This is a genomic window from uncultured Pseudoalteromonas sp., from assembly GCF_963922945.1.
Lineage (GTDB): Bacteria > Pseudomonadota > Gammaproteobacteria > Enterobacterales > Alteromonadaceae > Pseudoalteromonas.
Map to the genome: position 1 here is coordinate 57,672 of NZ_CAWUKC010000001.1, position 54,513 is coordinate 112,184.

At 40.1% G+C, this 54,513-nt stretch carries 49 protein-coding genes and 1 tRNA gene (1 of these 50 cut by a window edge); 34 read left to right on the plus strand and 16 right to left on the minus strand.

Translation table 11 applies throughout. From position 1 onward, the window contains the following. Both AABI99_RS00295 and AABI99_RS00300 read left to right on the plus strand, forming a co-directional pair. Nucleotides 1–432, plus strand: partial view of a sporulation protein gene (locus tag AABI99_RS00295; protein ID WP_338362576.1) — the 3' portion only. The gene continues 312 nt to the left of window position 1, outside the view; the window shows 432 of its 744 coding nt (coding positions 313–744); the start codon falls outside the window, past its left edge; its stop codon occupies nucleotides 430–432. A 59-nt stretch (nucleotides 433–491) separates the two neighbouring features. Beyond that, entirely contained in the window at nucleotides 492–941 is a 450-nt protein-coding gene (locus tag AABI99_RS00300) for a GNAT family N-acetyltransferase (RefSeq protein ID WP_338362577.1), read from the plus strand. Between the two features lie 88 nt (nucleotides 942–1,029). On the opposite strand, the gene AABI99_RS00305 is transcribed toward AABI99_RS00300, so the two are convergent. The 6 genes from AABI99_RS00305 to AABI99_RS00330 all read right to left on the minus strand — a co-directional run bounded on the left by AABI99_RS00305 (nucleotide 1,030) and on the right by AABI99_RS00330 (nucleotide 6,742). Continuing rightward, the gene (locus AABI99_RS00305; protein WP_338362578.1) at nucleotides 1,030–2,382 is read right to left on the minus strand and encodes a sodium-dependent transporter; all 1,353 of its coding nucleotides are present in this window, start codon (nucleotides 2,380–2,382) and stop codon (nucleotides 1,030–1,032) included. Nucleotides 2,383–2,587: 205 nt separating this feature from the next. Further along, complete coding sequence (locus AABI99_RS00310; RefSeq protein WP_338362579.1) at nucleotides 2,588–3,880, minus strand: ATP-binding protein; 1,293 nt, start codon at nucleotides 3,878–3,880, stop codon at nucleotides 2,588–2,590. 17 nt (nucleotides 3,881–3,897) lie between these two features. Continuing rightward, on the minus strand, nucleotides 3,898–4,605 hold the full coding sequence (locus AABI99_RS00315) for a response regulator transcription factor (RefSeq protein ID WP_338362580.1): 708 nt from the start codon (nucleotides 4,603–4,605) through the stop codon (nucleotides 3,898–3,900). Between the two features lie 15 nt (nucleotides 4,606–4,620). Continuing rightward, the gene (locus AABI99_RS00320; protein WP_338362581.1) at nucleotides 4,621–5,004 is read right to left on the minus strand and encodes a DUF3019 domain-containing protein; all 384 of its coding nucleotides are present in this window, start codon (nucleotides 5,002–5,004) and stop codon (nucleotides 4,621–4,623) included. Further along, complete coding sequence (locus AABI99_RS00325; RefSeq protein WP_338362582.1) at nucleotides 4,994–5,851, minus strand: MipA/OmpV family protein; 858 nt, start codon at nucleotides 5,849–5,851, stop codon at nucleotides 4,994–4,996. Before AABI99_RS00325 ends, AABI99_RS00320 begins: the two co-directional genes overlap by 11 nt. An 87-nt stretch (nucleotides 5,852–5,938) precedes the next feature. Continuing rightward, a complete protein-coding gene (locus AABI99_RS00330) occupies nucleotides 5,939–6,742 on the minus strand; it encodes a hypothetical protein (RefSeq protein ID WP_338362583.1) in 804 nt (267 codons plus the stop codon). Nucleotides 6,743–6,857: 115 nt separating this feature from the next. Here AABI99_RS00330 and AABI99_RS00335 point away from each other — a divergent pair, with 115 nt between their 5' ends. Beyond that, nucleotides 6,858–8,003: a serine hydrolase domain-containing protein gene (locus AABI99_RS00335; RefSeq protein ID WP_338362584.1), complete on the plus strand. Its 1,146-nt coding sequence runs from the start codon at nucleotides 6,858–6,860 to the stop codon at nucleotides 8,001–8,003. A 132-nt stretch (nucleotides 8,004–8,135) separates the two neighbouring features. On the opposite strand, the gene yhbY is transcribed toward AABI99_RS00335, so the two are convergent. Then, a complete protein-coding gene (gene yhbY / locus AABI99_RS00340) occupies nucleotides 8,136–8,432 on the minus strand; it encodes a ribosome assembly RNA-binding protein YhbY (protein WP_004587346.1) in 297 nt (98 codons plus the stop codon). An 88-nt stretch (nucleotides 8,433–8,520) separates the two neighbouring features. Between yhbY and rlmE the strand changes: the two genes are divergently transcribed. The 8 genes from rlmE (at nucleotide 8,521) to AABI99_RS00380 (ending at nucleotide 16,597) form a co-directional block, all read left to right on the plus strand. After that, complete coding sequence (gene rlmE / locus AABI99_RS00345) at nucleotides 8,521–9,150, plus strand: 23S rRNA (uridine(2552)-2'-O)-methyltransferase RlmE (RefSeq protein ID WP_338362585.1); 630 nt, start codon at nucleotides 8,521–8,523, stop codon at nucleotides 9,148–9,150. 66 nt (nucleotides 9,151–9,216) lie between these two features. Continuing rightward, nucleotides 9,217–11,160 carry an ATP-dependent zinc metalloprotease FtsH gene (gene ftsH, locus AABI99_RS00350; protein ID WP_338362586.1) on the plus strand — a complete coding sequence of 648 codons (1,944 nt, stop codon included), beginning with the start codon at nucleotides 9,217–9,219 and terminating at the stop codon, nucleotides 11,158–11,160. A 70-nt stretch (nucleotides 11,161–11,230) separates the two neighbouring features. Next, complete coding sequence (folP, locus tag AABI99_RS00355) at nucleotides 11,231–12,076, plus strand: dihydropteroate synthase (RefSeq protein WP_338362587.1); 846 nt, start codon at nucleotides 11,231–11,233, stop codon at nucleotides 12,074–12,076. Then, nucleotides 12,076–13,416 carry a phosphoglucosamine mutase gene (gene glmM / locus AABI99_RS00360; RefSeq protein ID WP_338362588.1) on the plus strand — a complete coding sequence of 447 codons (1,341 nt, stop codon included), beginning with the start codon at nucleotides 12,076–12,078 and terminating at the stop codon, nucleotides 13,414–13,416. Before folP ends, glmM begins: the two co-directional genes overlap by 1 nt. A gap of 80 nt (nucleotides 13,417–13,496) precedes the next feature. After that, nucleotides 13,497–14,246, plus strand: coding sequence for a triose-phosphate isomerase (tpiA, locus tag AABI99_RS00365; RefSeq protein ID WP_338362589.1), 750 nt, complete (start codon nucleotides 13,497–13,499; stop codon nucleotides 14,244–14,246). Between the two features lies 1 nt (nucleotide 14,247). After that, nucleotides 14,248–14,595, plus strand: a complete 348-nt coding sequence (secG, locus tag AABI99_RS00370) for a preprotein translocase subunit SecG (protein ID WP_338362590.1) — start codon at nucleotides 14,248–14,250, stop codon at nucleotides 14,593–14,595. Nucleotides 14,596–14,677: 82 nt separating this feature from the next. Continuing rightward, a tRNA-Leu gene (locus tag AABI99_RS00375) sits at nucleotides 14,678–14,762 on the plus strand. A 209-nt stretch (nucleotides 14,763–14,971) separates the two neighbouring features. Next, complete coding sequence (locus AABI99_RS00380) at nucleotides 14,972–16,597, plus strand: methyl-accepting chemotaxis protein (protein ID WP_338362591.1); 1,626 nt, start codon at nucleotides 14,972–14,974, stop codon at nucleotides 16,595–16,597. A 161-nt stretch (nucleotides 16,598–16,758) separates the two neighbouring features. Here AABI99_RS00380 and AABI99_RS00385 read toward each other — a convergent pair whose 3' ends face one another. Both AABI99_RS00385 and AABI99_RS00390 read right to left on the minus strand, forming a co-directional pair. Further along, on the minus strand, nucleotides 16,759–17,166 hold the full coding sequence (locus AABI99_RS00385) for a phosphate ABC transporter substrate-binding protein (RefSeq protein ID WP_338362592.1): 408 nt from the start codon (nucleotides 17,164–17,166) through the stop codon (nucleotides 16,759–16,761). Nucleotides 17,167–17,178: 12 nt separating this feature from the next. After that, entirely contained in the window at nucleotides 17,179–18,324 is a 1,146-nt protein-coding gene (locus tag AABI99_RS00390; RefSeq protein ID WP_338362593.1) for a porin, read from the minus strand. Between the two features lie 502 nt (nucleotides 18,325–18,826). Here AABI99_RS00390 and AABI99_RS00395 point away from each other — a divergent pair. The 6 genes from AABI99_RS00395 (at nucleotide 18,827) to AABI99_RS00420 (ending at nucleotide 24,553) form a co-directional block, all read left to right on the plus strand. Continuing rightward, nucleotides 18,827–19,297: a hypothetical protein gene (locus AABI99_RS00395; protein WP_338362619.1), complete on the plus strand. Its 471-nt coding sequence runs from the start codon at nucleotides 18,827–18,829 to the stop codon at nucleotides 19,295–19,297. A 55-nt stretch (nucleotides 19,298–19,352) separates the two neighbouring features. After that, the gene (locus tag AABI99_RS00400; RefSeq protein ID WP_338362594.1) at nucleotides 19,353–19,829 is read left to right on the plus strand and encodes a hypothetical protein; all 477 of its coding nucleotides are present in this window, start codon (nucleotides 19,353–19,355) and stop codon (nucleotides 19,827–19,829) included. Nucleotides 19,830–19,952: 123 nt separating this feature from the next. Next, complete coding sequence (locus AABI99_RS00405; RefSeq protein WP_338362595.1) at nucleotides 19,953–20,582, plus strand: molecular chaperone; 630 nt, start codon at nucleotides 19,953–19,955, stop codon at nucleotides 20,580–20,582. Between the two features lie 86 nt (nucleotides 20,583–20,668). Continuing rightward, nucleotides 20,669–21,310 carry a hypothetical protein gene (locus tag AABI99_RS00410; RefSeq protein WP_338362596.1) on the plus strand — a complete coding sequence of 214 codons (642 nt, stop codon included), beginning with the start codon at nucleotides 20,669–20,671 and terminating at the stop codon, nucleotides 21,308–21,310. A gap of 92 nt (nucleotides 21,311–21,402) precedes the next feature. Next, a complete protein-coding gene (locus AABI99_RS00415) occupies nucleotides 21,403–23,718 on the plus strand; it encodes a fimbria/pilus outer membrane usher protein (RefSeq protein ID WP_338362597.1) in 2,316 nt (771 codons plus the stop codon). Further along, nucleotides 23,708–24,553 (plus strand): hypothetical protein, encoded by an 846-nt coding sequence (locus tag AABI99_RS00420; protein WP_338362598.1) that lies wholly within the window; start codon nucleotides 23,708–23,710, stop codon nucleotides 24,551–24,553. The genes AABI99_RS00415 and AABI99_RS00420 overlap by 11 nt, the downstream gene beginning before the upstream one ends. On the opposite strand, the gene AABI99_RS00425 is transcribed toward AABI99_RS00420, so the two are convergent. Continuing rightward, entirely contained in the window at nucleotides 24,543–25,133 is a 591-nt protein-coding gene (locus AABI99_RS00425; protein ID WP_338362599.1) for a LuxR C-terminal-related transcriptional regulator, read from the minus strand. The genes AABI99_RS00420 and AABI99_RS00425 overlap by 11 nt on opposite strands. 415 nt (nucleotides 25,134–25,548) lie before the next feature. Here AABI99_RS00425 and AABI99_RS00430 point away from each other — a divergent pair, with 415 nt between their 5' ends. Then, nucleotides 25,549–27,771 (plus strand): TonB-dependent receptor, encoded by a 2,223-nt coding sequence (locus AABI99_RS00430; RefSeq protein WP_338362600.1) that lies wholly within the window; start codon nucleotides 25,549–25,551, stop codon nucleotides 27,769–27,771. Between the two features lie 313 nt (nucleotides 27,772–28,084). Here the strand turns inward: AABI99_RS00430 and AABI99_RS00435 are convergent, their stop codons facing one another. Further along, nucleotides 28,085–28,849 (minus strand): outer membrane protein assembly factor BamD, encoded by a 765-nt coding sequence (locus AABI99_RS00435; protein WP_338362601.1) that lies wholly within the window; start codon nucleotides 28,847–28,849, stop codon nucleotides 28,085–28,087. A gap of 141 nt (nucleotides 28,850–28,990) precedes the next feature. Here AABI99_RS00435 and rluD point away from each other — a divergent pair, with 141 nt between their 5' ends. From rluD to clpB, 3 genes are all read left to right on the plus strand, one after another. Continuing rightward, complete coding sequence (rluD, locus tag AABI99_RS00440) at nucleotides 28,991–29,968, plus strand: 23S rRNA pseudouridine(1911/1915/1917) synthase RluD (protein WP_004587336.1); 978 nt, start codon at nucleotides 28,991–28,993, stop codon at nucleotides 29,966–29,968. After that, nucleotides 29,968–30,699 carry a peptidoglycan editing factor PgeF gene (pgeF, locus tag AABI99_RS00445; RefSeq protein WP_338362602.1) on the plus strand — a complete coding sequence of 244 codons (732 nt, stop codon included), beginning with the start codon at nucleotides 29,968–29,970 and terminating at the stop codon, nucleotides 30,697–30,699. Before rluD ends, pgeF begins: the two co-directional genes overlap by 1 nt. A gap of 97 nt (nucleotides 30,700–30,796) precedes the next feature. Continuing rightward, nucleotides 30,797–33,373, plus strand: a complete 2,577-nt coding sequence (gene clpB / locus AABI99_RS00450) for an ATP-dependent chaperone ClpB (RefSeq protein WP_338362603.1) — start codon at nucleotides 30,797–30,799, stop codon at nucleotides 33,371–33,373. 46 nt (nucleotides 33,374–33,419) lie between these two features. Here clpB and AABI99_RS00455 read toward each other — a convergent pair whose 3' ends face one another. Continuing rightward, entirely contained in the window at nucleotides 33,420–34,967 is a 1,548-nt protein-coding gene (locus AABI99_RS00455) for a methyl-accepting chemotaxis protein (protein ID WP_338362604.1), read from the minus strand. 387 nt (nucleotides 34,968–35,354) lie between these two features. Between AABI99_RS00455 and gshA the strand changes: the two genes are divergently transcribed. Beyond that, nucleotides 35,355–36,941: a glutamate--cysteine ligase gene (gene gshA / locus AABI99_RS00460; RefSeq protein WP_338362605.1), complete on the plus strand. Its 1,587-nt coding sequence runs from the start codon at nucleotides 35,355–35,357 to the stop codon at nucleotides 36,939–36,941. 134 nt (nucleotides 36,942–37,075) lie between these two features. Further along, the gene (locus AABI99_RS00465) at nucleotides 37,076–37,687 is read left to right on the plus strand and encodes a transglycosylase SLT domain-containing protein (RefSeq protein ID WP_338362606.1); all 612 of its coding nucleotides are present in this window, start codon (nucleotides 37,076–37,078) and stop codon (nucleotides 37,685–37,687) included. Nucleotides 37,688–37,746: 59 nt separating this feature from the next. On the opposite strand, the gene AABI99_RS00470 is transcribed toward AABI99_RS00465, so the two are convergent. Both AABI99_RS00470 and ccsA read right to left on the minus strand, forming a co-directional pair. After that, nucleotides 37,747–39,015 carry a CNNM domain-containing protein gene (locus AABI99_RS00470; RefSeq protein WP_338362607.1) on the minus strand — a complete coding sequence of 423 codons (1,269 nt, stop codon included), beginning with the start codon at nucleotides 39,013–39,015 and terminating at the stop codon, nucleotides 37,747–37,749. A 61-nt stretch (nucleotides 39,016–39,076) separates the two neighbouring features. Next, complete coding sequence (ccsA, locus tag AABI99_RS00475) at nucleotides 39,077–39,883, minus strand: cytochrome c biogenesis protein CcsA (protein ID WP_338362608.1); 807 nt, start codon at nucleotides 39,881–39,883, stop codon at nucleotides 39,077–39,079. 237 nt (nucleotides 39,884–40,120) lie between these two features. Here ccsA and ffh point away from each other — a divergent pair, with 237 nt between their 5' ends. The 6 genes from ffh (at nucleotide 40,121) to tyrA (ending at nucleotide 45,359) form a co-directional block, all read left to right on the plus strand. Continuing rightward, a complete protein-coding gene (gene ffh, locus AABI99_RS00480) occupies nucleotides 40,121–41,500 on the plus strand; it encodes a signal recognition particle protein (protein ID WP_338362609.1) in 1,380 nt (459 codons plus the stop codon). Between the two features lie 250 nt (nucleotides 41,501–41,750). After that, the gene (rpsP, locus tag AABI99_RS00485) at nucleotides 41,751–41,999 is read left to right on the plus strand and encodes a 30S ribosomal protein S16 (RefSeq protein WP_055014036.1); all 249 of its coding nucleotides are present in this window, start codon (nucleotides 41,751–41,753) and stop codon (nucleotides 41,997–41,999) included. Nucleotides 42,000–42,016: 17 nt separating this feature from the next. Beyond that, a complete protein-coding gene (gene rimM, locus AABI99_RS00490; RefSeq protein ID WP_338362610.1) occupies nucleotides 42,017–42,553 on the plus strand; it encodes a ribosome maturation factor RimM in 537 nt (178 codons plus the stop codon). After that, nucleotides 42,553–43,320 (plus strand): tRNA (guanosine(37)-N1)-methyltransferase TrmD, encoded by a 768-nt coding sequence (gene trmD / locus AABI99_RS00495; RefSeq protein ID WP_004587325.1) that lies wholly within the window; start codon nucleotides 42,553–42,555, stop codon nucleotides 43,318–43,320. Before rimM ends, trmD begins: the two co-directional genes overlap by 1 nt. Before the next feature lie 33 nt (nucleotides 43,321–43,353). Next, on the plus strand, nucleotides 43,354–43,713 hold the full coding sequence (gene rplS, locus AABI99_RS00500) for a 50S ribosomal protein L19 (protein ID WP_004587324.1): 360 nt from the start codon (nucleotides 43,354–43,356) through the stop codon (nucleotides 43,711–43,713). A gap of 512 nt (nucleotides 43,714–44,225) precedes the next feature. Then, entirely contained in the window at nucleotides 44,226–45,359 is a 1,134-nt protein-coding gene (gene tyrA / locus AABI99_RS00505) for a bifunctional chorismate mutase/prephenate dehydrogenase (protein ID WP_338362611.1), read from the plus strand. A 72-nt stretch (nucleotides 45,360–45,431) separates the two neighbouring features. On the opposite strand, the gene AABI99_RS00510 is transcribed toward tyrA, so the two are convergent. Continuing rightward, entirely contained in the window at nucleotides 45,432–46,589 is a 1,158-nt protein-coding gene (locus AABI99_RS00510) for a chorismate mutase (protein WP_338362612.1), read from the minus strand. Between the two features lie 359 nt (nucleotides 46,590–46,948). Here AABI99_RS00510 and AABI99_RS00515 point away from each other — a divergent pair, with 359 nt between their 5' ends. Beyond that, on the plus strand, nucleotides 46,949–49,963 hold the full coding sequence (locus AABI99_RS00515) for an EAL domain-containing protein (protein WP_338362613.1): 3,015 nt from the start codon (nucleotides 46,949–46,951) through the stop codon (nucleotides 49,961–49,963). Between the two features lie 12 nt (nucleotides 49,964–49,975). Here the strand turns inward: AABI99_RS00515 and AABI99_RS00520 are convergent, their stop codons facing one another. After that, entirely contained in the window at nucleotides 49,976–50,305 is a 330-nt protein-coding gene (locus AABI99_RS00520) for a stress response translation initiation inhibitor YciH (protein WP_338362614.1), read from the minus strand. A 129-nt stretch (nucleotides 50,306–50,434) separates the two neighbouring features. On the opposite strand from AABI99_RS00520, the gene AABI99_RS00525 reads away from it, so the two are divergent. The 4 genes from AABI99_RS00525 (at nucleotide 50,435) to AABI99_RS00540 (ending at nucleotide 54,375) form a co-directional block, all read left to right on the plus strand. Continuing rightward, a complete protein-coding gene (locus AABI99_RS00525) occupies nucleotides 50,435–50,740 on the plus strand; it encodes an STAS domain-containing protein (protein WP_338362615.1) in 306 nt (101 codons plus the stop codon). Continuing rightward, nucleotides 50,740–52,389: a SpoIIE family protein phosphatase gene (locus AABI99_RS00530; protein ID WP_338362616.1), complete on the plus strand. Its 1,650-nt coding sequence runs from the start codon at nucleotides 50,740–50,742 to the stop codon at nucleotides 52,387–52,389. Before AABI99_RS00525 ends, AABI99_RS00530 begins: the two co-directional genes overlap by 1 nt. A 55-nt stretch (nucleotides 52,390–52,444) precedes the next feature. After that, complete coding sequence (locus AABI99_RS00535; protein WP_338362617.1) at nucleotides 52,445–53,104, plus strand: GAF domain-containing protein; 660 nt, start codon at nucleotides 52,445–52,447, stop codon at nucleotides 53,102–53,104. Between the two features lie 80 nt (nucleotides 53,105–53,184). Next, a complete protein-coding gene (locus AABI99_RS00540) occupies nucleotides 53,185–54,375 on the plus strand; it encodes an amino acid aminotransferase (RefSeq protein ID WP_338362618.1) in 1,191 nt (396 codons plus the stop codon). Nucleotides 54,376–54,513 lie beyond the last annotated feature (138 nt).

Here is a 54,513-nt window from a genome sequence, read left to right on the forward strand (position 1 = left end):
GAGATTAATGCCGGTTATAACCAATCACATGTATGGATAGAAACGGGTCTTGATATTGATTTAGCCCTTGATCCAACAGATAAAGACCATTTGCATATATATCCGAATGAGGCTGTTAAAACCTGTATGCAAGCAATGGACAAATTAGGCTTTAGCTTATTAAAAGCTGATGTTGAGAAAGGCCATTTACGAGCACCTACTTTTCAGTCTGTTTCGGGCTGTTATCAAGAATTAGAGTACAAGCCAAATAGCCGAAGTTTGTTTGGCATTCAAGAGATTGAGTTATCTTTTGTACCTGAAGCACATAAAACACATGTGTTAATTGAGCTTGATAGAGCATTCAGAGGTGATGGTTATGTTGACTTAACCATAGAGCATGATCATGTAAATTTATCACAATTATGTGATCAATTAGAACGTTTATTTGCCTAAGTCAAAGGGTGTTTACTTATGCCCAGCTTCGTCTGGGTTTTTTATTTTTAGGATTTTATATGCCGTTTAAATGCGTACATTTTAATGCACTTGATACGCGTACTTTATTTACTATTATGCGCGGTCGCGTTGATGTATTTGTTGTAGAGCAAACTTGCCCGTATCCTGAACTCGATGATGTAGATACTCACGCCCATACTCAGCATTTATTCGCTATTGATGATAATAGGTTATTAGCATACGCCCGTTGTTATGAAAAAAGCGAAACTTACAGTGCAATAGGTCGTGTACTGGTAAGTAAAAGTGAGCGAGGTAAAGGATTAGCTACTGAGCTTGTAAAGGCTGCTATAGCATGTTGCCAAAAGCAATGGCCAGAGCGCCAAATTTATATTGGTGCGCAAACCTATTTATTAGCATTTTATCGTACTTTTGGCTTTGAAGAGGTAGGAGAGCAATACCTAGAAGATGGCATCCCTCATCAAGATATGGTGCTCAATACAGTGCGTTAATAGCTCGACAGTAAGCTTTTAAATAAGCCTCTAATCACTCTACGCTATTAAAAAGCCCACTTGTTTGTGGGCTTTTTAATGAATGTTATTAGCTCAGCACTGAGTGTAAAAACACAGCACCAATGGCGACAGGGCACACAAACTTAGTGTATATAGGCCATACTTTCCAAAATAGCGTGTTATGTACTTCAGGGTTACCTTGCTGAATTGCTTTTAGTAGTGAACCGCGGTACCAAATCCAACCAACAAAAATACAACACATTAAGCCAAGCAAAGGCTGTGCAATCTTAGTTGTTATGGTGATCACTAAACCAAATAAGCTCCCTAAGTTACATACAATAGTAATACTAACTGCGCTTATTAGTGCGCCAATTAATAAGGTTGCCTGTAGGCGAGTCATTGCAAAACGCTCTACCGTGTACGAGACTGGCGCTTCTAACATTGAAATTGATGAGGTAAGTGCCGCTATACTCATTAAAGCAAAAAATGCAAAACCAATAAATAAACCTACCGAGCCCATCCCGTCAAACAGTGCAGGTAGTACTTGAAAAACCAATGTATCTTCAGAGAGAAGTGCGCCTGTTGATGAGAAAATTTCGACACCTTGTGCCTGTGCCACATACATAGCTGGTATGATTAAAAGCCCTGCAACAAAGGCTATAAACACATCAATAAGCGTAACGTAAGCGCCGAGCGTAACGAGGTTTTCTTTTTGGCTAATATATGAGCCGTATATAATCATTACACTGGTGCCCAAAGACAAAGAGAAAAAAGCTTGGCCGAGTGCGCTGACGAGTAAATTGGCATCAAAAATAGATGAGAAATCTGGCACTAGGTAGGCTTTGAGTCCATGCATAGCACCATCTTGAGTCATAACGTAGGCAATTAGGGCAAACAAAATACCTAAAAGAGCAGGCATCAAGCGCTTAGACCATTTCTCGATACCGTTTTCTACGCCGCGACTAATGATAGCCACAGTGAGGATGATAAATATTACTGTAAAAGTTATGTTTCGTGAAAGTGATTGCTCACTTAACCAGGTTGAGGCCTGATTTGCACCAGCTAATGAAGTGATGGGTTCAATTGTGGCGCTGAGCATCCAGCCTGCCACAATAGCGTAAAAACTTAAAATAAAACCAGCACATAAAATGCCGCCAAAGCCAACAGTAAAAGCAAAGCGCTTTTGCCATGGATGTGAAGTAATTTTTGTTAAGGACGACACCGCATTAGCTTGCCCATGACGACCAATTATAAGCTCAGCCATTAGTGCAGGGTATGCTAAAAAAAATGCGAGGGCTAAGTAAGCAACTAAAAAGGCTGCACCACCATTGCTTGCTGTTTGGGTAGGGAAACCCCAAATATTACCCAGGCCAACTGCAGAGCCTGCTGCGGCCATTATAAATCCAAAGCGAGAGCTAAACTCACCTCTAACTGCGCTCATATTATTGTACTTCTCTATTTTTTGACGGCGCTGACAATCTACTGGAATTGCAAATAAATAAAAAGTACTTATTTGTCCAATCAAGACAATTATTGTTGTTAGCTATGATTTTATTGCCGCGCATTTAATTAATGTTATCAACAGGTTTAAATTAAGGAGTTGATTTTGTTTGGTAAATGTTAATTAACCCTATGTAAATTAATATTTACGAGTCATGGTGCTGAGCAATTTTAAGCATAAAGCAGGCTCCTTTGAGTTGCGTGCTTTTACTAACGTTTACACTTCCGTGATGCCAATCAGCAACCTTAGCGACAATAGCTAAACCTAAGCCATAACTTTTATCGGCACGGTTACGGTGGCTTTCTTCTCTAAAAAAAGGACTAAAAACGTTGTTAAAGTTTTCAGGTGCAATACCGGGTCCATCATCTTCAACCGTAATATATAAGTAATGCTCATCACGCTTTGCATTGATGTAAATGTTTTCTTTTGCAAAATCGCAGGCATTGCCAACTAAATTACTAATCGCCCGAGCGAGCCAATGTAGATCAGCCCAGATGATGTCATCACCACTTTCGAGTTGTACGTTTAATTGGCTGCTTTCAATTTTAGGCGACAGCTGAGTGAGTAAATCTTCAAGATAATACGATATGGTTGTTTGCGAGTAGGTAAGCTGGTTGGCATTTTGCTCAAGCGTGGCAAAAGCTAAGTAGCTTTTTAGCATCGATTCCATGTGATCGAGATCGTTTTCCATACGCACAAGATACTGCTGAATTTTGGGCGCACTCTGGCTATCTAGGGCGGCATCTAAGCCAAAGCGCAAGCACGCAATAGGAGTTCTGATATCATGGGATAAGCTTGATGCCATTAATTTGTTTTCTGCTACTAGCTTTTCAATCTGGCTTGCCATGCGATTAAATGTAAGTTCAACATCTCTAATGTAGGTAAAGTGAGAGGGTTTGATCCGCGCTTGTACATCACCGGAAGCAAATTTTTTTGCTGCATCGTTTAAAACAGTTAAGCGTTTGGCGAGCGGGGCAATAATGAAGCCCATAAAAATACATAAGCCAGCATAAAATAGCAGGGTCAAAATAATATCGTTGCGCTGATCTGCCTCAGCACCTTTATCTAAACGCATTGAAAGGTGAAAAGGCGACAGCGTTTCGCTACTGTAGAGCATGTAAAACCCTTGCTTATCTTCTAAAATGAGGCCGCTTTGAGTATGCATTTGCAGTATTAAAGAAGGCGGAAGTGCAAGCGATTCATTATTTTTGTAATCGAGTTTTACGTCAAAGTCGTTCGCTAATTGCTTTACATATGTTGGACGTTCCGAAATGGCAACATTGCTTAAATGTTTGCTAAAGCCGTTAATCATTTTGCTTTGTAGGCTAAATTCATCGTGCGGTGTTTGGGTTTGTTGGCTAAATGCATCAATTAGCCAACCCAATAAAACGATAGACAGTAGTGCGCTGCCGAGTAGGGAAATGTAAAACTTTTTCATTTAAGCAGCCATGGGCGTTATTCCCACGCCGTGGCTACAAGTAAATAACCACGTCCCCAAATTGTTTTTATTTTCTCTGGGTTTTGTGGGTCATCATGAAACTTTTTACGCAGTGCAGATATTAGCACATCAACGCTTCGATCTAGCCCATCATATTCACGACCTTTTGTTGCCTTAAACACGGCGTCACGCGAAACTACTTGGCCTGCATTACTGGCTAAATAATGAAGTAGTAGGTACTCGGCGCTCGAAATAGTGATATCTTGATTATGTAAAGTTACATTTCGTGACTGGGTATCAATACTCAATGCACCTACCTTAATTGTATTTTCGTTGTTGGCCACTTTACTCGGTTCATTACTAAGACGCAGCGCTGCTTTAATGCGTGCAAGTAGTGCACGAGGGCGTACAGGTTTCATAATGTAATCACTTGCGCCAACCTCTAAGCCTATAACTTCATCCATTTCCTCATCGCGTGCAGTCAGCATGATAATGGGTGCCGTGTAAAAGCTACGTAGCTCTCGGCAAACACTTATGCCGTCTTGGCCTGGCAACATAATATCGAGCAGTACAATATTAGGGTTTAAATTTTTTACTTGGCTTATCACTTCATCACCGCGGCGACATACATGGGTGGTATAACCTTGCTCGGTTAAATACTCGCCCACCCATTGAGCTAATGAGGCGTCATCTTCAACTAATAAAATTGTGCCGTAATTATCCATAAAGCTTCCTTAAAATTAGAACACGCGCCAGCGGCGTTTTTTTTGTCTATTTTGATAAACCCAGTGTAGTTTAACCTCTGCCGTGGCAACAACTTGGGCTGTGTTGCTATCAAACAATTCAAAAGCAATACTTTGCTTAGAGTCGAAGGTGTATTCAAATACGCCCTGTTGCTGTTTTAACCAACATTGCATTATATACTTCGATGTTGCGTCTCTTAAGCAGTAGTTACCAATGTTAGGCTGCTCCCAAGTAAGTGTAACGTCTGCATAGCAATTACGACCTTCACGAAGTGCAACACAGGTGTCAGGAAGCGCAATTAAAGGGGCTGTTTTATCTGTTGCTTTAGCAGATGAAAGAGCAGGGAAGAGCAATAATAAACAAAGCCATCTAAAATACATAACGTAGGCCTACCTTGGCTTTATGTTGATACCCTTGAGAAATAATAGGGCTGTCGTCTATTTCTTTTGAAAACCACGTTGTTAACCACCCCGATAAAAACACCCAATCTTGAGAAATAGGGTACTCAGCGTAAAACTCAAACATAATGCTGGTACTACCGCCGGGCGTATAAATAGGGCGATTATTAGTGGCTTCATCTGCATCTATACCAAAATAGTAATTGGTAAAATGAGGGGAATAAGCGCTCACTCCTACGCCAGATCTAAATTCCCAATTACGCCATGGTAAAATATGACTAAAGAAGGTGTTAAACACCCAGCCATTATGGGTACCGGTAATATCGTGCAATAATTCAAATGAAACTTGTGAGTTTTCAAAGCGGCGGGTCAACCTTAGTCCGGCATCAAAGTCGTAATTGCGCGACTTTATACCTGCAAGTTCTTCTATTACACCATGGTTATAAAACTCTAAGCCCTTTTCATCAAAGCCAGCTTGAACATTAGTGCCTAATATATCCAAGCCCCAATCAAATTTATCTATAAGACTGTAGCCCAGCACGAGGCCACCACTGAGCTGGTTTTGATCAATATCCAGGTAAAAGTTTTCATAAGAAATGGCCAGGCCTAAATCAAATTCAATGCCGTCGTCGTATGAATCTAGGCCAATTAGGTAAGAGTCTTCCACATGATAACTAGCCCCAGCGCTCCAATCCCACGCAAAGCCTTGGGTAGGCTCGAGCGTATTATCAGCATAGTATCGATTGCTTGCCTGGCTTTGAAAGCTCAAAAAACTGGCGCAAAACAATACGCTATTAATAAAAGTATGCTGTAAAAAAGCGTTTTTCATCCCTGGGGACCTAATTATTATTTGTTATTAAGCGTAGTATATTGGTAAGTGATTCCTTGAATCTGTAAAAAAATGTAGTTTTTTACGTTATTGCACTTTTATTTTGTCTATTAAAATACTGCTTAAATAATATTGCATCATAGGTGTTAACGCACTGGCCTCTGTGCGAGTACACGGGCCTTGCAATTTAGTTAAGCTGCTAAGTTTAGTAACGGTTTTAAAAGGAGGTACACTGACCTCTTTGCCTGCACGCGCTATGCGGGCTTGCTCAGTATTTTGCTGGTGGACAAATGCAGCTACTTCTAGCTCGTTTGTAATTTTTTGCTCTTGGGCAAAGCTAAATAATAATGGCTCACGGTGGAAGCTTGCGCTGTCGATAGATGATTTTGCAAACCACACCACATCCCCTGAGGCGCGGTGCGTAATGCGCATACTCACTTGTGCGAGTATAGTTGCGCATTGCTGAGTAGGGTATTGTTGCGCTACTTTAGTAAACAAAGGATAGGGATTTTCAGGTTGAGTTAACGCATATTTTGTATCGTCAGTAAATGCCAAATCTAACTGATGAATAGCTAACGTGTAATCACTATTTTTGCTATCAGTCACTTCTAAACCTTTATCGTTCAAGGCTTGTGTTATTTGTTTTAATAAAGTGTCTGTTACACTCACTTTATCGGTTGTGATACGCACTGTTTGGCCGCGGATTACTTTGTGTGCCGGTAATTGTACCGACTTAACCTTAGGTGATGCATGGTCCGTTTTGTACTCAAGCTGGTAAGTTTCGCTCTTTAATGTTGGCTTTAACGGTAAAGCCAAGGGCTCGGCCGATTGTTTGGTAATTGCACAACCTGCTGATAATAATATAAAAAGTGATACAACTATAAAACGCATAAATACTTAACATCCACTTAAAAAGCCAATAATAGCAACATTGTACGTTAGTCCTACTAAAACTTCATGATATTATGCACATAGATGTAGTTAAAAAAGTATAAAATTGTAACGAATGAAGTATCTCACTAAGTTTATGTATGTTTGGGTCGCTATTAGTTTTGCTCTGTCACTCAAAGTAGTGGCTAAAGTAGACCCTAGCTGGGATGGATTCGTAAAAAAGTATGGACGCTACGCAGAAAAAAAAATCATCAGTAAAGGTATTCCTGGCGCTGCGCTTTCGATAGTGAGTATTGGTAATGCTGATTATATCCATACTATGGGGCGTACAAAGGCAAGAAGTGGCACTAAGATAAACAGCCATACGCGTTTTAGGTTAGCCTCTGTATCAAAAACATTCGCAGGCTCACTGACGGCAAAACTTGCAAGTGAAGGGCAAATTGACTTATTTAAACCCGTGAGTGCGTATATTCCAGCCTTTAATGACACCGTTTATAAAGACAACTTAAAAGTGTTTCATTTATTAAGTCACTCTAGCGGCTTGGTACCTAATGCTTATGACAACTTAATAGAGTCAAGAATGGATTACCCTGACATTGTTGAAAAGCTATTAACAGTTAAGCCCATTTGCGAACCTGGTCAGTGTTACGGCTATCAAAATGTGATGTTTAGCTTAATTGATGATGTTATTTACAGTGGTACAAATAAAAAGTATGAGCAGTGGTTACAAGAAGGCATTTTTACACCATTAAAAATGAGTGATATTAGCTTAGGCTACGATGCAATGGTGCAAGACAAAAATTATGCACTGCCACATGTTAGAGGTAAAAAACGTTGGTACACAGCAAAACTGAAAAAAAACTACTATAAAGTTGCTCCCGCAGCAGGTGTAAACGCAAGTGCTACTGATATGGCAAAATGGCTAAAAGCGCAATTAGGGCAAAACCTAGGTGTACTTTCGTTAGACGCTTTAGCAACACAAACCCGCCCTTATACGCATACTAAAAAAGAGCGTTATAGACGCGTGTGGAAAAAGGAACTAAACGAAGCTTACTATGGGTTAGGTTGGCGTGTTTATAATTATAACGACGAAACCCTTTATTATCATAGTGGTTGGGTGCAAGGCTATCGCAGCGACTTGGTTGTTCTACCGCATTTAAACGTGGGCTTTAGCTTGATAATTAATGCAGAAACTGGCGCAATAAATGAATTAACCACTGAATTTATAGATCGTTTATTAAAATACAAACGCACTAAATAAAAACAGGCCAAGGTTAGCTCAAAAAAGCTGCGTTTTTAAATTTATTTTTAAAGCTAATGGCATAAATAAGCACATATAATAAAAAACCAGCTTAATGCTGGTTTTTTATAAAAAGCTCACTGCATAATTAACTTATGCGCGTGGCAATTGAATCTTTTTTTCTGCGCTTTGTCGATAAAGCACAACAGTGTGACCTATTGTTTGTAGCTTAGTTGCGCCGGTTTCACGAACGATTGCATCAAAAATGAGTGCTTTTGTTTCACGATCGTCAGTAGGTACTTTTACTTTAATTAATTCGTGAATTTCTAATGCACTTTGAATTTCCACTACTACGCCTTCGGTTAAACCGTTAGAACCTAGTAAAACTACAGGCTTTAGGCTATGTGCCTGGCCTTTTAAAAACTGCTTTTGTTTGTTTGATAATGTCATGTTTATACAAATTTTGCTGAATATGGCTTGAATTAAGGGTATTCTAACGCCATCTAAAGAATATTACTAATTAGTTGCGTGTTAATTTATGACAAATAAAAAACATTCAGCCAGTTCAAAGCGATGGCTGAAAGAACATTTTGATGATCAATATGTTCAGCAAGCGCAAAAAAAAGGCTGGCGCTCTCGAGCTGTTTTCAAATTAGACGAGATCCAAAATAAAGATAAACTACTTCGTCCTGGTATGACTGTGGTTGATTTAGGTGCTGCGCCTGGAAGTTGGTCACAATACTTAGCTGAAAAAGTATCTGACAAGGGTCAGGTTATTGCATGTGACATATTACCAATGGATTCACTTGCGGGGGTTGACTTTTTACAAGGCGATTTTCGCGAAGAGGCTGTACTCGATGCCTTGTTAAAACGCATTGATGGTAAAAATGTTGATGTGGTACTCTCTGACATGGCTCCAAATATGAGCGGTAATAACTCGGTAGATCAAGCCGGTAGTATGTATTTGGTAGAATTAGCACTTGATATGTGTCATCAAGTATTAAAGAAAAATGGTGCATTTGTTGTTAAAGTGTTTCAAGGTGAAGGCTTTGATCAATACTTGCAAGATGTTCGTAATAGTTTTAAAGCAGTGAAAATACGCAAACCTGATGCCTCACGTGCCCGTTCTCGGGAAGTATATATAGTAGCGACTGGCTACAAACTGTAGTACAGTTGCTTGGCGTTTAGTTGAATTTAAATTAATTGGATACAAGAGGTTAACCCCTTGAGCGATATGGCGAAAAATCTAATACTCTGGCTGGTTATTGCAGTTGTGCTAATGTCAGTATTTCAGAGCTTTAATGGTGGCGATCAAGTAGACCGCCAAACAAGTTACACTCAATTTGTAAAAGACGTGCGTAGCGGCTCTTTACAAGAGGTTATTATTGACCGTGGAACGGGAAATATTACAGGTACTAAAAGCAGTGGTGAGCGTTTTCAAACCACAATGCCAATGTACGATGAAGACCTAATCAATGATTTGCTTAAAAACGATGTCAATGTGAAAGGTGTACAACCTGAGGAACAATCGTTCTTAGCGAGCATTTTTATTTCTTGGTTCCCAATGTTGCTGCTTATAGGTGTATGGATATTCTTCATGCGTCAAATGCAAGGCGGTGGCGGTAAAGGCGCAATGTCGTTTGGCAAAAGTAAAGCGCGCCTAATGAGTGAAGATCAAGTCAAAACAACTTTTGCTGATGTAGCAGGTTGTGATGAAGCAAAAGATGACGTAACAGAGTTAGTAGACTTTTTACGTGACCCTTCTAAGTTTCAAAAACTTGGCGGTAGTATCCCTAAGGGCGTACTCATGGTAGGTCCTCCTGGTACGGGTAAAACATTACTTGCCAAAGCTGTAGCCGGTGAAGCAAAAGTACCGTTTTTCACCATTTCAGGTTCTGACTTTGTTGAAATGTTTGTTGGTGTGGGTGCATCTCGTGTACGTGACATGTTTGAGCAAGCTAAAAAAGCAGCACCGTGTATCATTTTTATAGATGAAATTGACGCTGTAGGTCGTAAACGTGGCGCTGGTATGGGCGGTGGACACGATGAGCGCGAACAAACACTAAACCAGATGCTAGTCGAAATGGATGGCTTTGAAGGCAACGAAGGGATTATCGTTATAGCAGCAACTAACCGTCCTGACGTACTAGACCCTGCATTACTTCGTCCTGGTCGTTTTGACCGTCAAGTAGTGGTTGGCTTGCCTGATATTCGTGGCCGTGAGCAAATTCTTAAAGTACATATGCGCAAAGTGCCATTAGGCGATAATGTAGAAGCGGCAGTAATTGCGCGTGGTACGCCTGGCTTCTCGGGTGCTGATTTAGCAAACCTCGTAAATGAAGCTGCATTGTATGCTGCTCGCGGTAATAAGCGTGTAGTAAGTATGGCTGAATTTGATGCTGCTAAAGATAAAATCATGATGGGTGCTGAGCGCAAGACCATGGTAATGAGTGAGCAAGAAAAAGAAATGACGGCTTACCACGAAGCAGGCCATGCCATTGTTGGACGCATGGTGCCAGAGCACGACCCAGTTTATAAAGTGTCGATTATTCCACGTGGCCGTGCCCTTGGTGTCACTATGTACCTACCTGAGCAAGACCGTGTTAGCCATTCAAAAGAGCTTCTAGAGTCAATGATTTCAAGCCTTTACGGTGGCCGAATTGCTGAAGCACTTATTTATGGTGAAGACAAAGTAACAACGGGTGCGAGTAACGACATTGAGCGTGCAACAGATATTGCACGTAAAATGGTAACGCAGTGGGGCTTGAGTGAAAAACTAGGTCCGTTACTGTACGCTGAAGATCAAAACGAGATGTACATGGGCGGTGGCGGTTCACGTTCAATGAGCATGTCTGATGAAACAGCTAAAGTAATTGATGCCGAAGTACGTTTATTCTCGGACCGAAATTATCAAAGAGCAGAAGATATATTAAAAGAAAATATTGATATTCTTCATGCGATGAAAGACGCATTAATGAAATACGAAACAATTGATGCGAAACAAATTGATGATTTAATGGCGCGTCAGCCTGTGCGTGAACCACGTGATGCTCATGACCGTTTAGACGATAAGCCAACAAAAACGGTAGCACCTCAAGAAAAGCCGGTTGATGAAAGCCAAAAACCGGATGATTCATCTAAAAAAGATGAAACAAACCTTGATGACAAAGCTGAATAATCGTTAAAATAATATGTCAAAAGCCCCGAACTTCGGGGCTTTTTTGTATCAAATGACTAAAAGGTTGGCAATGACTAACATAATAAAGCTTCCCCGAGGGCGCATCCTAAATTTAGAAAAGCCAATTGTAATGGGGATTTTAAATGTGACCCCAGATTCGTTTTCTGATGGGGGAAAGTTTTTAAATACAGACTTTGCTGTTCAGCAAGCGATGCTTATGCTAAATGAAGGGGCAACCATTTTAGATATTGGTGGGGAGTCTACGCGCCCTGGTGCGCCTGATGTGAGCTTAGAAGATGAACTAGTTCGTGTGATACCTGCCATAAAAGCCATTAGAGCTAAAAGTGACTGTATTATATCGATAGATACCAGTAAAGCGCAGGTCATGGAGCAGGCGATATTAGCTGGTGCTGATATAGTTAACGATGTAAGAGCTTTACAAGAGCCAAATGCACTCAGTACAGTGGCCAAATACCCAGATGTAGCAGTGTGCTTGATGCACATGCAAGGCCAGCCTCGCACAATGCAAAGTGCACCCACTTATACTGATTTATTAGCGCAAATTAACCACTTTTTTGAACAGCGCATAGACGCATGTAAAACAGCCGGTATTAAGAAACAGCAACTTATTCTTGACCCTGGGTTTGGTTTTGGTAAAACCCTAGAGCATAATTTTGAAATTCTTGCTAAGTTCAAGGCATTTAATAAATTTGAACTCCCGCTTTTAGCAGGTCTTTCACGCAAGTCGATGATAGGTAACTTGCTAAACAGAAAAACAGATGAGCGATTAGCGGGCAGCTTGGCCGGTGCGCTAATTGCTGCGCAAAATGGCGCAAAAATTATTCGTGTACACGATGTAAAAGAAACAGCAGATGTGCTTGGTGTACTCCAAGCTTGCGAAAAAGGAGCTTTATAATGAGCGAAAGAAAATATTTTGGTACCGATGGGGTACGTGGTTTAGTAGGTACAGCACCTATAAACCCTGAGTTTGCAATGAAATTAGGCTGGGCAGCGGGTCGAGTGTTGTCTCTCAGTGGTACAAAAAAAGTAATTATAGGTAAAGATACCCGTATATCTGGTTACATGTTAGAGACCGCACTTGAAGCAGGCTTAATTGCCGCAGGAATAGATGTCGTGCTGCTTGGCCCTATGCCGACGCCTGCTGTTGCCTATTTGGCGCAAACCTTTAGAGCCGAAGCGGGCATTGTCATTAGTGCATCGCATAACCCTTATTATGACAACGGGATTAAGTTTTTTAATGGCCAGGGTTTAAAACTGGATGACGACGTTGAGCTACAAATTGAGGCGATGCTTGATGAACCTATGACCTGTGTAGCCTCAGATAAACTTGGCAAAGCCTCGCGTCTAGTGAGTGCTGATGGCCGCTATATTGAGTTTTGCAAAAGCCAATTCCCGCAAGGCTTATCACTTGAAGGAATAAAAGTTGTGGTAGATTGTGCTAATGGCGCAACTTACCATATTGCACCTTCAGTCATGCGTGAGCTAGGCGCTGAAGTGATCACACATGCATGCGAGCCTAATGGCGTAAATATTAACCATGAATGTGGTGCTACGCACGTAGATACGCTTAAGCGTAAAGTACTCGAGCATAAAGCGGATGTAGGTATAGCATACGATGGTGATGGCGATCGTGTGATGATGGTGGATCACAACGGCCGAGTATTTGACGGTGATGATTTAGTTTACATTATTGCTTGCCAAGCCGCTGAAGATCATATGTTAGGTGGAGGCGTTGTTGGCACTGTTATGTCTAACATGGGGCTTGAGAATGCATTAAAGGCCAAAGGTATTGAATTTGCGCGCAGTAAAGTTGGCGATCGCTATGTAATGGAAATGCTGCAGCAAAAAGGATGGAAAATTGGTGGTGAAAGTTCAGGCCATGTATTAAATCTGGATTTGATCAGTACAGGTGATGGTATCATCTCAAGTCTACAGGTATTGGCGGCTATGGTGGCTCAAAATCGCACATTACAAGATTTAGGAGCTGGTTTTACGAAATACCCAATGAAAATGATTAATGTACGTTACACACCAGGCACTGACCCTACGCAAGCACCAGAAGTACAAGATGCGGTTGCACAAGTAGAGCAAGCTTTAGGAGACAAAGGGCGAGTTTTACTGCGAAAATCAGGCACTGAACCAGTAGTTCGTGTTATGGTTGAGGCAGAGCAGGAGAAATTAGTGATTGATAGTGCACAGAAAATTGCAGCAGTTGTCGAATCTATGAGCAAATAAACTGATTAAGAACAATAACCTCTTGTAACTTTGGGCGAGAAAAGTTAATATCTCGCCCGCTTTCTAATCTGGAGTGGAAAATGGCAACACGTAAAGTAATGGTCGCAGGTAACTGGAAAATGAATGGCTCTTTAGAGCTTGTTACTCAGCTGTCTGATGCTATTAACAGCGTTAAAACAAATGAAATAGATGTTGTATTGTTTCCTCCATTTCCATTAGTGTCCGCTCTTGTTGAGAAAGGTGTAACAGCAGGGTGTCAAACATTAAGCGAAAATTCACCAGGTGCGTTTACCGGTGAAGTGGATGCTCAGCTTATTAAAGACCTAGGTGCGAAATACGTACTTGTAGGTCATTCAGAGCGACGTAGTATTTACAACGAAAGTAATGCAACTGTAGCCGCAAAATTTGCACGCGCACAACAAGTTGGTCTTATTCCAGTTTTGTGTGTAGGTGAGAGTCAAAGCGAGCAAGAAAACGGTCAAACCGAACACGTAGTTGCTGCACAAATTGATGCAGTAATTGAAAAATTAGGTGTAGCAGCACTGAAAGATTCTGTGGTAGCATACGAGCCCGTTTGGGCCATAGGCACAGGTAAGACTGCATCGCCAGAACAGGCACAAGCTGTTCATAAATTTATCCGTGACAAAATTGCTTCATTAGACAGTGATTTAGCACAAGGGCTTACCATCTTGTATGGTGGTAGCGTTAACGAAAAAAATAGCGAATTATTATTTGCACAACCAGATATAGACGGCGGCCTAATTGGTGGAGCTAGTCTTAAAGCAGATTCGTTCACTGCGATCTGCAACAGTGCAAAAGGGACCGTATAAGATGTACGAAATTTTATTAGTAGTTTATTTAGTTGTAGCTTTAGCTTTAGTTGGCATGGTTTTAATCCAACAAGGTAAAGGCGCAGATATGGGTTCTTCATTTGGCGCCGGTGCCTCTGGTACAGTTTTTGGTTCGTCAGGTGCGGGAAACTTCATGACTAAAACAACAACTAGCTTAGCGACAGTGTTTTTTGTTCTAAGTATTGTTTTAGGTAACTTAACTGCCGGTCAAATTAAAAAGACCGATGAGTGGGAAAACCTTGGCGAAGCGCCTGCAGTTGAAACTGTAGCGCCAGCTGAAGAAGATGTACCTGTTACTCAACAGCAGAGCTCTGACGTACCTAACTAATTTAGTGTAAAGCTAACGTTAAACGATTTATCCTCCTCAGATAAATCATCAAGTTTAACATCAAAGCGAAAGCTTAAAAAATGCGGATGTGGTGGAATTGGTAGACACGCTACCTTGAGGGGGTAGTGCTTTCGGGCGTGGGGGTTCAAGTCCCCCCATCCGCACCAAATTAGAAAACCAGTAGCAGTAATGTTACTGGTTTTTTTATGTCTTTTGTAAGTTTTGTTTGTTTTTTAAACTAAGTCTACTCTTGTAATTTATACCTTGTATAAAAGTCGCTTTATTTGTAAAAAAAACTAGAAAAATTACAAATTTAGTTAACACTTATGGGTAATAAGCCGATAATAGGTTTAGATAATAATATAAGGTACAAACAATGGCTTCAGGCTTCTCTTTTCAAAATCTCAGCATAAGTAAAAAAATTCATGCTATAACCAGTATCGCTGTAGTCGCATTTTTAGTAATTGTTTTAATTAACTACTTTGCAATGAATGATAATAGGGCTGCACTTGATGAAATGGAAAAGTCTTCCTATCAAGTTGTTAAGCTTACTTCTGCAAATGTTAGCCTGTTGGAAAAACTCGATGAGCTTTACACGCAAGCCGTTACATTTGGTGAGCAAGAATTAGTAGAGAAAGCTGTTAATACATACAACACATTAAGCAACAACATAAGTGCGGTTGAGCGAATTAACGCTTCGTATATTCATAGCGACACAAAAGTTCAGTTAGCAAATTACGAAAAAATATCATCAAGTATTGCAAACGGCATGGTAAATGGCACGGCTGACTTTAGTAAAATTCAGCAACAAGCACAAAGAAAAACAGCGTTGTATAATGATGTGCTTGAAAAATTTAAAATCGCTCAGGTAAAAGCAGATGATCGCTTTTTTGAGTTAGTTGCAAGTACTAAAGAGCGCTCGGATCACGCACTTACATTGATGTTGGTAGTATCTATTGTGTCGTTAATTTTACTGCTATTTATGGCTATTTGGATTGCTAAGCGTATCGCAGACTCAGCAAGTGATGCTGCAAATAACCTCAGTTTACTGGCAAATGGTAAAGGATCACTGAGTACTAATCTGAGCGTAAATTCAGAAGATGAAATTGGCCAAGTATCAATTAACTTCAACTCCTTTATTGCTCTATTGAAAAAAACAGTTCTTGAGGTAATCGCGGTGTGTGAGCCTCTAATGGAAAACTCAACTCGCTTAGTGCAAGGTATGGAGCAGGCTGAGCGCGCAACCACAAAGCAAACAACTGAGGCTGAGGTGGTTAAACAGTCTATGGAAGAGATGAAGCAAAGTGTGGGTGATATTTCTCAATCGGCAGCAAGCGCATCAAACGCAGCGCAAACCGCAGAAAAAGAAGTAGAGCAGAGCAGAACACAAGTTCAAATGTCAGTTACTGCTTCGCGTACGCTCAGTGATGAAATAAACCAAGCCGCGTCTACTATCAATAAGTTAGCCGATGATACAAAAAATGTATCTCAAATTCTTAATGTCATCACCTCTATTGCTGAGCAAACTAACCTATTGGCTTTAAATGCTGCTATAGAGGCGGCTCGGGCTGGTGAACATGGTCGGGGTTTTGCTGTGGTCGCCGACGAAGTTAGGGAGCTTGCTTCACGCACTGCTCATTCAACGAATGAGATCAGAGAATTGCTAAGTACACTAACTGATGCTGCGAATGAGTCGGTAACAGCCATGACATCTGCGCGAGATATGGCTACAGATAATGCAACAGCCGCTGAAAAAACCGGTGTGTCGATAGAAAAAATTGCAGAGCAAATGCTCGAAATAAATGGTATGAACTCACAAATAGCTGCCGCAACAGAAGAGCAAACCTCCGTTGCAGCCATGGTTGTAGAAAATGTAACGAATATGCATGAATCGTTTGAAGACACTATGGATTCACTCGCTGCGGTAAGGGATGTAGCAAAAAATCTACACTACCTGTCAGATAACCTATTAGATGCGACTGCGAAGTTTAAAATTGAATAACACCAATGCGCGATAATGTTTAATTATCTTTAAGGCCCAGCTAGTGGCAAATTTGCCTTCTACTCGGTTGCTCATTTATTTAAGCGTATTTGGATAAAGCCTTAATATTTAGATATAAAAAAACCACCTAGTCGGTGGTTTTTTATATTTAGCTAACGCGCTTAAAATGTAGCAACTACCTTAACTTTATCTGTTACCTTGCTGCTGTCTATATAACCAATTGAGTCGCCATTACTAGCAACAAAATCAATAACAGCCTGATCAGAATCTAATTTCTCTGGTGGTGTACCTTTACCAGTGAAAACAAGCTTAGACCAATAGGCATTTAATTGGCTACTTGATTTACCAACTACTTTAGAATTGAATTCATCAGCCACAGCGGTACCATTTTGAGTAGCAGGGCTCACTTTATTACCGTTAGTAAATGACTTTGCTTTACCTAAGTAGATCTTTTTAATCGTATCGGCATCAAGTGTACTTGCATTACCCGGATTTACAATGACAGCTATTTCAGCAAAAGCACCGAAAGAGCAAATTGAAAGCGCACTAGCGAGGATTAATTTTTTCATTTTTTGCTCCAATTAAAATACTAAGTCTACACCAACAGCAACCACATCGGTTTCAGTATCCGTTATATCGTCTTCAAAGCGACTAAAGTCAATTTTAAAAGCTGCTGAAGGGTGGAAGTCGTAACGTGCTCCAATGGTGTAAACACTGCTCTTTGCTTTTGAGGCTTCTAATGCTGTGTTTATGCCTTCATTTAATTGTGGTACAGAAGGTAACGTGTCATAACGATCATTGTCATGTTTGTCGTCATTATTTTCATAGGTAACATGAACAAGCCATTCATCCATACGATAGCCTAATGAAGTATAATATTGTGACTGCTCTGCCAGTGCACTGTCATCTACTTCAAATTGCGTATACTCTGCATCGAATAAAACGTTGTTGTAGTCTATTGAGAAACCTACCGCGAAAAATGCACCATCGTCTTCATCTACAGCAATGTTATTTGCCTGCTCTATAAATCCTGAGCTGCGAAGAGTTGCTTCTAGACCATTAAGTGCGATGCCCGCGTCAGTGTCATTTTCAATATCAATCGTCGTTTCTGCAACAAAGTACGCTACACGCGCACTAAACCAATCGTAGCTTAATGACCAGTTAAGCCCTGCAATATCATTGAGCTCAGTGTCACCATTTACTGATACAACTGCAATATTATCCTCAAAGCCGCCATATATAACCTGAAGACTTGAATCCCAATCACCAATTTGCGAGGTGTAAAGTAAGCTAAGGCCTTCATAAGTCGAAAATGGTAGGTTATAAACGGATTGAGGAGGACGAACCCAGCGGTATGTGTAGCCTACATCAAGAAAATCAGAGTACTTATAAAATGGTACACGCATTTTACCAGCGCTTAGTTGTAGTGCGTCACTAAATTCATACGTGAGGTAGGCCCATTCAAAGTCTGCGTCAAAATCATTTTCACCTCTAGCTACTATTTGTGCAGTAGCGCTAAGTTTCTCTTGAAGGTCCGCAGAGAGTTGCAATGCAAAAATACTCTCATTTTTAAATGAGATATCATCATCATATCCGTATAGAGTTTGATCACTGTCTAGACTTTTGCCACCCACGATAGAGGCAAATCCATTTATACGAACTTCAGCGTTTGTGTAACTAGATGCAAGTGCGGCACATATTGCTACTGCTACAGATAGCTTTTTCATATGTATTTCCTATTTGTTATTTAAATGTTGATTTCAGGGGGATTATAGAAGTGATTTTAGTATTTATCTAATAATTTTAGCTAGTTAGTTAAAAAACGTGTGGTAATTTAGTTTATATTTTAGTTTACAGTTGTTAACTTAACGATGTTAGTAAAATAAAGTGACTGATTTAATTGAAGTTAAATAATATAAAACTGTTTATTTATCGATTTAAGTAATCGTGATAATTGTTTAATTGCTTGTTTACTCTTGTTTTATTCAAAGCTTTGCGTGTTTATAAACACTAAACATAGTCAATTAGCGTATGTAAACGTACTATAACAATACAACGCTTTTATTGAAGGCGAAAAAATCATTGAAATGTTTATATCAAGTAACCTACATGCTTAGTATTTATTTAGTTTTACCCCTTGTTTTGTAATCAAATAACAACTTTCTAAACCTGAATTTTAGCTTAACATTATCACTGTATTAGCAAGGTAGTTCAAAGGAAGTGACAGTGATGAAGACGCTAGCAAGGTTAGTATTATGTTGCTTTGCATCCAATGCATATAGTAACGATGAAGTAAGTATCACACTGGTAGGCTACATTTCTCCAGTGTGTGAATTTACCTCACAAAATACTAATCTAGAGTTTTCTTCAGGCGGCGTTGCTAATACTTCATTAGAGATTAACTGTAATTCGCCAATGCGAATATCAATGCAGTCACTTAATGGCGGTTTGAGTCATGAGCAAAGCACTAGAATAAGTTCATATAATATTAACTGGTCATTGGAAGGTGCCAACAAAAGTGTGTCTGTATCGGCACAGGCAACCAAATCGACATATAGCTTTAATATTGATGATATCTTATTTAATAGCATTGCTGAAATTCAGTTAACTCTTGATGAGCCCTTGATATATGCAGGAAGCTACCAGGATGTGATCCGCATAGAAATGACACCATCAGTAGTATCGGGTGGCGTGCTTTAAACGCACATTTATTTAACAAAACAAACTATATGTCACATGGATAAGGAATATAACAATGAAAAAACTAATCGTAATTTCAGCAATCGCAGCAATTTCATCTGGTTCAGCACTAGCAGAAAACTTAAACGTAGGCGGTGCGGTCGCATCCGTATGTGAAGTAAGTAATATTGCAACAACTCACTACTTTCCAGCGCTTGCGTTGGGGGATACAACAACAGTTGATTTTGACTTGAAATGTAATGATGTTGATGGTGCAACACTTACTTTAACTACTTCTGAGGGGCATCTTCAAAACGCTGATCATGAAGACAGAGGGATAGGGTACACCGCTCACTTAACAGCAGGTCCTTATGACTTTACTTTGACAGCTGATAATGGCATCAATGATCAGGGCGTTTCTCAAAGTAACGGCGGTAGTAATGCATTAGCAACGACAGGCGTCGCAGGAATGATTGACTTAGAAGTAACTCAAGAACCGGTATACGCAGGTACTTATGCTGATACTCTAATGCTGACTGTTACGGCTAATTAAAGTTAAATCAAAAGGCAGTGCATAGCCACTGCCTTTAATTTAGGAGGGAATTCTATGCATGCTCTATTTATCTTTATATTTTGTCTGTTTTCTTTTTCTGTTAGCGCCTTCCAAGTAAGACCAATGGTCGCGGATCTCAGCGCTCAGGGAAGCCAGTCACAGCAAACACTTCGAATCATAAACCCATCGGATAAACCGCTAACGATTGATGTTTCAGCTTTTAATATGAGTATAAGTGATACAGGGGTTGAGTCTTTAAAGATTAATGAAGAAGATTTCTTAATTATTCCTATGACAACCATTATTCCTCCAGGAAGTAGTCAATCGGTCATTGTCCGCTATATTGGCGAGCCTATTATTGAGCACTCTAAGTCTTATAGAATCACTGTAGAACAAGTGTCAGTTGATTTGAGCGATAATGCGCAATCAGGGGTTGGTATGTCACTAAGTTTTAGAACGCTATTCAATGTTGTTCCCGATAACGCTAAAGCTAATCTAATCGTTAATGATAAAAAGCAATTAGCAGAAGGGTTGTGGGAGGTGTCGTTAGAAAATAGCGGAAATAAATATGTTCGCCTCTCTAAGGGTCAGTGGAACATTAAATCTCAGGATAAAGTGTTAACTTTAGAAGGCATGGAGCTAAGTAGAGCCCTCTCTGGCAAAATCTTACTCCCAAACTCTAAAAGCACTATTTCGATTTCGATTCCAAAAGAGTTTCAAGCTGCTAATAGTGAGCTAGAGGTTGTATTCTAATGATGTGTGTTCAGTGGCTCCTACGAGGTTTAGTAATATTAATTAGCAGTATTACTATATCGGTAGGTGCGCTTGAAGTAACACCTATGGTGATCACATTATCACCGGATACGCCTTCAAAAATACCTTCAAGTCTAATTTACAATCAATTGCCTAGAGAGATTGCATTTGATATTGAAGTGTATGAAATTAATTTTTCTGAATCGATTCCATCGTTACAAAGGCTAGAAGACTCTCCGTTATGGGTCTTTCCTCCCTCACTATTTTTGCAAGAGGGGCAAGGGCAGAAAATTCAATTTAGATGGATTGCACAGAATCTTCCTAAATATGATAAAAGCTATCAAGTAAGTTTAGTTGAGCAGCCTTTGGCTTCTAATATTGGTAGCGATACCTCGCAACTTAAAATACTAATGAATGTAAATTTAGTTGTTCATGTAAACAGGGATATATATTTACCTAACTTAAAAATACTGACTTCTAAAATAGAAAAAGGCGAGCTTTTCGCCCAAGTTAAAAATGAAGGAGAAGGGGCTGCGCGACTCAGTGACTACAAAATTAGAGTAACTACAAATAAATCCGTTGAAACTACTTTTGAAAAACACGCTTTATTGGAGAAGGGGTACGATGTTTTTTTTGCGCCTTACGCCACACAGACCATAAAAGTTAAGCTACCTAAAAGTATTGAGAGCCGTGGGGTAGAGCACTTAAGTTTAGAATTGGTACAATGAAAACTTCAGCAGTGTTCCTCTTCGCTTTATTTTTCCTACCACCTAGCGTGTTAGCAAAAATAAACCCCTCTAGTAGGACAATCGAACTTAACGTGTCAGCTCAATTAAATAAAAGCCCAATAGGTCAAGTCTCACTTAAAGTCGATAAAGATGATGTACTTTTTTTAAAGTGGAATGAGTTAGAGCCACACCTTCGCGAAATTTTACTTGAAGAAAAAGAGAGCGAGCTAATCAAGGTATTAAAAGGCAATACTTTAGCGGTCACTTCATTAAGGGAACTGGGTTTTAGTGTTGTGTTTGATATGGGCGATTTTAGTTTGGACGTTGTTGTTCCCGTAGAGCTTACTCGCCCACAGAAATTAAGTGCACAAAAACGAAGAAAAAAGTTAAAGGCTATCGAGCCAGCTAACACAAGTGGTTTTGTTAACGCTTATGCAAGTTACGTACATCAAGATGATAAGGAACAGCAGCAAGTTCAAGAGCAATATGCATTACGTTCGGAAATCGTCGCTAGTTGGCAAGGGTGGGTGTTAGAGAATGAATTTGAATATAATAAAATATCGCAGCCGGCTTCATCAAACTTTAAGCGTCAAGGAACGCGGTTAATTCATGATTTACCTAGCTTAGGCATGCGCCTTTCTCTAGGGGATAATTTTAGTTCAGGCGGTTATTTCCAAAACTCCTCTCGCTTGTTAGGTTTTTCAATAGCACATGACTTTTCTCTATTATCAGATAGGCCTATCAGGCCAACCGCTTCGCGTAGTTTTATTCTTCAAAGCCCTTCAAGTGTAGAGGTATATGTAGATGAGCGTATTATTCAGCGCCTTAATTTGGTGGCGGGTATTTATTCTTTAGATGACATACCGCTAAGTGAGGGTAGCAATAATATCTCTCTAAAAATTACTGATATAGCTGGCGTTGTGCGCTATGTAAACTTTGATGTTGCAACTGGTTTAGACCTATTCGCACAAGGACAGCTTGAATATGAGGTTCACTTAGGCGTGCCTGCTAGCGCTGGGGATAAGCTTAAGTATGAACCTGATAAACCTTTTCTTAGTGCCTATTTGGACTACGGCTTGACACCTAGCTGGACTGCTGGGATTACAGTACAAGGTGATAAATACGCTCAGCAAATAGGCATTAAACAAATCTATGCAGCTAAGGTAGGTCAACTAGCTTTTGAGGGGGCGCTTAGCTTCGCTGAGCATCAAGGGTATGCCTATCGTACTGTTTATAGTGGTTATAACACGAGTGATTTTGGAAGTGAGCTTACGCTGGGTTATGAATATAGTTCAAAATATTTTGCAGCGCTAGGATTTAGAACCCAAGAAACGTTCAATAACCGCTATAGAGAGCATTATATTCAGGCAAATTATAGCTATTATGTTAACGATAGAACATTAGCCTCTTTTTTTACTAATATTTCCCGTGATCATGAGAGCGTTCAGTTTGATAAATCTCTAGGTATTAATTTTTCGGGCGACTTAGCTAATAGCCAGTGGAGGTATACTGTCGGAGCACAATGGGATGACTTTAGAGGCGAGAGAGAGTGGGGAGTCAGTTTATCATTTACTTACAAATTTAATCACCAGCATAGGGTTAAACTGTCTCATCGCTCAAAACGAGATAAAACCAGGCTTGAGTTTACTCAAGATAGTAACCAGCGGTTTGTAGGTGCGTTGAACTTGCGTGCTGGTTTAGAAAGCAATGATTTAAACAAAACAATTTTTGATTTAAACATGCAATACAATGCTAACCGCTTTGCCGCTAATTTTGAACATGCAAGTTTTTATAAAGATTTAAATGCGCGCTCTGCTTATCATCAAAGCCGCGTTAGCCTTGCATCTAGTGTTGCCTTTGCAGATGATGTTTGGGCGTTTGGAAAGCCAATATACGATAGTTTTGCTTTGGTCAACGCGCACAAGAGTTTAGACAACAAAGTGATTACGTTAGGTCGATTTGAAAATCAATACAGGGCTGATAACAGGGACTTTAAAACCATATTACTGAATGATTTGAGCTCATATGACAATATCAACATTCCTGTAGATATTGATGATCTTGCCCCAGGCTATGATATCGGCTCTGGAATGCTTAGCTTTTACCCAAAATACAAAACTGGGCACAAAGCAATAATTGGCACTGCAGCAAATATTTCTATTATTGCGACTCTTCGTAGTCGAGATGAGAGCCCCTTAGCATTAATTGTTGGTAAGGCTATTTGCCCAAGTAAAGTACCGAGCAAAGAGTATACCTTTTTTACTAATAAGCGAGGTCGCTTTGCTATAACAGGGCTTGCACCTTGTGATTATAAAGTAACCTTACAGAATAAACCGAACACTACATTTTCAATAAATGTGCGTGATGGTGAACAGTTGCAAAGAAAAGGGGTAATTTATGTACATTAAAATTGTGTATTTAGCAATAAGTGTAATCTTACTATCTATAGCAAATAGAGTTAATGCTCAGTGCGCTGCGAGTATTGGTGAAATAGCGTATTTGTTTGATGACTTATCTTTTTATCACGTAAAATCGCAAAACGATGCAGAGAAAACAATTCGAGTAGATATAATAAATACATCGGATTGCACCTTGTATTTTAGTCTTTCTTCGCAAAACCAAGGGGCTCTTAAAGGTAACTCTCAATTTATTAATTACCAAATTCGTTTTGAGAATCAGTTGTTAAGCAAAACCAACAACCAAGTTAAACTTAACAATAATTCAGTAGATATCAGGTTAGTGATCCCTGCAGGGACCCCTGTGAAATCTGGATACTATACAGATAGACTTCAATTGAAACTTTATGATGAGAGTAAGCAAAGTATTGATGAAGTAGAAATTGAAATAGAAACAACTATTCAACCCCGTACAAGTTTATCTTTATTAGGCTATAACACTTTTTCTAACACTGTTTTTTTAGGGGAATTGAAGCCTGCAGAAAAATACACACTGTTACCCAGCTTACAAATTGCGACAAATACGGATATCCAGCTTAGTGTTAGCTCAGAGAATAAAAGCCGTTTAATACATTCAGTATTTAGTACTAAATATGGTATTAACTATACTTTACAGCTAGGCTCAGAAGAAATTAACTTAACAAAGGCTGCAAATTTAAACTTTGCTTATTCCGGTCAATCTGAATTTTTCATTCCGCTGAGTATCCAGTTGGAAAATTTCACTCGCCAAGCAGCCGGTGAGTATTCAGATGTTATTCGTTTTCAAATAAGCCCACTTAATTATTAATTTTACTTAAGTTTTTTTGGCACCAGAGCAGCGCTTGTTGTTTGTTTTTCACAGATATTTTTTGGTAAATTTTATGTAGGTGTACTCTTACAGTCGCTTCACTGATATATAAGCTATCAGCAATAGCGCTAGAGTGTAAGCCAGAAAAAAGTAAATTTAATACTTTGATTTCTTTACAAGTTAAATTACTGGACTGCAAGTTGGTTTGCTGTTCAGAGGCTAACATTTGTCTCATCCAGCTGTCAGTAACATCGCGTGGAAACCAAAGTTTTCCTTGCTCAATGGCTTCAAGGCCTTGCTCGAAAAGAGAGTCATCAGAATCCTCATAGAAAAGCCCTTTAAGATTTGGCCACTCTTTTAAAGGGAGTACATCACTATTTTTAGGTACATCAAATATAACTAAGCTTATGTAGCCGTTATCCTGCATAAACTGATTGATAAGTTCGTAGGTTGTTATAACGTTAAGTGCTTGGTAATTAACTAATAGAATGTTGTAGTTAGCTGCCACACAGAAGAGTGAGGTATAGTCTGGACTATTAAAGCACTTTATATGGCGTATTGGAGTATTTTTAATATCCATAATTTCTGTCCGTAGATGCATTATTAATACTATATTGTTATTTTTGGTTAATATCAATCATAGAGCATAGTCCGATAAGCTATACAAAGCTTTAATTAATGTGTTTTATGGAATAATGGTTCTCTTATATGTAAATATATAAAAGGTGCACAAGATTAGAGTGTGTAACGTGATTGCTTTTTTAGCAAAAGGCCCATTTTTTTGTGTAGGTTATCCAACAATAATCAAAAATTATAATTAATTTGTACCTATATGTTTATTAAATGAAAATTTTTATACGTTTTTTCACAAATATGTCATATAATGCCCTTCCAGAGGAAAGATGCTATTAGGCGTCTTTTTTTATGCTCAAAACTTAATGCCCATGGTAATAAGTTTGCATAACTAAATCATACGGTATCCTTTGGAGAATATTTTGAAACTACGCAAACTCTCACAGTTAAGCCTAGCAATTGTCGCTGCGCTCACTACCTCAGTAAATGCTGAAGAAGCTAAAACAACAGCAAAACAAGACGCGTTTGAAAAAATTGAAGTTACAGCTCGTAAACGTACAGAGAGCTTGTTTGAATCTCCAACAGCTATCACATCAATTGGGGCTAACCTAATTGATAAAGCCAATATGAGTAACTTAGAAGATATTGGCAAATACGTTCCAAACTTAAATATCACTCGCTACGGTGTAGGTAATGCGGCGCATGCGTCTGTATTTATTCGTGGTATTGGTCTGCAAGATCATATTATTACAACCGATCCAGGTGTCGGCGTGTATTTAGATGGTGTTTACTTAGGCCGTCAAATGGGATCAAACTTATCGTTACCAAATGTAGAACGTGTTGAAGTTCTTCGTGGCCCACAAGGTACATTATATGGTCGTAATACCTTAGGTGGCGCAGTAAATGTAATTACTAAGCAACCTGGTGACGAAGGGATTGTTACAACCTCAGCTAAAATTGGTAGTCGTGGGCGTATTGCGGGCGATGTATATTTTAATAACTCGCTAACTGATGAAGTGAGTATGTCTGCAAGTGCTTCATACAAAACGCGCGATGGTATTGGTAAAGCGGTTAATTTAGCGAATCCAGAAAAAGAAATTGGTGAAGAAGAAGAGTTTAGTGGTCGCGTTGCGCTTAAATGGCAGGCTAATAGCGATTTAGCCTTTACTTTTTCACTTGACGGTGTTGATAACGAGTCAGGTCAATCACCTTACACAATTGAGCTAACTGAGCCGCTTGATGCAAATGATGTATTTAATGGTGACTTCCCTCTATTAACACAGGATATGATCCCATCAGACCCAGATGATTTGGGCACAACTGTTGCTGGTATTGAATCTACATCATATTCAGGGTGGGGAACATCATTTACTGCTGATTGGGATATTGATGATACCTACACAGCTAAGTTTATTTCAAGTTACCGTACTTCTGAATACGAAGGTGGACTTGATGATGATGCATCACCTCTTAACTTATCTGAGTTCCCAGAAGAGGGTGGTGCTGATCAGTACTCGTTTGAAATCCAATTAAACGCTACTTACGACAATATGGACTTTGTATCAGGCCTTTACTTCTTTAATGAAGATGGTTTTACACGTTCTGGTCCGTTTGTATTTAGCCCGTTTAACACACCTAATGGCTTATTAAACGATGGTGTTACACCTTCATTCGGCGGCTATGGCGAATTCGAAATCAACCAAGAGACAAACTCATACGCGGTATACTTTAATACAAGTTACGATTTAACCAACGATTTAAGTATCGGTGGTGGCCTTCGTTACTCAAAAGATGAAAAAGATGCCGATGCGATTTTCCCAACATTTGCTGAACGTAAATACGTAAGTGCAGAATTTGATGCCGTAACATGGGATGTGAACGCCTCATATCAAATTAGCAATAACATGAACGTGTATGGTCAAATTCAAAAAGGGTACCAAACAGGTGGCTTTCCACCACGCCCATTTGGTGGACCAGCGCAGTTTGTATCGTTTGATGAAACCAAAGCAGTTAACTATGAAATGGGCTTAAAAGGCCAAGTTCATGAAAATGTGTCGATGATGTTAGCTTTATTTGTTACAGATTACACCGATCTAGCTTTACCATTTTCTGACCCTACTGCAGGTGGTGGCTTCGTGACAATTGTTGAAAATGCGGGTGAGTCTAAAGCGCAAGGTATTGAGCTTGAAACTACTGTGGCTGTTACAGATGACTTTACAATTCGCAGCTCTGTAGGTTACTTAGATTCTGAAATTACAGAAGTAGATGCAGGCGTACAAGGTATTGGCAAAGGTGATTCACCGGCATTAACACCACGTTGGACTGTAATGGTAGCGCCTTCTTATTTCATGGATTTAGACAGTGGTGCTACGCTTGCGTTTAACGCTAACTACTCATACAGAAGTGAAATGCAAGGACAGTCAGTTTACAACGAAAGCGAGACTATCGATTCACGTGAGTTAGTTGGTTTTAATATTTCTTACACTAACCCTTATGGCGATATGGAAGTAACCTTATACGGCGAAAACGTACTAAATGAGGTTTACGATGTAGGGCGTTTACAGCAGTCAGGCTTTGTGGGCGTAATGCGCAGTAATGACCGTAGCGAGTTTGGCTTAAAATTCAAAAAAGATTTTGAGCTTTAATAACCCGCAATGAGTTAATTAAAAGGTAAGCTTAGGTTTACCTTTTTTGTTTGTACTGGGTGTTAAAAGGTTAACAGTCGCATTCCTATTTAACAATGCTGTGTGGCTAAACGTGTTGCTGTTTTTTGCTGAAAATGCTCATTGAAACGAATAAATAGTTTTTCCAAGCACTTAACAGGTTCTTACTTTTAAATAGTTCATTTAATTAAACAAATTGATATAAAAACTACGCTAGTTTTGTATGTAATAAAAAAGCCCTCAATGAGGGCTTTTTAATAATTAACAAAGGGTTAATGATAAACCACTCCGATATTTATTTGTTTGACTTGTTATACTCTCGCGTTAATCTGGCGTGCTCACTTAAATCCGTAAGGCCAAGCTTTTCATAGCTTTTCTCCATCATTTCAAGTGCGGGATCTAGGTAGCTGCTTTGCGAGTAGTGCTCAACAACGTACTTACCACGGTTGGCAGCTGCTAGGTAAGCTTCACGTTCGTAATAGTAATTTGCTACTTTTAGCTCGTAACGCGCCATGCGGTTTAAAAGCCATACTAAACGGCGTTTAGCTTCTGGTGCGTAATCACTCTTTGGAAAGCGTTTTACAAGCGTTGATAAATCGGTAAATGCAACGCGTGTACGGTTGGCATCACGGTCAGCTCGGTCTATACCAAAATACTCTTGGAAAGCATTTTTATCCGCTTTAATGTTAACTAAACCACGCATGTAGTACATGTAATCTAAATCTTTGTGGTTTGGGTTTAAACGAATAAAGCGATCAATAGTGGCTAATGCCTGCTCTGTATTACCTGATTGATAATGGGCATACACTAAATCCATTTGTACTTGTTTAGAGAAAGGGCCAAATGGGTAGCGTGAATCAATAGCCGTTAATAATTCGATTGCTCGGGCATATAAACCTGAGTCGAGCGTTTGTTTTGCATCTTCATACAAAGCGTGTGCAGATTTGTTAGGAACGCGTTGAATATCTTCTTGGTCGGGCGCAGAAGAACAGGCTCCTAAAGTAAGTACAGAAGCTGAAAAAACAATGGCGAATGCACGTTTCCCTATTTTATTTATCATTTTATTTGTTACCTTCGATGTCTTCGGCTAGGCCACGGCGGTAAAACCGAGTAAACTATACGTATTATATTATGCTTTTATTAAAAGCGATTCTAACCCAGTCAGGCACAGCTTGCACTGGTAAATTGGGTAAAGTTACTAATGTCAGAACAAATTTCACTTCAAGCCGAGGTTCCTACCGAGTTAGGCGGTAAACGTCTAGACCAAGTTTTAGCGCAATTGTTCCCTGATTATTCACGTTCACGTATAAAAACGTGGATATTGGATGATAAAATCACCGTTGACGGTGAAATCTATAACACACCACGCGAAAAACTACTCGGTGGTGAAGTTGTAAATGTTGAAACCAGCATTGAAGCACCACGCGAATACGAAGCACAAGATATCAAATTAAACATTGTTTATGAAGATGATGATATTTTGGTTATCAACAAACCTATGGGCCTAGTCGTGCACCCAGGTGCAGGTAACCCTGATGGCACAGTGCTCAATGCATTGCTGCATCATTTTCCGGATATTATTAACGTACCGCGTGCTGGTATTGTGCACCGTTTAGATAAAGACACCACAGGCTTAATGGTGGTGGCTAAAACGATTCAGGCGCAAACACATTTAGTTAAAGCACTGCAAAAACGCGAAAACTTCACCCGTGAATACGAAGCGTTGTGTAATGGTACTATGACCGCTGGTGGCATGGTTGAAAAGCCGATTGGCCGTCATCCTACGCAGCGTACACACATGGCTGTTCACGAAATGGGTAAGCCTGCCATTACGCACTACCGTGTTGCTGAAAAGTTCCGTGCTCATACGCGTTTACGCCTTCGCCTAGAGACCGGACGTACGCACCAAATTCGTGTTCATATGGCGTATATAAACCACCCGTTAATTGGTGATAGAGCCTACGGCGGTCGTCCGCGCCCACCTAAAGGTGCTACGCCAGAGCTATTTGAAATGTTACGTACATTTAATCGCCAAGCCTTACACGCAGTAAAGTTAAGTATTGCACACCCTATTACGGGTGAAATGATGACTTGGCAAGCGCCTATTCCAGATGACATGGTGGCCATGACTCAGGTGCTAAGGGAAGATACCAAAGCCAACCCTAACATAGAGTATTAATGGCTTTTTTGTCAGCTCCTTGGCCTAATTTAACCTCGGTAGGTACGCTCAGTACCACCCGAGAAGGCGGGGTATCAAAACCGCCTTATAACAGCTTAAATTTAGGCCTACATGTTGATGATAACAAAGAGGACGTGTTAAAAAACCGTGCTGTGGTTGAGCAATCTCTTCCAAACCCAGCAGTTTGGCTTAATCAAGTGCATAGCGCCGATGTGCTTAGTGTTGATACAGATTTTAACTTTCAAACATTACACAGTGCTGATGCCCTTTATACCCAGCTTAAAAATCAGCCGCTTGCGATTATGTGTGCAGATTGCCTACCCATTTTGCTTGCAAGCCAAGATGGCCATGAAGTTGCGGCTATACATGGTGGGTGGCGCGGCCTTGAAAAAGGCATAATTAAAAACACGCTTGCCTGTTTTAACGCGCCCAGCAAGCAAGTTTACGCATGGCTTGGGCCAGCCATTGGCGCTGAAAAATTTGAAGTTGGCGCTGAGGTTGCTGCGCGATTTATTGCAAAATCCCCGTTGTTTAAAGAGGCATTTAAATTACAAGGTAATAATAAATATTTGTGTGATATTTACCTAATCGCTCGCATCGAGCTTGAGCAACTTGGGGTTACTAAAGTTAGTGGAGGGGATTACTGTACGGTTTCTCAATCGTCACTGTTTTTCTCTTATCGGCGAGAAGGTAAAACAGGGCGCATGGCAAGTTTGATCTGGCGCAAATAAAACATTATTTACACACAATATTATTCTTAACACCTTGAACAATTCTATTAACATACCCATTTATTAAGCAATTAGTTTATTAAATAGGTAAACCCTTATGCGTTTAGATAGATTCACAAGTAAATTTCAATCTGCGCTTTCAGATGCTCAGTCATTAGCACTCGGGCGCGATCATCAATTTATTGAACCCGTACATTTAATGTATGCACTTTTGCAGCAAAATGGCTCAAGCGTGCGCGCTTTACTTGCCCAAGCAGGAGTGAGTGCGGATGAACTCAATACTAAGCTTTCTCAAGAAATAGAAAAGCTGTTTAAAGTTGAAGGAGTAGGGGGCGACGTACAGCTTTCAAATAATATGGCTTCGCTTATTAACTTATGCGATAAGTACGCGCAAAAGCGTAAAGATAAGTATATTTCGAGCGAATTATTTGTATTAGCAGCGTGTGACGACAAAGGCCCATTAGGCGATATTTTTAGAGCGCTTAATATCACTGCAACTAAAATAGACAATGCCATAAAAGCCATACGTGGTGGCCAAAAGGTTGATGACCCTAACGCCGAAGAAACCCGCCAAGCACTTGAAAAATATACCATAGATTTAACTGAGCGTGCAGAGCAAGGTAAGCTCGATCCCGTTATTGGGCGAGATGATGAAATTCGCCGCACGATTCAAGTTTTGCAGCGCCGTACTAAAAACAACCCGGTGCTTATTGGTGAGCCTGGGGTAGGTAAAACAGCCATTGCTGAGGGGTTAGCACAGCGTATTATAAATGGTGAAGTGCCAGAGGGCCTAAAAAGTAAGCGTGTTTTATCGCTAGATTTAGGCGCGCTGGTAGCGGGGGCTAAATACCGCGGTGAGTTTGAAGAGCGCTTAAAATCAGTGCTCAATGAGCTTGCTAAAGAAGAAGGCCAAGTGATTTTATTTATTGATGAAATTCATACCATGGTGGGCGCAGGAAAAACCGACGGCGCTATGGATGCTGGGAATATGTTAAAGCCAGCGTTGGCTCGAGGCGAGCTTCATTGTGTGGGTGCCACTACGCTTGATGAATACCGCCAGTACATAGAAAAAGATGCCGCCCTTGAGCGCCGTTTTCAAAAAGTATTGGTTGAAGAGCCCTCAGTTGAAGACACCATTGCTATTTTACGCGGATTAAAAGAGCGCTATGAGCTACATCACTCGGTGGATATTACTGACCCTGCCATTGTTGCTGCTGCGCATTTATCGCACCGTTATATTAGTGACCGTCAGTTGCCAGATAAAGCCATTGATTTAATTGACGAGGCGGGCTCGTCAATTCGTCTGCAAATAGATTCTAAGCCTGAGTCTTTAGATAAGCTTGAGCGCCGTATTATCCAACTAAAACTTGAAGATAACGCTCTTGCGAAAGAAAAAGACGATGCAAGCCAAAAGCGCCGCACCGAAATGCAGCAGCTCATTAGTGATTTAGAAGCGCAATACCGAGAGCTTGATGAAGTATGGAATGCAGAAAAAGCCTCGTTACAAGGCACGCAAGTAATCAAAGCAGAGCTTGAACAAGCGCGCCTTGATTTAGAGGTTGCGCGCCGAGCGAGCGATTTACAGCGTATGTCGGAGCTGCAATATGGAAGAATTCCAGAGCTTGAGCGAAAACTTGATTTAGCCTCGCAAGCTGAAATGCAAGAAATGAGCTTACTAAAAAATCAAGTAGGCGAAGACGAAATTGCAGAAATACTATCTCGTTGGACGGGTATTCCGGTATCGCGCATGCTGCAAGGTGAGCGTGAAAAACTATTAAAAATGGAAGAGCAACTACACAGTAAAGTGATAGGGCAGGACGAAGCCGTTGTTGCAGTCGCGAATGCGATACGCCGCTCTCGGGCAGGGCTTGCCGATCCTAACCGCCCTATTGGGTCGTTCTTGTTTTTAGGCCCAACAGGGGTGGGTAAAACAGAGCTGACTAAAGCGCTTGCAGGTTTTATGTTTGATACAGAAGATGCCATGGTACGTATCGATATGTCTGAGTTTATGGAAAAACACGCTGTAGCACGTTTAGTGGGCGCACCCCCTGGCTATGTTGGTTACGAAGAAGGCGGCTATTTGACCGAAGCCGTTCGCCGTAAGCCTTACTCGGTTATTTTGCTCGATGAAATAGAAAAAGCGCATCCGGATGTATTTAATATTTTATTGCAGGTACTCGATGATGGCCGCCTTACGGATGGGCAAGGGCGTACGGTTGATTTTAAAAATACGGTTATTATTATGACCTCAAACCTAGGATCAGATATTATTCAAGAGCAAGCGGGCACAAATGACTATACAACGCTTAAGAGCAAGGTTATGAATGTGCTCGTAAACGAATTTAGGCCGGAGTTTATAAACCGTATTGATGAAACCGTTGTCTTTCATCCGCTTGCTAACGAGCATATTAAAGAAATTGCCGATATTCAGCTTGTTAAATTGCGCGAGCGCTTAACAGAAATGGGCTACTTGCTTGAAATTAGCGATGCTGCGCTGGATAAGTTAGCCTCAAGTGGTTTTGACCCTGTTTACGGTGCACGGCCATTAAAACGGGCAATTCAGCAAACCATTGAAAACCCATTAGCGCAGCAACTATTAGGAGGCGATTATAACCCTGGGGACATTGTCGTGATAGATGCAAACGAGCAAGGCCTGACTTTTTCAAAACGCTAATATAGGTTTACAATAAGCCGCCAAGTAGGCGGCTTATTGTATTGCCTTATACTTTAAATGTATAAAGTAAGTTATTCACCTTTTGCGAGCCTGCAACTAACTCTGCGGCATCTTTAGCAACACCGTAACTTAGCGTTAAGTTGTCGCTACTCACCTCTTTTATATTGTCTACATTATTAGCAATATCATGGCTCACCATCTGCTGCTCCTCTGCAGCCGTTGATATACTGTTTGTTAGCAATGCGATTTCACTAATTTGATTAAAAATACTGTCGAGCTCTTGATGGGTTTGCTCGGTTGTTTGTACACAGCCCTCAGCTTGTAGTTTTGTACTTTGCATGACTTTTGACCAATTAACTAATGTATCTTGTATATCTTTAATCGAACTGTGAATTTGCCCAGTAGCGCTTTGCGTACGAGATGATAAAGCACGCACTTCGTCAGCAACTACGGCAAAGCCTCGGCCATGCTCTGCTGCCCTTGCGGCTTCAATTGCGGCATTAAGCGCTAGTAAATTGGTTTGCTCGGCAATACCTTCTATTTCATGCATTACTTGGCCTATTTTATCCGCTTCTTGAGCGAGGTTATTAGCAGTATTGGCAGCATGATCTACGTGGGTTGCCAGCTCAGATACCATTTTTTTGTTATCTGCAATATGTTGTTTTATATCCGCGCAACTGTGCTGAGTAGAGTTAACTTTATCGGCGGTCGTTGTTGTACTATTAGAAATTTCACCAATAGTAGCGCTCATTTGTGTCATAGCGGTGGCGATTTGTGTAAGTTGTGTGTTTTGCGACTCAATGCCTTTTTCGGAAAGCGTCGATTTATCATCCAAGTTTTTAGCTATGTTATTAAAGGTAAAGGTGGCATCTTTTAGGCGTCCCAATACGGTTCTGAGTTTAGCAAGTAGCATTTGTTCTTTATAATCACTTACACTTAGCGGTGAGTTATCGCAAAAAACATAGCGCGAGATAGAATCAGAATGCTGTTTATAGATGTTTAATTTAGCAGGGGTTGCCACAAGCTCTTGATAATTTAAGGCCAAAATAAGCACGCAAATTAATACATTGATAACCGCTGCCATGGCTGAAAAGGCAACCCCGCTCATTATTAGCCAGCTAAATACAACGGCTAACGTAAGCATTTGGCGCAAGTGTGTACGCTCTTTAAAATTAAACGCGGCTTTACCGCTATTTAAATTTTCGTACAGTTTATGGGCTGTTAGAACATGCTTTTTATCTGGTTTTGTTCGTACAGATTGATAGCCAACTAACTGATCCCCCTCAAAAATGGGGGTTACAAACGCATCAACCCAGTAATAACGCCCATCTTTACAGCGATTTTTGACTATTCCGCGCCATGAGTGGCCACTTTTAAGTGTAGTCCACATTTCTTTAAAAGCCGCTTTAGGCATGTCTGGGTGGCGCACAATATTATGATTTTTACCCACGAGCTCCTGTGCAGTAAACCCTGCTACATCGCAAAATGCTTTATTTGCATACGTAACGACCCCCCTTAGATCGGTTGTGGAAACGAGCTGCTGGGAGTCACTAAAGTGTACCTCTTCGTTCATTAAGCTTTGATTATGACGCATGTTAATTTTAACCATCCTTTTTAATTAACTTGTAATTGTATTGGGTAAATAAAAAGAGGTGAAGTAAAGGGTGTGCGTTAAGTAAAATAGTCATAAAAATTGCGAGTTTTTATGATCTATATCAAAAAGTGCATTTAAAATATTAGGGCTCATGAAGTGAAATCGCTTAATTATCGGTCTTTAGGCTTGAGTAAAGCGATTGTATAATAACCTGAGCAGTGGCAAGATTAGCTTGCTGGTTGATGCTTATGGTATCAAACACATGTTCAACAGGGTAAATAGCTAAAAATTTTAAAAAATTATATTGTTCTTAACAATTTAATCTTGAGTATGGGCAATTAGCCCCCATAACCCTTAGATTAAGCCACGTGGCCGAGGAAGCATTTTTTGACTATACATGATTTATCTAGCGCGCTTAACGCGTTATCAGCAACACCGCATCAGCACGCAATTAAAGGGATCAAACGTGGTATTGAGCGGGAGTCGTTGCGCATTAAAGGTAATGGCGCCATTTCCACTCTAGCTCATCCAAAAGGTGTCGGTAGTGCATTAACAAACGGACATATTACTACCGATTTTTCAGAGTCATTACTTGAATTTATTACCCCTGTTAGTGAGTCTGCAAAAGAAACCTTAGCGCAATTAAAAGATCTGCAAAAGTTTACACTTGAGCATATGGATGATGAGCTTTTATGGCCTATCAGTATGCCATGCTTTATTGAAAACCAAGACGATATCGTACTTGCTCAGTTTGGCAGCTCAAATACTGCGCGCATGAAAACCCTATACCGCGAAGGATTAAAAAACCGTTACGGTAGTATGATGCAAGCGATTGCGGGTGTGCATTTTAATATTTCTTTCCCTGAAACACTTTGGCAATCTTTACATTCACTAAAACAAAGTGAACAAAGCCTAGAGACATTTATTTCAGATGGTTATTTAGCGCTTATTCGCAACTTTAAGCGCGAGCTTTGGTTGATTAGTTTTTTGTTTGGTGCCTCACCTGCGCTGTGTAACTCTTTTTTACAAGGGCGAAAAACTGACCTACCGTTTAAAAAACTAGGTAAAGGCACACTTTATTTAGAAGTAGGCACCGCGTTACGCTTAGGTGATTTAGGTTACACCAACAGTGCACAATCTTCATTACGCGTAATGTATAATTCACTCGATGAGTACGTTGCTGGGCTTAAAAAAGCTATCAACACGCCATCTGACTTATATGGCGATATTGACGACTACACCACAACGACGCCTAAGCAGCTTAATAAAAATATTCTTCAAATCGAAAACGAATTTTACTCGCCAATCCGCCCTAAACGTAATGCTAAAAGTGGTGAAAAGCCAACAGATGCATTATTAAGAGCGGGTATAGAGTATGTCGAAATCAGAGCCCTTGATGTAAACCCATTTAGTGAAACAGGCATCGATATAGAACAAATTCATTTCCTTGATGTGTTTTTAACCTATTGCTTATTGAAAGACTCACCAGAGATGGATTGGGAAGAGCAAGCGCGTAGTACTGAAAATCTAGATACAGTGGTTAATCAGGGTCGTGAAATAGGTGTTATGCTCAACGATAACAATCAACAGCGCACTTTACAAAGTTGGGGGAAAGCGATTTTTGATCAACTAAGCAAAGTAGCTGAGTATATGGATAGGGCGTACGGTGTATCTTATTACAGTGAAACCATCGCAAAAATGGCAACTTGGGTTGATGATCCAACGCTGACTTTCTCTGGGCGTTATGTGCAAGAGTTAAAAAGTGCGGGTATAGACAACGGTTTATTTGCTATTCAGTTAGCTAATAAATATAAGCAAAGCCATGCTCAAGCTGACTACAATGTGTTCTCTAAACATTGGTTAGAGCAGCAAGTCGCGCAATCAAATCAAGATCGAGAAGAGATTGAGCGCGCCGACACACTTAGTTTTACTGACTTTTTAGATGAATACTTTAATGCCAAAGCACCTGCTTAAGTTTTTTTAAGCAAAAAAAACGCAGCCCATGGGTGGCTGCGTAAATATTCTTCAGGGATGAAACAATGCTATACTGCTGCATTCATATATTCAGACCCACGCTTTTTTAAAAAGTTCAGTGAGATCGTATAAAAATGAAAAAAAATGCAATTATTTTATCTTTCGCCCTCTCTTTAGCAGGGTGTGCCACTGCACCACCCAAGCAACCTAATGATCTTTGTAAAATTTTTGAAGAAAAGTCGGATTGGTACTTTGATGCAAAAGACGCACAAGAAAAGTGGGGGTCTCCTAAACACGTGCTCATGAGTATGATGTACCAAGAAAGCTCGTTTCGTCATGATGCCGCGCCACCAATGGAATACTTTTTATGGATAATTCCGACTGGGCGTGCCAGCGATGCTTATGGGTATTCACAAGCAAAAACCCCAACCTGGTCTGACTATATTCGCGAAACGGGTAACAGTGGAGCCGACAGAGACGATTTTGATGATGCCATCGACTTTATGGCATGGTTTGTTTATAAAACACATAAAGTAAACGGTATCTCTAAATGGGATGCTTATGCTCAATACTTAAACTATCACGAAGGATGGGGCGGTTATAAACGCGGTACCTATAAAAAGAAAAAATGGCTAATGAGTGTTGCTAATAAAGTAAAACACCGGGCAAGCCGTTATGGTGCGCAGCTTAGACGTTGTGAAGACGAGCTCGATAAAGGCTGGTTTGAGCGACTGCTCTTTGGCTAAGCACATCACCTTAAAGTAAAAAAGGAGCTTAGGCTCCTTTTTTACTACGTTATTTAAACTTATAGGTTGCGCTGTTCGGGCTTAATTTTTACCTGCTTGATCATATTTTCTTTTACCTCTAATACTTCAACAGGGTAGCCAGCTATTTTAAGGCTTAAATTAGCATCTGGAATGTCTTCTAGGTATTCCACAATTAAACCGCTGAGTGTTTTAGGGCCATCAAGAGGAAACTCCCAGCCCATCTCTTTGTTAAGGTCGCGCACGTTAGCACCGCCATCAACAAGGTAAGAGCCATCACTTTGCATCGTGACTTCTTCACTCGGGGTACGTGTTTGCGTAGTGGTGAAATCACCAACTACCTCTTCAAGAATGTCTTCAAGCGTAACTAAACCTTGGATATCGCCATACTCATCAACCACAATACCAATCCGCTCTTTTGATTGTTGAAATTTTAATAACTGAGTGTTTAAGGATGTCCCCTCAGGAATAAAGTAAATCTCACGTACCGCACGCAGTAGCGACGGTTTATCAAATTGCTCTTTAGTTAACAGGCGAAGCGCATCACGAGAGTGGATAAAGCCTACGGCATCATCAATATTGTCGCGATACAGCAATACACGAGTATGTTGAGCATGAGTTAGTTGGCGGCTGATAAGCTTCCAGTCGTCGTTAATGTCAATCGCGACTATTTCGTTACGCGGTATCATAATATCTTCAACCGTCACTTGCTCTAAATCTAAAATTGACGTCAGCATACTTTGGTGACGAGCAGGTATTAATGCACCTGACTCATTTAAGACAGACTTTAGCTCTTCTTTACTCATACTGTGCTCGTCTATTTGCTCAGCGCTTATACCAAACAAACGTAGCATGCCATTAGTTAGCCAATTAACGACAACAACAAATGGGAAGAGGATCTTAAGTAGCCCTTTTAGAACAACAGAGCTTGGAAAAGCGACTTTTTCTGGGTGTAAAGCAGCCAGGGTTTTAGGTGTAACTTCAGCGAAAATAAGCACAACGAGTGTTAGTGCACCTGTTGCAATTGCAATCCCTAAATCACCATATAAACGAATACCAATAATAGTGGCAACCTGTGCGGCGGCTATATTAACAAGGTTATTGCCAATTAGGATCAAGCCGATAAGTCTATCAGGGCGGCTTAAAAGCTTATTAACGCGTTTGGCAGCGCGATGATTTTCTTTAGCAAGATGGCGCAGACGAATTCTGTTTATTGACATTATGCCCGTTTCCGAGCCAGAAAAGTATGCAGAACATAAAATTAAAATACCGAGTATTATAAATAAAACACTCGTAGATATGCTGTCCAAAGAAGGATCCTTTTTTTATAAACCAATGCGTATTAAGCTAGAGTGAGCTAACAGAGTCAAGTTAAAACTTATTTAACACCACTTCTTGTATAAAACGACTGCCAAAATAAGCAAGTGTGAGGATAAATGCAGCGACCATAATGGTAATTACCACAGGTTTACCGCGCCAGCCTTTTTTCATATGACCCAGCGCAACTGTAACAAAAATCACCCATGCGATAAGCGATAAAATTGTTTTATGAATAAAGGCTTGGGCAAACATGCCTTCTAAAAATACAAAGCCAGTTAATAATGCAAAAGTAAGCAATACACTGCCTAAATTTAATAATTGATAAAGCTGTCGTTCTACGACCATTAATGGGGGTAAGTGGCTATGCACAATAGCTAAGTCTTTTCGTTTTAATCGTTTATCAATGAAGTAAAACTGTACGCCGTATAAAGTGGCAATAATCAAAACGCAATAGGCTAATAATGATAGCGATATATGCGTTACAAGGCCTATATTAATGCTAAAACTTTGCAATAAAATATGATGTGGAATAAATAAGCTTGCAATAGTGAGTAAAGCAGCAAAACCATAGACTACTGGTAACAACAACGTGGCAGGAAATTTCAGCGAGACGGCAGTCACCGATACTACAATAACCCAGCACGTGAGCAGTGCTACATTTACGATACTCAAGTCTTGCCCGTCGGAGCGAAATACAGAGTTTACCAACAGCAGCATGTGCGCAAGTATAGCAACAGTACTTAAGATAACCGTTACCTTTTGGCTCGGACCTTGTTGATGAAATAGGCGTGTTAACACATGAGACGTTGCTAACACATAAAATAAACTGGCAATAATAGTTAAACTAATAATCAGCATTGTGCTTGGGCCACTTATAGTTAGAGTCAAATAATTCTTGTTGTTATAAACACATTGTATTTTATAGCAAAGCAATTGCATAGACCTAAAAAAAGAAACTCAATAAGCTTTGCTTCAATACTGTATTGTGCGCCATCATTTACGGTATACTGTTTTTAATTGAAATTTAATACTATTGGTCCCATCTAATAAGCAAATACTTATTGACCAATACAAATGTCTTATCGGAACCGTTACATGTTTGAGAACCTCCAAGAACGATTAGGTAAAACCTTAAAAAATATTAGTGGCCGCGGCCGTTTAACAGAAGACAACATTAAAGATACACTACGTGAAGTACGTATGGCATTTTTAGAAGCTGACGTTGCATTGCCTGTTGTTCGCGAGTTTGTAAAGCAAGTTAAAGAGCGTGCCGTAGGTGTTGAAGTCACTAAAAGCTTAAGCCCTGGCCAAGTATTTATAAAAATAGTGCGTGAAGAGCTTGAAAAAGCAATGGGTGAAGCCAACGAAGAGCTTAGCCTAAACGCACAGCCGCCAGCTGTTGTTATGATGGCGGGCTTGCAAGGTGCGGGTAAAACAACCAGTGTGGGTAAACTTGCCAAGTTTTTAAAAGAGCGCAAAAAAAAGTCAGTATTGGTAGTAAGTGCTGATGTATACCGTCCTGCAGCAATCAAACAGCTTGAAACGTTAGCTAACGAGGTCGACGTCGATTTCTTTCCAAGTGATATTTCTCAAAAACCCGTTGATATAGCCACTGCAGCTATCTCTCATGCTAAAAAGAAATTTATAGACGTTGTTTTAGTTGATACCGCCGGCCGTCTGCATGTAGATAACGATATGATGGACGAAATAAAAGACCTTCATGGAGCAATCAACCCAATCGAAACATTATTCGTGGTTGATGCGATGACGGGTCAAGATGCGGCAAATACAGCAAAAGCATTTGATGAGGCGTTGCCTCTAACCGGTGTTATTTTAACTAAAACAGATGGTGACGCGCGCGGTGGTGCAGCTTTGTCTATTCGCCATATAACCGGTAAACCAATTAAATTTATGGGTGTGGGTGAGCGTACCGATGCACTAGAGCCATTCCATCCAGATCGCTTAGCATCGCGTATTTTAGGCATGGGAGATGTACTTTCATTAATCGAAGAAGTCGAAATGAAAGTCGATAAGGAAAAAGCAGCTAAAGTTGCAGAAAAAGTATTTAAAGGCAACGGCTTTACCCTTGATGATTTTGCAGAGCAATTAAAGCAAATGAAAAATATGGGTGGCATGATGTCGATGTTAGATAAGCTGCCTGGTATGCAAAACTTACCTGATGCTGTAAAAGGCCAGATGGGTGATAAAACCTTCATTCAAATGGAAGCAATCATCAGCTCTATGACCAAGCAAGAACGTGCGCGCCCTGAGATTATTAAAGGCTCTCGTAAAAAGCGTATAGCGGCAGGCTCTGGTACACAGGTACAAGAGATAAATAAACTACTAAAACAGTTTACGCAAATGCAAAAAATGATGAAAAAAATGAAAGGTAAAGGTGGCATGCAAAAAATGATGCGCGGCATGAAGGGCATGTTACCACCTGGAATGATGGGGGGCGGTGGCCCTAAATTTTAATGTAGCGCTTAAATAGCCACTATAAAATGTATAAGAAAAGGGCCAATCGGCCCTTTTTTGTTGAATAAATTATGCGTGTGGTGCATGATAATCTATTAATTGTGGCTCAGATCATAGTTTAACCTACTAAAGTGGCTTTTTGCTGCACTTCTTACTTGCATTGTTGCTAAAAACTCGTACAATTCCCCAGCTCCCCATGCTGGGGAGTAAATCTTATTAATGAAAACAGTCAATCTATTTAGAGGACGGTATGGTAACTATTCGTTTGCAACGTGGTGGCGCTAAAAAACGCCCTTTCTATCAAATTGTGGTTGCGGATAGCCGTTTCTCGCGTGACGGTCGCTTCATCGAGAAAGTTGGTTTCTTTAACCCAATTGCTTCAGGTCAAGAAGAAAAACTTCGTTTAGATTTACCTCGTGTTGATCACTGGGTAGGTCAGGGCGCAGGTCTTTCTGATCGTGTAGCTAAGTTAGTTAAAGACGCTCGTAAAGCGGCTTAATAGGCGTAAGTGTAACCATGAGTCAAGAGAACACCTCATCAATTATTGTCGTAGGAAAGCTCGGTGCCCCATATGGTATAAAGGGCTGGCTTAAGGTACATTCATTTACTGATGATCCCCAAGGGATCTTCGATTTCAGCCCGTGGTTGATAGGGCAACAAGGTAAATGGCAGACCTTAGAAGTGGTCGACTGGCGTCGCCACAACAAAGGCTTTATCGCTAAAATTGCGCAAGTAAACGACAGAGATGAAGCAATGGCTTATACCCATGCAGAAATATCTGTTGATTCAGCGCAATTACCAGAACTCCCGCAAGGCGAGTTTTATTGGCGAGATCTCATTGGCATGTCGGTTGTAACTGATAAAGGCTACAATTTAGGCACTGTCGATGACCTGATGGAGACAGGATCGAATGACGTACTGGTTGTTAAGGCAAACAGTAAAGATGCATTTGGTCAAGCAGAGCGTTTGATTCCTTTTTTAACTGATTCAGTAATTAAAGAAGTTAAACACGAAGCGAGAGAAATTACCGTAGACTGGGATCCTGGGTTTTAATGACTCAAACTAGCTCATTATGGGTAGGGGTGATAAGCCTTTTCCCAGACATGTTTGATGCTATTACACACCAAGGTGTCACTGGTCGCGCAGTGAAAAATGGCTTAATTGACTTTAACTGCTGGAATCCTCGTGACTATGCTTTAGATAAGCACAGAACCGTAGATGATCGTCCTTACGGGGGCGGCCCAGGTATGTTAATGATGGTTGAACCATTAAAACAAGCCATTCTTGACGCTAAAAAAGCGGCAGGTGATGGCGCAAAAGTAATTTATATGTCCCCGCAAGGGCGCAAATTAGATCAGCAAGGGGCTAGCGAACTCGCAAACTCTGAAAAGCTGATTTTGATTGCCGGTCGCTATGAAGGTATAGACGAGAGAATAATAGAGTCATATGTTGACGAAGAATGGTCAATTGGTGATTTTATTTTGAGTGGTGGTGAACTACCAGCCATGACATTAATTGATGCAGTAGCGCGATTAGTGCCAGGTGTGTTAGGTCATAACCAGTCAGCAGAGCAAGACTCATTTTCGGATGGCTTGCTAGATTGCCCTCACTATACACGGCCAGAAACATTGGACGACAAACAGGTGCCTGCTGTATTACTCAGTGGAAACCACCAAGAAATTGCAAAATGGCGGCTTAAGCAGTCATTGGGCAGAACTTGGCTACGACGTCCTGACTTGTTGCATAACCTAGCTCTGACTGAGGAGCAAGCGGTATTACTCGCGCAATTTCAGCAAGAGTACCAAAAAGCTTGTGGCTAGAAGACAGTTACACCTAGGAAAGTGAGAAACATAATGGCAAAAGTAAACCAAAATATTATTAAAGCGCTTGAAGAAGAGCAGCTTAAAACAGACGTACCAGCATTCGGCGCTGGTGATACAGTAGTTGTACAGGTACGTGTAAAAGAAGGTAACAAAGAGCGTCTACAGGCCTTTGAAGGTGTTGTAATCGCTAAGCGTAATCGTGGTCTTCACTCAGCATTCACAGTTCGTAAAATTTCGAGCGGTGAAGGTGTTGAGCGTGTATTCCAAACGCACAGCCCTCTTATCGATAGCGTAACAGTTAAGCGTCGCGGTGCGGTTCGTCGTGCTAAGCTTTACTACCTACGTGAGCGTTCTGGTAAATCTGCACGTATTAGAGAAAAACTTAACTAATACGCGCTGTTTATCAACGCAAAGAAAACGGGTTGCAGCCTTAGGGTTGCAACCCGTTTTGGTTTTATGCTGTAACGCTGATCTTCTCAACATGCTTATATAGTAATATCAATCCATAATATTATTTAATCACTTTGCCGGGCTAAAAATCGTTACCTAATTTTAAATATTATTTTTTAAAGCATATAAATAGCCAATTTTTACTTAGCTATCAATACGCATTCCCAGCTCAAAATAAAACTCACTACTAAGCGGATAAGTGTGAATCGGCCAAAGTAGCTAAAGCTTAACTAAACTCATATTCTTTAATCAAAATAACATAATTCTTACTTGCTAATATCAAGGTTTATCTCCCCATAATTAAGCTAATAGAAATGACTAATGGCTCTTTGCTTTGCGAGATTAGTCTTTTAACGCATACTTGATCCTGTTAGTATTTAACGTATTGATTAGTTTACTTAAATGTAAATATAAATTTACGAATATAGTATTTTACAGGTGGAATGAAAAACGTGGCTGAATTAAGTGATTTATCACAATTAAGGGATGGTATAGATGAGTGCGATGCACAACTCGTTGCTTTACTTGCCAAGCGAAACGCAATAACCCAAAAAATTGGTGCAATTAAGCAGCAAAACGGTGCACCTTTGCATGCACCGGAAAGAGAGGCTGCTTTGCTAGCTGCTCGTCGTGATGAAGCCATTAAACAAGGTGTAAACCCTGAGCTTGTTGAAGATATATTAAGACGCATGATGCGTGAAGCCTATCAAAACCAGCAAGCTAAACTTGCCTGTGCGGCACCTGAGTTATCACCTGTTGTTATTGTTGGTGGCCAAGGTGCAATGGGGCAGTTATTTGCAAAGCAGTTTAGTCGCTCGGGTTATGAAGTTAAAATTTTGGATAAAGAGCAGCAAGGTGACGCTAAAGCCATTTTAGCTGGAGCAAAGTTGGTCATGATCAGTGTACCTATCAATGCGCTTGAAGCGGTGGTTGCTAAACTACCTAAACTTGATGATGACTGCTTGTTGGTAGATATAACATCAGTTAAACAAACGCCTATCAAGGCATTAAAAGCTGCGCACTCAGGACCGGTTGTTGGCTTGCACCCTATGTTTGGTCCTGATATTTCTCATTGGGTTAAACAAACCGTAGTTGTGTGTGAAGGCCGAGAACCCAATGCAGCAAAAGGTTTATTAGCGCAGTTACAGGTATGGGGCTGTCAACTTGTTGAGCTAGATGCTAAAAAGCATGATGAAGCGATGCAAATAATACAAGTTATGCGCCACTTAACCACCTTTGTTTACGGGCAATTTTTAGCAAAGCAGAGCCATACGCTTGAAGAGCTAAGAAGCTGCTCATCGCCAATCTATCAATTAGAGTTGATGATGGTAGGGCGTTTATTCGCACAATCTCCTGAACTATATTCAGATATTATGTTAGCGCAGTTTGATAATGTTGAGAGCTTATTAGCACAGTATCAAGATACCTTTGCCCAAACGCTTGATAAACTAAAAGCGGGTGACAAAGACGCGCTCATTGATGCATTTGCGGACGCCAAAGCATATTTTTCAGATTCTACCGCCCACTTTTTAACACAAAGTCGTAGTCTGCTTAATAAAGCAAATGATGCCAAGGTGTTAGATTAATAAGTTCAAGTCATTAAAAAAGGGCCATTAAAGGCCCTTTTAAGTAATTAGCATATTATTACTACGGTAGTGTTAAGTATTAACACTTACGGCTTGTAGGGATTCACTTTGATAACAGCCTAAAACACGCACATATTGAGTATGCGCTTTTAACTCTTCTAAGGCATGTTGTACTTGGCTATCTGCAAGGTTTGCTTCTAAGTCTACATAAAACACTTCTTCCCACGGATTACCCGGGACAGGACGAGACTCTAACTTAACTAAGTTTATTTGATGCTGTTTAAACACCATTAATGCATCGGCTAAAGAACCTGCTTGTTGCTTAGTGGCCATAATAAGACTCGTTTTAGTGGGTATTTGTTTAGATACCTGTAATGGCTTGCGCGCAACAACAATAAAACGGCTGTGATTTTCGCTCTGATTAGCCAAATTAGCTTTAATAACTTCAAGGCCAACATTTTTACCTGCTTGTGCTGAGCCAATAGCCGCGCTGTTTGGTGTATTTAAAGCTGACTGAAGAGCACTTGAGGTTGAATCACAGGTTTCATGTTGTAAGTCACCCAGTCCTTGTAAAAAGCGGCTACACTGAGCAAATGGCTGAGGATGAGCATAAATTTTAGTTAATTGGCTTAATTCAGTTTCTGGGGTTGCAAGCAAGCAGTGCTCTACACTGTGAGTCACTTCGCCTACAATTGATACTTGAGCGTGTTGCAATAAATCAAATACTTCATTTATGCTGCCTGAGCTTGTGTTTTCGATAGGCAGTAAGCCAAAATCCGCTTGGCCATTTTCTACCTTACCTGTTATTTCATCAAACGAAGTACAGCCAATTTCGACTAATTTTCCTGGGCGGCGGCTAAAGTACTTATGGCATGCTAGCTGACTGTAAGAGCCTTGCCCGCCTAAGTAAGTAACACGATGTGTTTCGCTTAATGCATCGGGGTTTAAGTTTTTTTGCAGCATGGCTTGTTGATGAAGTACTGAGTCTTCCAAAATAGTTTGAAAAACGTTATTTACATAATAGGCATCAAGACCTAGCGACTTGCCATAACCAATTAGCTTTTCGAGTAAGGCAAGTTCACGCGCTTCATCACGAATTGGTTTATTGTTCGCAATTTTATACTCAACTACGCCGTGGCTAATACGACGGCGCTTAGCTAATAACACTAAAAGATCAGAGTCTATTTCGTTAATATCGTGTCTGAGCGCGTTTAGAACATCGTTGGTCATTTTGGTTTCCTCATTCCAAAAATAAGTTGCTTAGTGCAACGAAAACAAAAAAGCCTCCCAAGTGGGAGGCTTTGCTATTCGATTGATTTTATCTCACAAACAGTTAAGCCTCTTTTATATAAAGAAGCTAAAAAAAGAAAAAAAAGTGCGAGATAAGATAACTTTCATATTATTAATGTATGAGGTGTGACTGGTAAAGTCAACAAGCAAGCCAGTTTAAATGGGCATAATAAATAATTATTAGCGCGTGGATAACTTTTAGATAAAATTGACAAATAGTTTATAAATATGAATAGGGATCTGATATATTTCAGATACTAACTATAAATAACAATAACTAAAATAAATAAGGTTTGCCTGTGGTGTATAGACGCCCTCCATCGCGTTTTGGACTTAATTCGTTGAGTGTAAAGCTGTCGTTGCTCATATCGGCAATTTGTTTAATTGCTGGTGTATGCGCTGCTGCATTAATGCTTAAATCTGAAGAAAAGCAGTTAGTGTTTGAAGAGCACGAAGTACTTAAAAGCTCTACAGAACTACTTATCAGGCAATTTGATACGCTAATCAAAACCAAGTCAGCTGTTGCTAAGCAGGCTAATGATGTGGTGTCTGAGCAATTATTTAGTGAAACCTCAGCAATTAATGTATCTAAGAAAACTCAACTCCAGTTTAATAGTGACGGCACTATTCGCAGTGCATCAAGTGATGGTCTTTCAGCTGCGTTCCTTCCTCAACAGCATTATTCTCCTTTTTATAAGCGTTTATTTAATAACTCAGAGTCATTGTGGAAAGTTATTTCACCTACATTAATCCACGATTTTTTTAATTTTTATATGATCACAAAAGACGATTTTATTCGTGTTTCACCACCTAATTGGGCACTAAATGCTCCCCCTGAACTTAGTGGTTCAAATGGCGCAACATTTAAATACATACAAAGCGAGTTAAACCCCAGTAGAGAACCAGTTTGGTCTAAGGTTTATTACGATAAAGTATGGCATAAGTGGGTAATTAGTTTGCTCGTCCCTTTATATGTCGACAATGAGTTTTTAGGGGTTACAGGCAGTGATATTGACTTAAATACGCTGATTTCTTTTTTACCCGTAGGGGATAAAGAAAAACATCTATTGGTGTTTGATAAAAAAGGGCAGCTACTAGCTCACCCTAGCCTTAACCCTGCATTACAAGCAAGCTATGGCAGTAAAGATAAACCAATAACAACAAACGAGTTTGTTAACCCACAATTACAAGCCATTATTAATGAAGCAATTACCATGAAACTACCTGAGTACGCTAACTCGTTCACGCAAAATGATGAGGCTCACATCATTAACATTCGAAAGATTGATAAATTAGATTGGTATATTGGCGTATATAAAAAACGCTCATCAACGCTTTCAGCTCTACAAGATTTAAAATTGAAGTTTTTTGGCTTGTTTGTACTTTATGCTGTCTTAGTGGCTTTATTATTACATCAAGCGCTTTATCAATTAGTACTTCGAAGAATTCATACGCTAGTTCATTCGGTTACCAGTTTTGGTAAAGGGCAATTATTAACTGAGTTCCCGCCAGAAAATAAAGATGAAATAGGTACGCTTAACGGCTCATTTAGAGATATGACCGTAGAAATTCGTAAGCTTATAGATGGACTAAATCAACGAATTACAGAAAAAGAAATTGCCGAGAAAGCTGCAAATAAGCTCTCTAAAGCAGTTGCTTTCTCAGGCACGGGTGTGGTGATCACCGATGAAAATTTTGTGATTGAATACGTTAATCCAAAAATGTTGGAGATGACAGGCTACCCAGAGAGTCACTTTAACCGTGCGCCACTGTTAAATATTATTGCATCAGAGATGGCTATTTTAGTAGAAGATATCAATATTGACCTTCGAAGTAGAAACTATTGGCGTGGTGATACTTTGATTCAAGCAAAGGATAAGCAACCAATCTGGGTATCGTTAAGTGTTTCTCCAATTCGTGAAGATGGCGGTGATATCACCAGCTATGTGGCCTCTGCACAAGATATTTCATTTGTGAAAGAAAGCCAGCGAAAAATGGAGCAACTTGCGTACTTTGATACTCTAACAGGCTTAGCTAATCGCACTTTTTTTAGAATGCAGCTACGAAAATCAATGGCTTTGGCTGAGCGCGGCCATTATGCATTCGCACTTTTTTACTTTGACTTAGATGAATTTAAGCGTATTAACGACACATTAGGGCATGATGCCGGTGATCAGTTATTAATTGAAGTTGCTAACCGCCTCAAAGCTCGTTTACGTGCAGAGGATACGATAGCGCGCTTAGGAGGTGATGAATTTGCGGTATTACTTAGCGGTATTGAAAGCCAAGATCACGCAAGCGATGTCGCCAATACCATCCAAAAAACACTCAACGTACCTATAAAGCTTGGCAATAACGAGGTTATAGTAAGTGCCAGTATTGGTATTACAATGGCGCCATACGACAGCTTAGAAGAAGATCAGCTTTTAAAACATGCTGATTTAGCAATGTACGAGGCTAAAGCAAAAGGGCGTAATACTTATCATTTTTACAGCCAAGAGCTTAACGCGGCTGCCAATGAAAGGCTCTTTATTGAAAACGAGCTACGCCATGCAATTAAAGAAAAACAGTTTGAGGTTTACTATCAGCCACAAATTAACTCATTAACTCAGCAGGTTGTTGGTTATGAAGCGCTACTTCGTTGGTTCCACCCAGTAGAAGGGGTAATCTCACCAACAAAATTTATACCTATCGCTGAAGCAACGGGACTGATTGTAGAGCTCGGGGAGTGGGTGTTACAGCAGTCGTGTGAGTTTGCGGTTCGATTGGCTGAAAATGGGCATAATAACAATGTATCGATTAACTTATCTGCACGTCAGTTCAAAGATGCGAATTTAGTCCCGATGCTTGGCAGTATTATTGAGCAAACAGGGGTATGTGCTAAAAGGCTTCATTTAGAGCTAACTGAAAGCATGCTAATGGGCAATGTTGAAGCGGCTATCACGCAACTGCATGAGCTAAAAGCGCTGGGGATTTCAATATCGATTGACGATTTCGGTACTGGTTATTCGTCGCTAAGTTACTTAAAACGATTCCCGGTCGACATATTAAAAATTGATCGCTCATTTGTACAAGATATACCTAGCGATTCAAATGATATGGAAATTACTGCGGCAATTATAGCCATGGCGCAAAAGCTTAAATTAGACGTTGTTGCAGAAGGGGTTGAAACGATTGAGCAAGTGGAGTTTTTGCAAAATAATAATTGCTATATTGTGCAGGGGTTTTATTACAGCAAACCGGTTGCCGAGCAAAAGCTACCTGCGCTGTACAAAAAATTGAATGATGCGTCTTACAGCATTAGTAGCAAATAAAAGAGTGCGGGTTTAACCACCCGCAATTTTTACTTTAAACTTCAGGGTTTCTAAAATCCCTTTTAATTTTTCACGATCATCACCTTGAACTTCAATTACGCCTTCTTTTACAGCGCCGCCTTGGCCCATTTTACTCTTTATGGTTTTAGCTAGTTTTTTTAGATCGTGTGCTTTTGGATCGAACCCCACAACCAACATGACCCCTTTACCTTTTCGCCCCTTAGTTTGACGCTCTATGCGGATAAAGCCATCTTTAAATAGTTTTACAGAGGGTTCTTGTTCAACCTTTGGCTGGCTGATTCGACCCACATCGGTTGAATATACTAAGCGGTTATCACTCATAATTTACCTAAATATACGTTTTTATTAATGCAGTAAATAATAACAAATTTGCTGGCGAGTGTTTTTATTTTTGCTAAATACTTTTAACAGGTTATATTTAGGTCAAAGAAAATATTATTGGAGTTTATAATGAGTTTAACTAAGAGCTTATCGGTCGATGAAAGTACGTTAACAATACAAATAAAAGGTAAATTTGACTTTAATTTAGTCCAATCATTTCGCCAAGCCTATGCACAAATAGAACCTAAAACAAATAAAGTGATTATCGATTTAAGAGAAACCGACTATATGGACAGCTCTGCACTGGGTATGTTACTCAACATGAAAAAAACGATTGAAAGCCAAGTACAAACAATAGAGATCAGTAATTGTCAGCCTCAGCTTAAAAAAATACTGCAAATATCACGTTTTGATAAAAAGTTTGATATTAGCTAATGACCCACGTACTTATTGTTGATGATCAGGCGCTTAATCGCATCCTACTGGAAAAAATGCTGCTTGAAGAAAACTATAAAATATCAATTGCGTTTAACGGCCTAGAAGCACTCGAGGTGTTAGAAAAAGAAGCGATTGATATTGTTTTACTTGATGTACTTATGCCGGTAATGGATGGCTTTGAAGCCGCAAAACTGATAAAGCAGCGATACAACGACGTTTACCTACCCATTATTTTTATTACGTCGCTTGAAGATCAAGACAGCTTTGAGCGTTGTTTAGCGGTAGGAGGGGATGACTTTATTCAAAAGCCGTTTGAAAAAGTAATTTTAAACGCAAAAATAAAAGCACATAGCCGGACGCGTGAATTAAGTAAAAAAGCCCATCAGCAAAACACTTTGCTTGAATATCACCGCAACCAAATAGAACGCGAGCACGAAATAATCGAGCATATTTTCAATAATTCGCTCGAAAACCAAGATAAATTCAAAGATCATCTCGACTTTAGCCTTTCTCCTGCTTCTATGTTTAACGGTGACATGTTTTTGGTCGCACAAAGCCCAATAGGGAATTTATATTGCATGTTAGGTGATTTTACCGGGCATGGATTAGCGGCTGCTATTGGAGCATTACCAGCATCACGGGTTTTTTACACTATGGTGCAAAAAGGCATGGCTGTTAACGATATTGCATCTGAGATCAATCTATTACTACTTAATCTATTGCCAGAGCATATGTTTTGCGCGGCGACTATTATTGAGCTCAGTGCCACAGGTAAAAGTATTTCAGCGTGGCTTGGTGGCTTGCCTGATGCTTACTTAATAAATACCGATGGTGAAGTAAAGCAAACTCTTGAGTCTCAGCATATGGCGCTGGGAATTTTAGAGAGTGATGAATTTGAATATGAGCTAATTAATTTAGAAGTTGATAAAAACACCCGCTTAGTGCTTTCAACCGATGGCATAATAGAAACAAATAACGACGCCGATATCTTTTATGGTGAACAGCGCTTTTTAGCCGCACTTAAAAGCAAACCCATGATCAGCAGCCAGCGTGTTATAGATAATGTAAATACTTTTGCCAATGGGAGTGAGCAATTAGATGATTTAAGCTTAGTGCTGCTTAATTGTTTGCCGTTAACCCCAGAGCCTGAGGCCAAAGAGGCGTATTCTAATTTAGCGTTTAACTTTTCTCTTAGCTTGAACGCCCAACAAATTAAATGCACAGACCCAGTATATGATGTTGTTAATGTATTAAGCAGTGTTGAGGGGCTTAGATCGCATCGCTCAAATATATTTTTATTACTTTCTGAGGCGTATAACAATGCACTTGATCACGGTGTGCTAGGGCTTGATTCAGATATAAAAAAACAAGACGATGGCTTTTTTAAATACTATGAATTAAGAGAGCAAGCACTGAGCAAAATGAAAGAGGCGATGATCATTATTGATATGCGTTATTGCCCAGATACCTTGTGCTTGTACTTTATTATTTGTGACTCGGGTAGGGGGTTTTCAAGTGACTCTTCAAAACGTACCGAACTCAACGCAGAGTTTGGTCGCGGTTTATCGTTACTCGAAGAAGTGGCAGAAAAAGTGACGTATAACGCAAGTGGTAACCAAGTCGAACTGTGTTATAAGTTGCTATAGCTCAGAAAAAATTTCCATGGTATTATCTAAAAAATTTAGATGTATGGATGGCCAAATGATTTCTTCTTACCTTGATATTGCGCAATTAAATATAGACCCACAGTTAATTGCCAAAGAGCTAGAGCAGCTAGAACACTATATTGCTCAGAGCGCGTTGCCGTCTGTGCGTTGGGAGTACCAAATTCCTGAACTTGGTGAAGGCGGTGCATGTAGTTTGTTTGGTTATTTACAAGATAAGCCATTTAAGCTCACCGATCACGTGAGCGCGACTTCACAAAACGAGCAAAAACTAGCAAACCTGCAAAATATAGTTAATTACATACAGCAGCAAACACAAGTCGATTGGTATGGTATTTATCAAGCAGTTGACACAGCTCAAGGCCCGCAATTATTAAAGCTGGCGTATCACGGCGCGCCAAGCCGGCCACTTTTTCCCCTAACTGAAGCATTTGCAGCAGGCAGCAACAATGTACAGGTAGCGCTATCTAAGCAAGGCCGTGTAATTAACAATGTGGAACACTATTTAGCACAAGGTGGGGAATACTACACGTGTGACCCTAAAGTAAAAGCTGAAACGTGTTTACCTTTGTTTAATGAGAAGAAAGAGTGCATTGGCATTATTGATGCTGAGGCATTTAGTAATGACTTTTTTGATAGTCGTACACTGGCTGTATTAGTTGCGTGCTGCATTAAAATTCCTCACTTTCTAGTGTAAATATCACTAGCCAAGGAGGTAAGCTTTTATGTTAAGCTTACTATAACAGCCAACCCCTAATTAATGATAAGAGATAGCTAATGTTCTCAGAATTAAAACCACTACCAACAGATCCTATTCTTGGCCTTATGGCAGCCTATAAACAAGATACAAACCCTAATAAAATTGATTTAGGTGTCGGTGTCTATAAAGATGAGCAAGGCAATACACCGGTATTAAAAGCGGTTAAAAAAGCAGAAGCATTTCGCTTAGAAAACGAAACAAGCAAATCTTACATTGGTTTAGCGGGTAACCTAGATTTTTGTCAAAAAATGGAGCACCTACTTTTAGGTGAGCATCAAGCGCTTTTAGCAAACCGCGTGCGTACAGCACAGGCACCAGGTGGTACAGGTGCGCTTCGTGTTGCGGCTGAATTTATTAAACGTTGCAACAAAGATGCAACAGTCTGGGTTACAACTCCAACATGGGCAAACCATATTAGCTTATTTGAAGCAGCAGGCTTAAATGTTAAAGAGTATCCATACTACGATTACCAAAACAAAGATTTATTGTTTGACGACATGATCAATACCCTTAAGCAAGTACCAAAAGGGGATATTGTGCTACTTCATGCGTGTTGTCATAACCCAAGTGGTATGGACTTAAACGAAACGCAATGGCATACCGTGGCAGAGCTTGCAAAAGAAGTTGGTTTTACACCACTTATTGATATTGCATACCAAGGTTTTGGCTCGTCTCTTGAAGAAGATGCTCGTGGACTGCGTATTTTAGCTGACGCAGTAGAAGAGCTTATTATTTGTTCATCGTGTTCTAAAAACTTTGGTTTGTACCGTGAGCGAATTGGTGCGTGCTCACTTATTGCAAAAGATACGGCCACGGCAGATATTTCAAATTCAGTATTATTGAGTGTTGTACGCAGCATTTACTCAATGCCACCAGCGCATGGTGCTGATATTGTAAACACGATTTTAAGCAGCACAGAGCTTACCCAAATGTGGCACAGCGAACTAGATGAAATGCGTAACCGTATTAATGGACTGCGTAGCCTAATTAAAGAAAGCTTAGCCGCAAAAGAAATAGCTCAAGACTTTTCGTTTATTGAGCGCCAACACGGTATGTTTTCTTTCTTAGGTATTAATAAAGAACAAATTGCACGCCTACAAAAAGAGTATGGCATATACATTGTTGGTTCTAGCCGCGTAAATGTAGCGGGTATCAGTGATGCTAATATAGAATACTTTGCTAACGCTGTCGCAGACGTTTGTAAATAAGTCGTCTGCTAAATAGCAAAAAACCGCACTTACCTACAGGTTGTGCGGTTTTTTTGTAACTTAAAATAAGCTTAGCTTTCAATTAAGTCTTCAACACCAACAATCAGCCATGGCGCATCATTCGTTGTTAAGCGCTCA

Bases quoted from the DNA above. Each gene is read 5' to 3' on its own strand.
- AABI99_RS00400 (WP_338362594.1), top strand. From the start codon at position 19,353: ATGAAAAAACTAATCGTAATTTCAGCAATCGCAGCAATTTCATCTGGT.
- rpsP (WP_055014036.1), top strand. From the start codon at position 41,751: ATGGTAACTATTCGTTTGCAACGTGGTGGCGCTAAAAAACGCCCTTTC.
- AABI99_RS00425 (WP_338362599.1), bottom strand. From the start codon at position 25,133: ATGGATATTAAAAATACTCCAATACGCCATATAAAGTGCTTTAATAGT.
- pgeF (WP_338362602.1), top strand. From the start codon at position 29,968: ATGGCTTTTTTGTCAGCTCCTTGGCCTAATTTAACCTCGGTAGGTACG.
- AABI99_RS00300 (WP_338362577.1), top strand. From the start codon at position 492: ATGCCGTTTAAATGCGTACATTTTAATGCACTTGATACGCGTACTTTA.
- rlmE (WP_338362585.1), top strand. From the start codon at position 8,521: ATGACAAATAAAAAACATTCAGCCAGTTCAAAGCGATGGCTGAAAGAA.
- AABI99_RS00380 (WP_338362591.1), top strand. From the start codon at position 14,972: ATGGCTTCAGGCTTCTCTTTTCAAAATCTCAGCATAAGTAAAAAAATT.
- AABI99_RS00455 (WP_338362604.1), bottom strand. From the start codon at position 34,967: ATGCGTCATAATCAAAGCTTAATGAACGAAGAGGTACACTTTAGTGAC.
- AABI99_RS00540 (WP_338362618.1), top strand. From the start codon at position 53,185: ATGTTCTCAGAATTAAAACCACTACCAACAGATCCTATTCTTGGCCTT.
- tpiA (WP_338362589.1), top strand. From the start codon at position 13,497: ATGGCAACACGTAAAGTAATGGTCGCAGGTAACTGGAAAATGAATGGC.
- AABI99_RS00330 (WP_338362583.1), bottom strand. From the start codon at position 6,742: ATGCGTTTTATAGTTGTATCACTTTTTATATTATTATCAGCAGGTTGT.
- ftsH (WP_338362586.1), top strand. From the start codon at position 9,217: ATGGCGAAAAATCTAATACTCTGGCTGGTTATTGCAGTTGTGCTAATG.
- AABI99_RS00395 (WP_338362619.1), top strand. From the start codon at position 18,827: ATGAAGACGCTAGCAAGGTTAGTATTATGTTGCTTTGCATCCAATGCA.
- AABI99_RS00465 (WP_338362606.1), top strand. From the start codon at position 37,076: ATGAAAAAAAATGCAATTATTTTATCTTTCGCCCTCTCTTTAGCAGGG.
- yhbY (WP_004587346.1), bottom strand. From the start codon at position 8,432: ATGACATTATCAAACAAACAAAAGCAGTTTTTAAAAGGCCAGGCACAT.
- trmD (WP_004587325.1), top strand. From the start codon at position 42,553: ATGACTCAAACTAGCTCATTATGGGTAGGGGTGATAAGCCTTTTCCCA.
- rimM (WP_338362610.1), top strand. From the start codon at position 42,017: ATGAGTCAAGAGAACACCTCATCAATTATTGTCGTAGGAAAGCTCGGT.
- folP (WP_338362587.1), top strand. From the start codon at position 11,231: ATGACTAACATAATAAAGCTTCCCCGAGGGCGCATCCTAAATTTAGAA.
- ffh (WP_338362609.1), top strand. From the start codon at position 40,121: ATGTTTGAGAACCTCCAAGAACGATTAGGTAAAACCTTAAAAAATATT.
- AABI99_RS00335 (WP_338362584.1), top strand. From the start codon at position 6,858: ATGAAGTATCTCACTAAGTTTATGTATGTTTGGGTCGCTATTAGTTTT.
- AABI99_RS00325 (WP_338362582.1), bottom strand. From the start codon at position 5,851: ATGAAAAACGCTTTTTTACAGCATACTTTTATTAATAGCGTATTGTTT.
- AABI99_RS00525 (WP_338362615.1), top strand. From the start codon at position 50,435: ATGAGTTTAACTAAGAGCTTATCGGTCGATGAAAGTACGTTAACAATA.
- glmM (WP_338362588.1), top strand. From the start codon at position 12,076: ATGAGCGAAAGAAAATATTTTGGTACCGATGGGGTACGTGGTTTAGTA.
- AABI99_RS00405 (WP_338362595.1), top strand. From the start codon at position 19,953: ATGGTCGCGGATCTCAGCGCTCAGGGAAGCCAGTCACAGCAAACACTT.
- AABI99_RS00320 (WP_338362581.1), bottom strand. From the start codon at position 5,004: ATGTATTTTAGATGGCTTTGTTTATTATTGCTCTTCCCTGCTCTTTCA.
- AABI99_RS00520 (WP_338362614.1), bottom strand. From the start codon at position 50,305: ATGAGTGATAACCGCTTAGTATATTCAACCGATGTGGGTCGAATCAGC.
- AABI99_RS00315 (WP_338362580.1), bottom strand. From the start codon at position 4,605: ATGGATAATTACGGCACAATTTTATTAGTTGAAGATGACGCCTCATTA.
- ccsA (WP_338362608.1), bottom strand. From the start codon at position 39,883: ATGCTGATTATTAGTTTAACTATTATTGCCAGTTTATTTTATGTGTTA.
- AABI99_RS00305 (WP_338362578.1), bottom strand. From the start codon at position 2,382: ATGAGCGCAGTTAGAGGTGAGTTTAGCTCTCGCTTTGGATTTATAATG.
- AABI99_RS00420 (WP_338362598.1), top strand. From the start codon at position 23,708: ATGTACATTAAAATTGTGTATTTAGCAATAAGTGTAATCTTACTATCT.
- AABI99_RS00510 (WP_338362612.1), bottom strand. From the start codon at position 46,589: ATGACCAACGATGTTCTAAACGCGCTCAGACACGATATTAACGAAATA.
- AABI99_RS00535 (WP_338362617.1), top strand. From the start codon at position 52,445: ATGATTTCTTCTTACCTTGATATTGCGCAATTAAATATAGACCCACAG.
- AABI99_RS00410 (WP_338362596.1), top strand. From the start codon at position 20,669: ATGGTGATCACATTATCACCGGATACGCCTTCAAAAATACCTTCAAGT.
- clpB (WP_338362603.1), top strand. From the start codon at position 30,797: ATGCGTTTAGATAGATTCACAAGTAAATTTCAATCTGCGCTTTCAGAT.
- AABI99_RS00530 (WP_338362616.1), top strand. From the start codon at position 50,740: ATGACCCACGTACTTATTGTTGATGATCAGGCGCTTAATCGCATCCTA.
- AABI99_RS00385 (WP_338362592.1), bottom strand. From the start codon at position 17,166: ATGAAAAAATTAATCCTCGCTAGTGCGCTTTCAATTTGCTCTTTCGGT.
- AABI99_RS00435 (WP_338362601.1), bottom strand. From the start codon at position 28,849: ATGATAAATAAAATAGGGAAACGTGCATTCGCCATTGTTTTTTCAGCT.
- rluD (WP_004587336.1), top strand. From the start codon at position 28,991: ATGTCAGAACAAATTTCACTTCAAGCCGAGGTTCCTACCGAGTTAGGC.
- secG (WP_338362590.1), top strand. From the start codon at position 14,248: ATGTACGAAATTTTATTAGTAGTTTATTTAGTTGTAGCTTTAGCTTTA.
- rplS (WP_004587324.1), top strand. From the start codon at position 43,354: ATGGCAAAAGTAAACCAAAATATTATTAAAGCGCTTGAAGAAGAGCAG.
- AABI99_RS00310 (WP_338362579.1), bottom strand. From the start codon at position 3,880: ATGAAAAAGTTTTACATTTCCCTACTCGGCAGCGCACTACTGTCTATC.
- AABI99_RS00390 (WP_338362593.1), bottom strand. From the start codon at position 18,324: ATGAAAAAGCTATCTGTAGCAGTAGCAATATGTGCCGCACTTGCATCT.